Genomic DNA, 46,732 nt, shown 5'->3' with positions numbered 1-46,732 from the left:
TATGAAGCGCCGGTCTAGAAGGAGCGGGTGACGCTGAGCACCAGCCCATTTCGCGAGCGGATGCTGCCGCCCGTTCTGGCGTAGGTGCCCTGCTCCGCATGCAGCGCATCCCACGCCGCCTGCAGTTTCCACGCCTCGATGCTCACGCCGATGCCGATACGCCCATCGAGCCGCGGGCCGGAGGTGTAGCGCGGCACCGCCGACACCGCGCGCAGATAGCCGATGCGCGCGAACAGGCCCACATCGTCGTTCAAGGCCAGGCCGCCATTGACTTCGCTGTACACGGTGCGCATCGCCGTGCCCATGTACGCGGGCGAATACGACACACGGCCGCTTAGGCGGTCGCTGCCCAGTCCCACGTACACTTCGCGGTAGTTCAGGGCCGACATGGTGGAGAAGGTGTGGTTAGTCCCGCCGGCTTCCCACGAGCCGCCGGCCGCCATCCGCCGCGCATAGCCGGCGTAGCCGATCGCGTACAGGCCGCGCGACGTGCCGCTCATCTTGAGCATGGATGCGAACGTGCCCGCATACCAGCCGCTGCGCGTGTCGAACGAGAGATTGAACTGGGGGACCGGGTCGCCCTTGCTGTAGCCGACGCCGCGGTAATAATAATCGGAGACGACCGACATGCTGCCGCTGGCCTGGGCGCGCGCGTCGCCGCCAGCCACGCAGCACGCAAGCGCGAGCGCCAGACGCCATCTACGCAACGACACCCCCGCGCACGGCGGCGTGATTCAGGGCAGGCGGACGATTTTTGGCGGCGTGACCTCGACGCAAACGCATGTACATTTTCCTGTGAGGCGGGTGACGGTGGCGCAAAAGTTGATGCCGCCCGGTTGCACCACGATGCTCGAGCGGACCTGCGGCAAGGTGAGGCCGGGACGCAGCTCGCTCAGCACGGCCATCATGCCAGAGATATGCGCCGCTGAATAGGAGGACCCCGAGACCATGCCCCAGCGCGCACCCGGCGCCGCCGTCGGGATGTCGCGCCCGGGTGCCATCAGCACCTGTGCGCTGAGCTGGCGGCTGCTGTCGGCCGCCACCGCGAACACGCCGGGGTGCGACGCCGGAAAGCCGCCGTCGGCACTGGCCGCGTCCACCGCTCCCACCACCCGCACGCCGCGCGCGCAGGCCACGTCGATCAGCTCGCGCAGCAGCCGGTCCGCCGGTCCCGACAAACTCAGGTTGATCACCTGCGCGCCGTGCATCAGCGCGAAGTTGAGCGCCTTGGCCAGGGTAAAGCTGTTGCATCGGGTGGCGCCGCTGGCGATCTGCCAGCAAGCGCGCAGCGCCATCAGGCGCGCGTCCGGCGCCACGCCTTCGATCCCGACCCCGTTGCCGGCCAGCGCCGCGATCACCGCCGCCACGCCGGTGCCATGCGTTTCGGCGGCATAGGGCTGGCCGTCGACGAAATTTTCCTGGAAGGCGAGCTGCCCGGCCAGGTCCGGATGGTCGGCCTCGACGCCGCTGTCGATCACCGCCACCAGCACCTTGCGCCCGGTGGCGGCCTTGCGCACTTCGCCCAGTTGCCATTGCAGCGCGGCCGGCTGCACCGGATACAGCGGGTCGTTGGCCTGCGCCGAAAAGGTGTTGATCGCTTGCGCCCAGTCGACCCGGGCGTCGCGCGAGAGCGCTTCGACGATCTTGCCCGGCTCGGCGCCGGCCGGTTCGGCCATGCGGTAGCAGTCCACGTTCAGGGCCGGCATCGGCCAGCCTTCGAGGATGGTCAGGCCATGTTCGCGCGCCAGCGCTTCGGCGATGCGGCGCCGCGCCAGGCGTCCGGCGTCGTCGCGATAGTTGGCGCCATAGGAGACGTCGGGCCGGAAGTGCGGTGCCGCCAAATGCAGCATCACGAGGATCTGGCGCGTGGCGCCCTGTTCGGCGGCCAGCGCCGCCGGTGCGTCCTGCCCGCCGGCGCGGCAGGCCGCCGCAACGACCAGCAGCAGCGCCGCCAGCAGCTTACGCATCACGGCGCGCTCCGCGGCGTGAGCGCTTCGGCCAGCTGCACCGCGGGGTCGGCCCTGAGCGCCGCCAGCGCGCCGGCCTGGCGTTCTTGCGGCGCGCCGAGCACGAAAGCGCCGGTGACGGTCGGCCCGTCGACCACGCGCGCACCGCTGGCCTGCAGGATGCGCTGCACGTCGCGCAGGCTGGCGTCGGGACGGAACATCACCACCATGGCGCCGGCCGGCGCCTTCTCGCCGTTACTTAGTGCCTGGTAGTCGTCTCCGTTGGCGCCGGGCGCGATCACCTGGAAAGCCATCAACGCAATCAGCGCGCCCTGCCCCGCCAGCGCCCATGGCATCCAGCCGCCGCCAAGCCAGGCGCGCAAGCCCCTGGCAGCGGGAGGCGCGGCGCGCTCCTGTGGGCCCAGACGCGGCATCAGCCGCGCCAGCGCCCGTTCCGGATCGAGGCCGGCCGGCTCGCCCGGCGCCGCCGCCTGCAACTGGCGCTGCCATTCCACTTCGCCCGCGCACTGGGCGCAGTGCGGCAGATGCGCGCGCACGCTCTCGGCCTCGGCCTCGTCCAGGGTGCCGTTGACGAACCACGGCAGCAAATCACGCATCGCCTGGTGCGATGCGCTGGTCGGTTCTTGGTTCAGGTTCATAAGAGTTCTTCCTGATGTGCGGACAGCAGCACCTTGAGGCGCTGCCGCGCATGAAACATCCGCGTTTTCACGGTATTGACCGGGCAACCCATCGTCTCGGCGATTTCCTGGTAGCCCATGTCGTGGTAATAAGTGAGGGTGACAACCACCCGCTGTTCGAGCGAGAGCGCCTTGAGCGCCTCACCCACCCCCTGCTGCAACTGCTGCTGCGCCATGGCGTGCTCCGGCTCCTGGCGCACGTCGCCTGCCTCCAGCTCAAAATTGGATTCGACCGGCTCGTCGCGCATGTTGACCGCCTTGAGCCCCTGCCGGTAGGCGATGGCGAACACCCAGGTCGACACCTTGCAGCTATGGTCGAAGGTATGCGCCTTCTGCCACACCACCAGCATGGTGTCGTTGACGATCTCCTCGATCAGCGCGCCGTTGCGCACCATCCGGTCCAGAAAGCGCGCCAGCCGTCCAAAGTAGATTCGGTACAGGGCCTGGAAGGCGTCCCGGTCCCCGCCCGCGATCAGGGCAATCAACGCCGTTTCGCTGCTGCCGGCCGGCGTGGCCGGCGCTCCCGCAACCCGCGCTCTCCATTGTTTAAGCATCCTGCGATTTTCTCCAATTATGCGGTGAATACTTGCTCGGAGCGAAAAGGTTCATGCTGCCGAGAAAAAAATATGGTGTTCCACCCTTGGGAACGATTCTACACGTGGCTATTTTTACAAAATATTTTGTAAAAGCATTGAACCTTTTATGCACGGGCTCGTATTGACCGAGCAACAAGACCACCTCAAGACCGACCAAGGATCCGCATTTTGCTTGCCCTCCCCGCTTTGTGCGGCCCCCAATTGCTCGATCACTCGGCGGCCAGCCTGTTTCGCCTGCTGCTGCTCGCGCCGCTGCTGGAAGAATGGATTATGCGCGCCGGCCTGCAGGAATGGCTGATGCGCCGGCGCCTGCATACGGCGCTGGTCCTGGCCTTGCCGGCGCTCGCATTCAGCCTGCTGCACGTGACCTCGGGCTGGCAGGCGATGGCGGCGGTGCTGTTGCCCGGCTTCGCATTCGGACTGGTTTACCGCCGCTGGCGCGACTGGCGGCTGTGCGCACTGGTTCACGCGCTGTGTAACGGATTGGCACTGAGTTTTTGCAGTTTCAGCACCTATTAAACTATCAACCAGGAGTAGCAATGACGGGATTTCGACTGAACCAATCCGGCCTCGGGGCCGGACTGTGCGCACTGATGGCCATGGGCCAGGCCCACGCGGCTGATGCCGTGCACGGCAAAAGCCTGTACCTGAACGGCCCGCCCAGCGGCGGCGCGGCCTGCGCCCGCTGCCACAGCGCCTCGCCGGCGGCGAACGTCAGCAAGATCCTGAGCGCAGCCGACAATCCGGCCGCCATCAGCGCCGCGATTGCCGCCAACAAGGGCGGCATGGGCAATATCTACGCCGGCAAATTGAGCGCCGTCGACCTGGCCGACCTGGCGGCCTTTATCGGCAACCCGGACGTGATCGCGGCCCCCGTGGCGAGCCTGAACCCGTCGAGCCTCACCTTCAGCGGCACCGTTCTTGGCCAGACCAGCAGCTCCCTGAGCGCCACCCTGGCCAACACCGGTTCCGGCGCGCTCAATATCGACACCATCGGCGTGACCGGCGCCGCCGCCGCCGATTTCAGCGTGGCCGGCGGCACCTGCGCCTCCGGTGGCGCGGTTGCCGCGGGCGCCGATTGCACGGTGCTGGTCAGCTTCAAGCCGGGTACTGCCGGCGTGCGCAGCGCCACTCTGGCGGTGGCCCACAACGGCACCGGTGGCACCAGCAGCGTGGCCCTGAGCGGCACCGGCAGCACATCGCCCCAGGCCACCATCGGCGTGTCGGCCACCAGCGTCAATTTCGGCGCGCTGGCGACCAATGTGGCGTCCGCGCCCCAAAGCATCACGGTCAGTAACAGCGGCCAGACCGCGCTGACCCTGAGCGCCATCACGCTGGGAGGCGCCAGCGGCGCCACCTTCACGCTGGGCGGCGACTGCGCGGTGAACAAGCCGCTGGCGAACGGCGCCAGCTGCGCGCTGACGGTACGGGCGCAGCCCACCGCCAACGGCGCCTTCACGGGCAATCTGAACCTGGTGTCGAATGCCGCCAACGGCAACGTCACCATCGGCCTCGCCGGCAGCGGCGCCAGCGCGGCAGTGGCGGCAAGCGCCACGCCGAGCGTGCTCGCTTTCGGCAGCCAGACTATCGGCGCGGCCAGCACAACGCAGAACGTCACGCTGACCAATACCGGCAACATGGCACTCACATTCTCTTCGATCGCCGTCAACGGGTCTTCCGCCATCAGCGTGGCGCCGGGCAGTCACTGCGGCGCTGCGCTGGCGCCTGGCGCCACCTGCAGCGTGCCGCTGGTGTTCGCGGCGACGGCCGAAGGCGCGGTGTCGGCCACGCTGGTGGCCAGCTACAACGGTGGCGCGGTGCAGGTGGCCGTCAGCGGCGCCGGCACCACTGCCGCTGTCGCCAAGCCGACGCTGTCGGACGCAGGTCCCATCGGCTTCGGCGAGATCCAGGTCGGTAAAAGCGCAGCGCCGCACACGACGGTGCTGCGCAATCCCGGCACCGCGGCGCTCAAGATCGCGACCCTGGTGATCGATGGCGCCAATGGCGGCGACTTCGTCCTCGGCGGCTCGTGCGCCGTCAACGGCACGCTCAGCCCCGCCGGCAGCTGCACCATCGACACCAGCTTCAAGCCGGGCGCACCGGGCGCGCGCAGCGCCAACCTGCTGCTGGTCACCGACGGCGGCACGCAGTTTTCGCTGCCGCTCACCGGCACCGGCACCGCCATCGCCGCGGCACCGGCGCTCACGCTGGCTCCGCAATCGTTCGATTTCGGCGCCAGTGCGGGATCGAAACGCTTCACGCTCAGTAATGCTGGCACTGCGGCCATCAACCTGTCGGCGGCGAACTTCAGCGGGCCATTCGCGCGCGTGGCTGACGCCAGCGGCTGCCCGGCCTTGCCGTTTGCGCTGCAACCGGGGGCGTCGTGCGACATGGTGATCGGCTACACCCCGGCCACGGCGGGCGCCAGCAACGGCAGCGTCGTGCTGCAGGCAGATGGCGGCGGCAGCTGGACCATCGCACTGGCCGGACAGGCCGCGGCCACGCCGGCCAGCGCACCGCCGGCACAAAACCAGGGCGGCGGCGGCTGTTCGTCCGTACGCGGCGGCAGCGATCCGATGCTGGCCCTGCTGGCACTGATGGCGGCCGCCGTCCTCTTCTGGCGCCGGCGCAAGCCGGCGCAGTCCTGACCGATCACTTTAGGAACCGGCATGAACAACTTCAAACGTAATACACGCGCACTGGCCGCGTCCCTCGTCCTGGCGCTGCTGGCGGTGCCGGCAAGCGCGCTGGAAGCGGGCAAACCCGCTCCGACGTTCGACCTCGCGGGGCCCGATGGCGCGGTCAAACTCGAAAAATACGCCGGCAAGGTGGTGTATGTCGACTTCTGGGCATCGTGGTGCGGCCCGTGCCGCCAGTCGTTCCCGTGGATGAACGACATGCAGGCCAAGTACGGTGCGCAGGGCCTGCAGATCGTCGGCGTCAACGTCGACGCCAAGGTGGAAGACGCGCGCGCCTTCCTGGCGAGCACGCCGGCCAAGTTCGCGATCGGCTTCGATCCGGCCGGCGCCACGCCGCGCAGCTACGGCATCAAGGGCATGCCGAGCAGCGTCCTCATTGGCGCGGACGGCAAGGTGCTGTTCGAGCATAGCGGCTTCAAGGCGGCCGACCGCGACGAGCTGGAAACCAAAATCAAGGCTGCACTGGGAGCGAAAAAATGACAATGACGATCATGACCCTGCTGCGCGCCGGTGCCCTGGCGGCGCTGGCCGCCGGCGTCACCGGCTGCTCGGCCATCACCCCGGTGCAAGCCTGGGAAAAAGGCACGCTGGCCAAGCCGGAAATGCTGATGGAAGGCGACGGACTCGAAACGCGCTTCAATGAACATATTTATGCGAGCCGCGAGGCGGCGTCGGGCGGCAGCGGTGTCGGCGGCGGCGGCTGCGGTTGCAACTGAGAGGAATGAACAAGCACATGACCACCCAACTCCTCCCCGTACAACCCGCGGCCCTCGGCCACGCCATCCTGGCGGCGGCGCTGATGCTGCCAGGCCTGGTGCACGCCGAAACGCCGCCGGAACACGCTTCCATCAGCGTCAAGCTGCTCAGTTACGAAGAGAGCCAGTCCGCCATGGACCGCATCCGCGTGCGCGCGCCATCGGTGTCGGTAATCGCGCCCGTGGCCGGCGTCTGGTCGGTGGCCGCTTCGCTGACGGCCGACGATGTCTCGGGCGCGTCGCCGCGCTACCACACGGCCGTATCGGGCGCCTCGCGCATGAGCGACGACCGCAAGGCCGGCGACGCCTCTGTCACGCGCTACTTCCAGCGCGGCAGCCTGACCGTGGGCGCGGCCTATTCGACCGAGCATGACTACGACTCGCGCGCCCTGTCCGTGACCGGCACCATGTCGAGCGAAGACAAGAACACCACCTGGTCGCTCGGCATGGGCGGCTCCGACGATTCCATCAACCCGGTCAACTTCATCGTGCGCGACGAATCGCGCCAGACCGTGAACTTCCTCGCCGGCGTGACCCAGGTACTGGGACCGAACGACCTGGCGCAGCTGACCGTGACCCACAACCGCGGCCACGGTTACTTTTCGGACCCGTACAAGGCGTTCGACAACCGTCCGCGCCAGCGCAACCAGAGCACCCTGATGGGACGCTGGAACCATCACTACGCCGCCACGGGCGGCACCAGCCGCCTCTCCTACCGCTATTACACCGACACCTACGGCATCCGCGCCCACACCTTCGGCGGCGAATACGTGCAGCCGGCCGGCCAGGGCTGGATCATCACGCCGTCGGCGCGCCTGTACTCGCAGCGCGCGGCGCGTTTCTACTTCGACCCGGTGTACGACGGCGTGCTGGGCGAGCCGTTCCGGCCCGGCTATGCCAGCAACCCTGACGGCCTGTCGTCGGCCGACCAGCGCCTGTCGGGCTTCGGTGCCGTCACGCTGGGGATCAAGGTCGCCAAGCAGCTCAGCGGCGACTGGATCGTCGACGTCAAGCTGGAAGCCTACCAGCAGCGCGGCAGCTGGCGCCTGTTCGACAAAGGCAGCCCGGGACTGGAGCCGCTGCGCGCCCACAGCATCCAGCTGGGCCTCACGCGGCAGTGGTAATGGACGTGCAAGCGTTCCCGTTCGAGGCCATGGCCAGCCGCTGCGAGCTGCGCTTGGGGCTCGCGCCGGGCGTCGATGGCGCTCGCCTGGCGCAGGTCGCGATCGACGAGGTGTTGCGCATCGAGGCCACCTATTCGCGCTACCGCACCGGCGGCATTGTAAACCGCATCAATCATGCGGCCGGGCGCGATCCGGTGGTCTGCGACGACGAGACCAACGCGCTGCTGGACTACGCCCGCGTGCTGCACGCCACCAGCGGCGGCCTGTTCGACATCACCTCGGGCGTGCTGCGGCGCGCCTGGGATTTCCGCCGTCCCGTGCTGCCGGCGCAGGCGGTGCTCGACGCGCTGCTTGCGCTGGTCGGCTGGCAGCACGTCCAGCGCGAGCATGGCGCCATCCGCCTGTCCAAAGCGGGCATGGAAATCGACTTCGGCGGCTTTGGCAAGGAATACGCGGCCGACCGCGCGGCGGCGCTGCTGGCCGCCAGCGGCGTGCGCCACGGTTACGTCAACCTGGGGGGCGACCTGCGCATCATCGGCCCGCGCCCCGACGGCGCCCCCTGGGAGATCGGCGTGCAGGACCCGCGCGATACCGAACGCCTGGCCGGCGCGATCCCGATCGCCAGCGGCGCGCTCGCCACCAGCGGCGACTACGAACGCTTCATCGACATCGCCGGGAAGCGTTATTGCCATGTGCTCGACCCGCGCAGCGGCATGCCGGTGTCGCACTGGCGCTCGGTCAGCGTGCTCGGCCCCCTGGCCATTGCCGCCGGCAGCTGTTCCACCATCGCCATGCTGATGCAGGAGGATGGCCTGGCCTTCCTCGACAACTCAGGCATGGCCTACCTCGCCATCGACCAGCAAGGCCAGTGCTTCCGCAAGGATGTGTAACACCACCACCGATTTGACTACTGGAGAAACACCATGAAATCCGCACCTTTCCTGAGATGGCTGCTGTCGCTGCTGGCCATGCTCGCCTTTGCCGGCTGGGCGGGCAAGGCCGCCGCGGCCGACGACTTCCTCGACCCCGAACAAGCCTTTGTGCTGCGTACCGAGGTGCGTGACGGCGGCGCCGTCGCGCTGCGCTGGACCATCGCGCCGGGCTACCATCTGTACCGCGAGCGGCTGGCGTTTACCAGCGCGGCCGGCGACGCCCCCATCGCCGCACCGGCGCTGCCGGCCGGCATTCGCAAGTTCGACGAGAACTTCAACAAGGAGATGGAAACCTACCAGGGCCAGCTCGATGTCGCGCTGGCCCCCGTGCCGGGCAAGCCGTTCACCCTCAACGTCGCCTACCAGGGCTGCGCAGACGCGGGCCTGTGCTACGCGCCGGTCGGCAAAACCTATCTGGTCGATCCGGCCAAACCTGGCGTGCTGACACCGCAGGCGGAGGCACCACCTCCGGCGGCGGTTGCGCCACCTGCGGCCAGCGCACCGGCCCACACCGCGGCCAGCGCCGCCGCGCCCGAGGACGACACCACGCTGGCCCAGCGCACCCTGCAAAGCGGTAGCTTGTGGCGCATCGGCAGCGCGTTCCTGCTGTTTGGCCTGCTGCTGTCGTTCACGCCGTGCGTGCTGCCGATGGTGCCGATCCTGTCGTCGATCATCGTCGGCGAAGGGACGGTGTCGCGCAGCCGCGGCCTGCTGCTCGCCTCGGCCTATTGTCTCGGCATGGCGCTGGTCTACACGGCGCTGGGCGTGGGCGCCGGGCTGGCTGGCGAAGGCCTGGCCGGGGCGCTCCAAAAGCCATGGGTGCTGCTGACGTTCGGCGCGCTGCTGGTCGGACTGGCGCTGTCGATGTTCGATGTCTACCAATTGCAGCTGCCAAGCGCGCTGCAAACCCGCCTTTCCAGCACCGGCGGCGCGGTGCGCGGCGGACGCTTCGTGGGCGTGTTCATCATGGGCGCGCTGTCGGCACTGATCGTCGGTCCGTGCGTGGCCGGTCCCCTGGCTGGCGCGCTGCTGTACATCAGCCAGACCGGCAACGCCTGGATCGGTGGCTGGGCCCTGTTTTCGATGGCGCTCGGGATGAGCGTGCCGCTGCTGTTGACCGGTCTTTCGGCCGGCAGCCTGCTGCCGCGCGCCGGCGCCTGGATGAATGGCGTGAAAAAGGTATTCGGCATGCTGCTCATCGCGGTCGCGATCTGGATGGTCTCGCCGGTGTTCCCGGTACCGGTGATGATGGCGCTGTGGGGCGGCTTTGCGATCCTGTGCGCGCTGTTCCTGCATGTGGGCCAGGCGCTGCCGCCGCACAGCGGCGCCGGTGCCTACGCCGGCAAGGCGCTGGGCGTGGTGATGCTGGTCGGCGGCCTGTTCGAGCTGGCCGGCGCGGCCAGCGCGGGACGCGATGTGCTGCAGCCGCTGGCGCATTTGCGCGGCGGGGGCGGCACCGCGCTCGCCCACGCCGAAACCGGCCCGCAGTTCACGCGCATCCGCACCGTCGCCGAACTGGAACGCGCGCTGGCCGATACCACCACGCCGGTGCTGCTCGACTTTTACGCCGACTGGTGCGTGGCCTGCAAGGAGATGGAACGGATGACGTTCCCCGACAGCGCGGTGGCCGCCTCGATGAAGAAAATGCGCCTGATCCAGGTGGATGTGACGGCCAACAATGCCGACGACCGCGCGCTGATGAAAAAATTCAGCCTGTTCGGGCCACCAGGCATCATCCTGTTCGATGCCAGCGGCAAGGAAGTGCCGCAAGGGCGCATCATCGGCTTCGTGCCGGCCCAGCGCTTTGCCGAGCGCCTGCAGGCCGCGCACGGCGCGGCGGGCTGATTACAGCAGCCAGTCGATCGGCAGCAGCGACAGCACGCCCACTGCCGCGCGCTTCCAGAAGCCGGTACCGGGCTCGGTGTCGTGGCGGATTTCCGTATCCCCCACGCGCTCGGTCCAGTACAGCGCGCCGTCGGGCGCCAGGCGCACCCGGTAAGCGCGCGCCGGCACCCGTTCGCGCAGGGCCTTTGCCATGCGCGCAGCCATGTCGGGGCTCTCGACCACAAACCCCATCTCGGTATTCAAGTCGGCCGAGCGCGGGTCGAAGTTGAAGGACCCGATGAAGACGCGCTTGCGGTCCACCGAAAACGTCTTCGCGTGCAGGCTCGATGCGGAGCTGCCAAGCTTACCTCCCTTTGCCCCTTCGGGCGCACGCTCGCCGTCAACGCCGCGGTGCAGTTCATACAGCGTCACCCCCGCTTCCAGCAGGGGCTTGCGCCATTTGGCATAGCCCGCGTGGACCACCGCCACATCGGTCGCTTCGAGCGAATTGGTCAGGATGTGCACGTCCATGCCGCGCGCCGCCATCGCCGCGAAATTGGCAGCCCAGGTCTTACCGGGCACGAAATACGGCGATACCAGGTCCACCGTCCGGGTCGGGTCGCCCAACAGCTTCTGGAGCTGGTAGGTGACCTTGGTCTCCGGCGCCTCCTTGCCAAGCACCTTGTCCGGATCGTCGCTCACCAACGTCGTCGTAGCCCACTCGAACGGCAGGCTGCGGTTAACCAGCTGCGCGACGAAAGGCGAAGCGCGCACCGCCGCCACGTAATCGGCGCCCGCAGCCCCCTGCCCGTCCTGCGCGGCCAGCTTGTCCGCGCTGCCGGGGGCAGCCGCCGGCACCAGCAGAGCGACCGGATAGGCCGAGCGGCTGTTCCAGTAACGGTCGAAGTCGCGCGAGACGGCGTCCACCACCGGGCCGACCGCCATCACGTCGAGATCGACGAACAGCAGGCTGCCGGCCACGCCAAAGTATTCGTCGCCGATATTGCGCCCGCCGATAATGGTGGCCGCGTTATCGGCCGTGAAGGATTTGTTGTGCATGCGCCGGTTCAGGCGCGCAAAGTCGGACAGGTAGCCGAGCGCGCGGTGCGCGCGCGTGACGAAGGGATTGAACAGGCGCACTTCGATATTGGGGTCGGCGTCGAGCGCGGATAGCACCGGGTCCAGGCCGCGCGTGTTGTTATCGTCGAGCAGGAGGCGCACCCGCACGCCGCGCGCCGCCGCCGTGCGCAAGGCGTTGAACAGCAACATGCCGGTGGTATCGTTGCGCCAGATATAGTACTGGATGTCGAGGGTGCGTTCGGCGGCGTCGGCCAGCATGGCGCGCGCGGCAAAGGCGTCGCGCCCGTTGGCCAGCGAGTACAGGCCCGACATGCCGGGATGCTCTGCGTTCAGCGGCGCCAGCGCCGTGCCCAGGCGCGTGGCGGAGGTGGCGGCGATGTAGTGGCTGGGCGTGCGGCCATCGAGCGCGGGCAGGCCGGCGCAGCCGCTCAGCGTGACCGCGAGCAGCAGCGCGGCCAGCATCGAGGTCAGTGGTGATGTTTGCATGCTTCCTCCCGGACGGCGCCCAAGGGCGAACCGGATGATGCCAGTGGCGGCGCGGTCCCTGCGTTAACCCCGGCCTAATCTGTGTGCGCGACAATATTGACGTTTGTTTATCCGGACCCGCCCCATGAAAAGAACCTCACCATGACCGTCAGCCTCGGGCCCTTCAGCTTCCAGACGGCGCACCTGCTGCTGCTCATATCGCTACTTATAGCATGCGGCCTAGGCAACTGGGTTGGGCGCCATCAGAAGGTCCGGACCGGCAAGGTGCTGCTCGACATGCTGCTGGTCGGGCTGGTGGCGGGCCGGATCGTGTTCGTGGCCACCTGGTTCGCCCAGTACCGCGCGGCGCCGCTGTCGATCATCGATATCCGCGATGGCGGCTTTACGCCGTGGGCGGTGATGCTGGCCGGCCTGGCGTACGGCGGCTGGCGCATGCTGAACAATCCGCACCTGCGCAATCCGCTGGCGGCGGGCATGCTGGCGGGGGCGCTCGCGTGGTTCACGTCGGGGGCGCCGCTGCTGCTGAACCTGAGCGAACGCAAGCCCTTGCCGGTGACGGCGCTGATCACGCCCACCGGGGCGGCGGTCACGCTGGCGGCGCTGGCGCAAGGGCGGCCGGTGGTGGTCAATCTGTGGGCCAGCTGGTGCCCGCCCTGCCGCGCAGAAATGCCGCTGCTGGCCGCCGCGCAGCAACGCGAGCCCAATGTGGTGTTTGTTTTCGTCAACCAGGGCGAAGATGCGCACACCGTGCGGGCGTACGTGAACGGCGGCGCACCGACGCTGGAAAACGTGGTGCTTGATGCCAATTCGGCCATGGGACGCGAGGTGGGATCGGGCGCGCTGCCGACCACCCTGTTTTATGACGCCAGCGGCCGGCTTGCCGATTCGCATCTCGGCGCCGTGTCGGCAGCCTCGCTCGAGAGCAAGCTGGCGCGCCTGCGCGCGCAAAAATAGTTACATGTCGTCCATTGCGGCAAACAGCCCGGCGGGCAATTCCTGCTCAATCTGCACGGTCCGGTTGCGCCCTTCCTGCTTGGCTTCGGCCATGGCTTTTTCGGCGCGCTGGATCATCATCTCGGCCGTTTCGGCCGGCGCATTGGTGGTCAGGCCGGCCGAGAAGGTGACCGTCGTGCCGGGCGTGAGCGTATCCCAGCCGAATGCGGCGACCTTGGCGGTGAGGCGGTTCATCGCCAGCACGCCCTGGTGCAACCAGGTAGCCGGCAAAATAACGCCGAACTGGTCGCTCTCGATGCGGCCGAAGCGGTCCAGCGTACGCAGCAGCTCGGTGGCCGAGCGGGTGATGCCCTGAAGCACAGCGTCGCCGATGTCGTGCCCGAACTGCTGGTTGACTTCCTTCATGTGATCGATGCCGATCATGGCGAAGCAGAACGGCTGGCCCGTGCGCGACGAGCGCTGCAGCTCTTCGGCCACCAGCTCGGTCAGGGCGCGCCGGTTCAGCACGCCGGTCAGGATGTCGTGACGCGTGAGCGACTCGGTCAGGTTCAGGATGTCCTGTTCTTTTTCAGCCAGTCTGGCGCGCAAGGGCGCGCATGCCGGGCAACCGTCGCATTCTGTGCTCATGTAAGTTCCTTGAAGATGAAAACCGATAGGCAGAGCTTACCGCCGGAGTTACCTGCAATCAAGCATTATCCGTGGCTGCCTGCGGTCGTGTTGCCTGAGGCGTACCTTTCGATGCCGCGCCGAGGCGGCGCATGGCGTACCGGTCGCGGCCGGCCTGCTTGGCCGCATACAGCGCCTCGTCCGCCAGCGCCAGGTAGTCGCCGGCGCCGGCGGCATTGCCGCGTCCTACGGCGATGCCGACGCTGGTGCTCACCTGCAAGCTGGCGCCGGCGGCCAGGAAGGGGGTGCGCGCCATGTCAAGGATCTTTTCGGCCAGCATTGTCGGTTCAACATCATCGCGCAAGCCCTCGAAGATGGCCACGAACTCGTCGCCCGCAAGGCGCGCCACGCTGTCGGTCGAGCGCACCGCCGCGCGCAGGCGCCTGGCGAATTCGACCAGCACCTCGTCCCCCGCTTTGTGCCCGTAAGTATCGTTGATCGTCTTGAAATGGTCGATGTCGAGGTAAGCCAGCGCGATGGCCGTGTTGCCGCGCGCCGCCCGTCCCAGGGCGGCGGCAAAGGTTTCCTCGAACATGCGGCGGTTATCGATGCCGGTCAGGATGTCGGTACGGGCCTGGGCTTCCAGCTTCAGTTCAGCCTGGCGGCGCTGTTGCGAGAGCGTGTAGAACGCGCGGCTGAGCTCGCCAAATTCATCGTGCCCGCGCACATTGAACACCTCGATTCCGGCACTGCCGTCGACGATGCCGGCGACATGGCCGCGCAGCGCGCCCAAAGGACGCAGCAGGCGCAATATGGCCAGCCAGCCGGCCAGTCCGGCCAGCGCCGCCACCGCCACCGAGGCCAGCAGCGCGGTCGGGCGCATGTGGATCAGCGGCGTGAACGCTTCGTCGACGGGATACACGGCGCCCAGGATCCAGTCGGTCTTGCGCAGGCGCTTGTAGGTGATCAGGGCGCGCACGCCGCGTTTGGTGGGGCCTTCGACCCAGCCCTCGAAACCGTCCAGCGCGGCCATGGTCGAGGCTACCGCGCCGCCCGTCTCGTCCTGCACGCGCTGCAAAATGCGCTCCTTGTTGGGATGGTGAATGATGGTGCCGGCGCTGGTCAGCATGAACAGATAGCCGGTCGCGCCCGATCCGAGCGCTGTGAGCTGCCCGAAAAAGCGCGGACGCTGCAGGTCGATGGCGCCGCCCAGCATGAAGATCAACTTGCCTTGTTCGTCATACAGCGGTTCAGTGACAAGAATGACCGGCTTGCCCGACAGGGCGCTCTTGAAAGGCTTGGAAATGACGCCTTCGCGCGCGGCCACGGTGTCGGTGAAGTAGGCGCGCTTGCCGAAATTCATGGTGTTATTGGTGCGCCGGTCGTTCATGTTGGCCAGCATGGTGCCGGTGCTGTCGAATACCAGTACATTGAAAAATTCCTCGCGCAAGGTCGCGTGGGCTTCCAGGAATGCCTGCAACCCGCCCGCCGGATGGCCGCCGCTGCGCCCGAGTTCCTCGCGCAGGGTCTTGAGCAGGGTTTGCCGGGACTCAAGGTCGGCATCGATATAGGCGGCCGCGCTGGAGAGCAGCGCCACTTGCTGGGAGCCGATCACGTCGCGCATCTGGCGCTCGGCCAGATACAGGGAAACAAAGGTCAGCACGCTGGTGGCAAGCAGTACCAGGCCGATGACCACGACCGTCAGTCGGAATTTCAGCGTGGCTGTGTTGAGGGTCAGGCGCATCGAAGTGATTTTCCAGCAGTAAAGACGGTGTGAGCGCAAGGCGGTTCGCCTCGCCCGCCATTCTACCGCGTCGGCACACCCTTGCGCCCCTCTCGACAGGCGCGACAGTAGCGCTCAAGCGAACGCAACAATTTTGTAAAAAAGCGTAACATATGAACATTGTTGAGGTTTCTGGCTGGCCGACCGTCCAAGCACAAGCCCCGCGCCGCAAGATTGCCTATGACATATCAATTAACGGAACTGCGCATGGTGCCGCGACAAGCGCCCTGCCTGACCGATTCGTGATCGAACCGAAGACCAAAAGGTGTACACAGTGCAGCCACAAACCATCGCCACAAGTCCGACGCCGTCGGCAACAGAACGCCCCCGGGTACTGATCGTCGACGACAACGCCGACGCAGCCGATACGCTCGGCACCTATCTTCAACTGTCCGGCTACGCGGTGACCATCGCCACCGATCCGTACGCGGCCCTGAACCTGGCGCGCGAACTGCGCCCGCAGGTATGCGTGCTCGACATCGGCCTGCCCGGCATGAATGGCAATGTGCTGGCGGAAAACCTGCGGCGCTTGCCGGACACCTCGGGCGCGGTGCTGATCGCCCTGACCGGTTATGGCCAGGCGTACGACAAGCAGCGTTCGCTCGGCGCGGGTTTCGACCATTATTTCGTCAAACCGGTCAATCCGGGCACGATCAAGGACCTGATCGACCGCATGCCCTGATGCCGGGCGCCGCGCGCCGCTCCTGATCCACGCCGGGGGCGCGCTCGCGCCGCCGCGCCGCACCCGGTTTTCAAACCCCAAACACGACAGTGTTGGTGGTCAAGGAACAGTGCGAAAGGGTTTATTTTCGCGTTTCAGGACGCTTCACCCAAGGCCCGACGGGCCTGATCAGCCTGCCACGGCGGTCCGGCGACACGCTACTTTTTCTGCCAATAGGCAAATTCAGTCTCGTAGCAATTGGTATCGACTTCGGAAATCTTCTCCTGCATCACCGCCTGGGCATCCTGCACCGCCTGGTTGTAGATGGACGGGCCGATTTCGCGCAGGCAGAAATCGAGCAGCAGGCGCGCCTTGAGCACACCGACTTCTTCGTCGAAATTCTTCATGCAATAGCGCTGCAGGGAAGACAGCAGGCGCTCCTCGGTTTCCTGGTTCAGTTTGATGGACATCGTTGTTTCGCGGAACGTAAATGGGAGCAGCAGCTTAGCAGACTTACCCCTCCGGTGTGTACCCGGGCGGCGCGTGATACATGACGTCCGTGCGCAAGACATATTTGGTACCGCTTTGCAGCGCCGATCCCTGATGCATCTGGCGATGCGGAAACACCAGCGCGGAACCGGCCCTGGGTTTGATGCTCTCCCACGCAAAGTCGGTATGGCCGCCGGTGAAATCGTCATTGAGGTAAATCAGGAAGGTCAGAAAGCTCTCCTCCGACTCGCTGCGGGCATAACTGCCATCCTTGTGCGCGCTGAAAAACTGCTCGCCCTGATAGCGGTAGAACCGGAAGCGTTCGTTGAAACCGCTCAGTGCCCAGTCGCGCTGCAGCGGCGGCAGCACCGGCGATGCTCGCTGGTAGAGCTGATCGGCCAGAACGGCATTGTCATGGATGATGCGGTCGTTGGTGCGGTAATCGCGGTTGATCCGGTCGCCCTCGCTGGTGGTCAGCCCGGCCGCCGTGTAGCCGATTGCTTCGCTTTCGCTGATATGGCGTGCGCATTGCTGCGGGCTGAGAAAGTCATGGATATAAAATACACCCATCCCGAATTTTTCAATGTTCATCATAGGTAATCGTGTCGCTGGAATGAAACGGCAGCAGGCCGTGGCGGAGCATGTCGGCAGCGAGGAGCAGCGCGCGACCATAGCCGCGCCGACATCCCGACCGCCGCACACGATCGGCGTCACCGACGAAACCGCTTGTCGCTGGCAGCCGAGGGTATTGCAGCGCGGCGGGATTTGTCAAGATGCGTAAGCAATCCGGTGCGGTGAACGGCCGCATGCTGATGTACCCCTTTCGTATAGCCGCCAAACGGCCGGGCAATCGCATAATCGGTGCCCTCCGCCCGGCCCGTTCGGGCGACTTTATCGTCCTCGGAAAGGAAAAAGCATGAACACAAGTTACTCCACAGCGCCGGCATCCTGCAAGACTTCAGCGAACTGGCCGACGTGCGCATCGGTCTCGATGCGCCGGTGCGCTCGGCCAGCGTGCGCGCGCTGAACCGCCTGCTGGCGCACACCATGGCCATCCGCGATGCCTGCAAGAAGGCGCACTGGCAAACCTCCGGCGCCACGTTTTACGAATTGCACCTGCTGTTCGACAAGCACTACAACGAACAGGTCCTGATCATGGACAGCCTGGCCGAGCGCGTCCAGACCCTGGGCGGCGTGGCGTTCGCCCTGGCGCAGGACGTGGCCGGCGAATCGGCCATCGCCCGTGCGCCACGCGGGCGCGAATCGGCCCGGGCGCAGCTGGCGCGCCTGCTCGACGCGCACGAAACCATCCTGATCGAAGCGCGCCCGCTGGCCCGTGCCAGCGCCGAGGCGGGCGACGACGGCAGCAACGACCTGATCGTCAGCCAGGTGGTGCGCAGCAATGAACTGCACAGCTGGTTCATCGGCGAACACCTGGCGGCGCAGGCGCGCAAGGTCGCCTGAGCCTTTACATCAGCAGCGTGCCGGGCAAGCTCAGACGCATCTCGCTGCCCTGCCCCGGCGCCGACGTCCAGCGCACGTTCGCGCCCAGGCGTTCGGCCCGCTCGCTGATGCCGGGCAAGCCCCAGTGGCCCGGCAAGCCGCCGTCGCGCAGCACCTCGGCCGGCAAGCCGCAGCCGTCGTCGCGCACCACGACCGTCAGTTGCTTGCGCTCGTATAGCAATTCCACCTCGATCTTGCTCGCTTTCGCATGCTGGAAGGCATTGAGCATCGCCTCGTTCGCGATCCGGTACACCTCGTGCGCCACCAGCGGCGGCAACGCGCGCGCCCGTCCGGCCTCGCTCAGCGCAAACTGCACGCCCCGTTCCTCCGCCATGCGCTGGCCTTCGCGTTCGAGCATGCCCGCCATGTCCGCCTGGAAATGGTCGTGCGCGCGCAAGTCCTGTACCTGGTCGCGCCCTTCCTGCAGCATCAGCTCGGCCTGGTCGAGTGCGCTGTCCATCAGTTGCCTGACCGGTTCGTGGGCCCCGACCTTGGTCGCCGCCATGTGAAAACGCAGGATCAGCGCCTGCACGCCCTGCAGCAAGGTATCGTGCAGCTCGCGCGCGATGCGCTCGCGCTCGTCGACCTGCACCTGCAGCCGGCCCTGGATGCGCGAAGCCAACTGGCGCATGCGCCAGCGGTACAGCGCCCACAGCAGCACCAGCGCGAGCAGCACGCAAGCGGCGCGGAACCAGACTGTCTGGGTGATGGTCGGCGCGATGCTGAACTGGAAGATGGCGCCGGTGCTGCTCCACACCCCGTCCTCGTTCGACGCCTGCACCTGGAACCGGTACTCGCCCGGGCCCATGCCGGTAAAGAATGCGCTGCGGCCGGGGCCGGCGGCGGTCCATCCGGCGTCCTGCCCTTCGAGGCGGAAGCGGAACGCCACGCGCTCAGGCATCGACAGGCTCAGCGCCGTGTAGTCGAGCTGCAAGCGCTGCGTGCCGGGCGGCAGGCGCAAACCGTCGCGCGCCGGATAATGCTGGCCTTCGACAGTCACACCGCGCATTTCCACGTATGGGGCCAGCAGGTTGCGGCGCAGCCGGGCCGGGTCGACCGAGACGACGCTGTTGGCGGTGGTGAACCACAGGCGGCCATCGCTGGCGGCCAGCGCCGACGGCACCGGCACCATCTGCGGTGCGGTACCGGTCAAGCCATCTTCCTGGTTGTAGCGCACGAAGCGCACGCGATAGCCCGGCTCGGCTACAGCACGTTTGAGCTCGGCGGCTTCGATCACGCTGATGCCTTCGCTGCCATTGAGCCACAACTGGCCGCTGGCGGAGGCCACGATGCCGGACACCCCCATGAATTTTTCATCATTCACGCCCAGCAGCGGATGAAAGCGCTTGCCGTCGAAGTACGCCACCCCGCTGTCGCCGCCGATCCAGGTCTGGCTGTCATGCCGGTACACCTGGAACACGACGCCCACCTGCAAGCCCTCGGCGGCGCCGAGCAGGCGAAACTTGCCTTGCTCGCGCAGCGCGATGCGGTTGCCGACGTAGCCCAGCCACAGCTGGCCATCGGCCATGGCGGTGACGCTGGTCGCGCCGCGCGAGGCGTAGTCGGCATACGGCACCACCTTGCGCCATTCGCCGTCGCGGCGCTCGTAGACGCCACCGCCGTTAAACGAGATCCACATGGTGCCGTCGGCTTCCTTGGCGATGGCGTGCACCGGACGGCCCTCGGTGTCGGGCGGTGTGACCAGCTTGGTGAAGGTCTTGCCATCGAGGTAGGACACGCCGCGATGGCCGCCTGCCCAGATAATTCCATCGTTGTCGCGGTACAGGCAGGTCAGCTCGGCGATGCCGTTCGAGGGCATCTCGGCCGCGGGAATCGGCACCGAGCGTGCGCCGGGCACGAAGAAGCCGTCGGTCCAGACGGCGCCGTTCTCGGCGGCGGCCAGCGCGCGCGCTTCGCCGCCGTAGTACAGCGGCAAGGCGGCGGCTTCCAGCTTGGTGCGGCGGAACCGGTCCAGCCCGCTGTTGCTGGCGACCCAGATATTGCCTTCGCGGTCTTCCAGCGCGGTAAACACGATGTAGCCGCTCAAACCCTGCTGCGGCGTGAGGCGCTGGGTGAGCGCGTGGCCGTCGACGCTGAAGCTGCGCTCGACGCCTTCGCGCCGCAGCAGCCAGCGCTCGCCCTCGGCGTCGAACAGCATGTGCGAGGAATACTCCCCGCCGACGCGCCGAAAACGCGCCGTGCCGAGCGGCTGCTGGTCGACCACCTCCAGGCTGTCGTTGCGGCCGCCATTGCTCCAGATCGTGCCGTCTGGCGCTTCGATCAGATTGCCGCTCAGGTCGAGTACATTGGGCAGGCGGCGAAATGCCGACGCGCCCGGTTCGAGCACGAAGGCGGTCTCGACGTTGCCAGCCCAAAAGCGGCCGCGGCTGTCCGACATCATCGCCTGCGGCTGGTTGGCCAGTTTTTCGAAACCGGGCACCTTTTCCCAGCGCTCGCCGTTCAGCCGGAACAGGCCGCTTTTGCTGGCGAGCCAGATGCGGCCCTGCGCGTCGCGCCGGATCGCATGCGGCGACGAGGGCGGCATGCCCTCGGCGCTGCCGTAATGGCGCAGCGCGCCATCCTTGAGCAGCCCGACGCCGCCGCTGCGGTAGCCGATCCACACGTCGCCCGACGGCAGGGCCAGCAGCGCCGACACGCCTGGCGAGGCCAGGCTGCCAGTGCGCGGCACGTAGCGCTCGAACTTCACGCCGTCGAAACGGTATAGCCCGGTGCTGGCCCCCAGCCACAGCCAGCCGTCGGGCGACTGCGCCATGGCGAAAATGATGGTCGGGGCGCCGTCGCGCGCGGTCCAGCTGCTGTGATGCAGGGTGATCGCGGGGGCCGGCGCCGGGGCCGGTTTGACTTGCGGCAGCGGGTTGCTCGGTGTCGCGGCGGGACCGGCGGCCGTGGCGGGCAGCACCGCTGCGAGCGCCAGAAGCGCCGCCAGCGCCCGCTGCTGCCAGCGTCGAAATGCCGTCATAAAAGCTCCATGTTGCGAAAAATGCCAGCATGATACGGGATTGTGGCGGTGCAGCAATACTTTTACAGCAAACTGATCCAAGCGGCGGGCACTGGCACATGGCATGATCGCTGGTATTTTCTTTCAGAAAGTTTATCCTTGACTCATGCAGCCGCCCGTCCCATCCGCGTCCTGATCGCCGACGACCACAGTCTGCTGCGCGAAGGCATCGCGGCGCTGCTGGCGAGCGAGAGCGGCATCGAGATCGTCGGCCAGGCCGCCAACGGCGAGGAAGCGATTGAGCGCTTCCGCTGCCTGCGCCCGGATGTGACCCTGGTGGACCTGCAAATGCCGCTGCTGGACGGGCACGAGGCCATGCTGGCCATCCGCGCGCTCGACCGCCACGCACGCGTGCTTGTACTGACGACCTACAAGGGCGACGCCCGCATTGCGCGTGCGCTGGGCGCCGGCGCCGCTGGTTACCTGCTCAAATGCGCGATCCGGCTCAACCTGGCCGATGCGATCCACCGGGTGCATGCCGGCCATCGCTACATTCCGGCGGAAGTGGCCGCCGAGATGGCAAGCTACTTCGGCACCGACAACCTGTCGGGACGCGAGCTGGAAGTGCTGCGCCTGGTCGCCGACGGCAATTCCAACCGCGAAGTGGGCCTGCATCTGGCCATCAAGGAAGAAACGGTCAAGGCGCATGTCAGCGCCGTGCTCTCCAAGCTGGGCGCGAAAGACCGCACCCATGCCACCACGATCGCCCTGCGACGCGGGATCCTGACGCTGTAGGCGTACGGGCGTTTGTCATCCATCTCAATGTATTTGATCCCGGGAACAAAAATGAACCAAGAAAATGACAACACCGCGCTGCGCATCGGCCTCCAGGCGGTGCCGCGCGCCTTGCGCACCGTGCACAAGGCGCTGATCGACGTGGAGACGGTATATTTCGGCGCGGTCGGCGGCCCGCTGGAGCACCTGCAGCTGATCACCAATCACCCGCATTTCGCGTGGCTGCAGCCGATGTCGGTCCTCATGGCCGCGCTCGACGAAGCGTTGGACGAGCCGGAAACGCTCAGCACCGAGGTCATCGCCGGCTGGCGCGGCCAGATCGAGGAATTGGTCGGACCTGGTACCACGGCCGGCAGCGCCTTCCGCGCCAAGTATGTGATCCTGCTGCACGATTCACCCGAGGTTGCGATGGCGCACGGCGCGCTACGCCAGGCGCTGGGACACTTGCCGCAGCCGTCCGCCGGCACGCCGGCTCGGCTGGGATAAGACCGGGCGAAGCGATATCGGGCCCTGCCGACGCGGTCGACGCCAGCCGCTTGCGGCAACCGCCAACCTCAAGCGCCTCGCCCCGATGCAGGCGGAGGGGCCAACAGCAGCGCGCGCGCCAAGGCGCCATGCTTACCCAGCACAAACCCATGCAGTCGCTGCGGGTAGTCGTCCGCCACCGCGTTACGCACCGACAGCCGCGCTTGCAATGCCTGGCGCCAGCGGCTGACCTCGGGCATCGCCTCCAGGAAATTGAGGCCGCGAAGATGGCCGAACAGGTCGGCGTAGCGAAATACCGGCGCGAACGCGGCATCGACCAGCGCGAAATCCGGGCCCGAAAAGAAGGGGCCGGCGCGCTCGCTGCCGGCCAGCGCCAATTCCAGCGTGCCGAACTTTGCCTTCAGGTCCTCGGACCTGACCGCCAGCGCGTCGTCGGCGGCGCAACCGTACAGGCCGGCAACCGAGGCCAGCGTGGCCGACGCGAACTCGATCCAGGCCCGGTGCCGGGCCCGGATAAGAGCGTTCCGGGGATGCATTTTCGGTTCGTATTCGTCATCCAGGTAATCGCAGATCGCCGCCGATTCGAACAGCGGCTGGCCATCGACCAGCAGCACCGGCGTTTTCCCGAGCGGCGAGACGGCAAGAAACCAATCCGGCTTGCCCGACAGGTCGATAGCGCGGCGCTCGAACGGCAAGCCCTTTTCGGCCAGCACGATGGCGACGCGCTGCACGTATGGGCAGAGTGCGTGGCTGATGAGTGTCAGTGTCGGCTTCATCGTGCAAGCCGATCAGCGCAGGGTAAAGCGCGTGCTGCGCATGGCAGCATACGCGCCGTCACCGATCAGCCACAGCGCGACAGAGGCGACCGACAGGAAGACCGGATATTCCCAGCCCCCGTTCAAACTCGTGTGCACCCAGCCATTTCCCGCATGCACAGCGGCCGCAGCCATCATGATCGGTGTCAGCGCCAGCGCAACCTGGCGCGCATAGACACCGCCGACCAGCGCCAGGCCGCCCAGCAGTTCGGCCGCAAAAACAGGATAAGCCAGCACGGATGGCAAGCCCACGCTGGCAAAGTAGGCAGCCGTGCCCGCCAGCGTGAAGACCCACAGCTTGAGCAGCGCGTGGGCAATCCACATGATGCCAAGACTGATACGCAGCAGGGTAATGCCATTTGCGGCCGCGCTTTGGTGGGATACAGTTTCCACGGGTTGCTCCTTCCTTATGAGTGAATGCAGGTAATATATCGATTCGAATTTGCAATGAAAATAGGCGACCATGCAGACGGCCAATGCAGAAACGCAATACCAACTCAGTGCGACGGACATGCAGGTGATCCTTGCCCTGGTGCGCGGCGGCACCATCGCCGGGGCCGGCGCGCGGCTGAACGTGGACGCCTCCACGGTGTTTCGCGTGCTCCAGCGCATCGAGAAGGGCTTGGGCCAACGCTTGTTCGAGCGTTCGCGCAATGGTTGCGTGCCACTGGAAATGGCGGCCCAGGTCGCCCTCCATGCCGAACACATCGAGACCCAGGTCGAGGCCGCCCGTGCGCTGCTGCAGAGCCAGCCTGACGAGGTTGCCGGCTCGGTGCGGCTGACCACGACGGACACGATCCTGCATGGCTTGCTCGCGCCCGCCCTGAAACCCTTGGCCGTACTGCACCCGAAGCTGGGTTTTGAGCTGCACACCGGCAACGAGCTGGCCAACCTGACTCAGCGCGACGCCGACATTGCCCTGCGCGTCACCAAGCGCCCCCCGCCGCATGTGGTGGGCAAGCACGTGGGGCCGATCAGGGTTGCCCTGTTCGGGGCGAAAGATGGCGCGCTTACGCAGTTCGATCCCGAGCGCGCCGGATCGCTGGCATGGATTGCTCCGGACGACGCCATGCCCGAGCATCCGTCGGTATTGTGGCGACGCAGGCATTTTCCCAAGGTCGCGCCGCGCTATCGCGTCAACAGCATCCTGACAGTGGCCGAATTCACGGCCATGGGTCTCGGTGTGGGCGTACTGCCGCTATTTCTGGCGCAAGCACGCCCGGACCTCAGGCAACTGAGCCCGGTACTCGACGAATGCCAGACCGAGCTATGGATGCTGACGCATACGGAGTCCAGGTACTTGCGGCGTATCGCGGCTGTGTTCAGCCACTTGTCGGAACACTTGCAATTGCGTTAATGTGATAACTTTCGAAACAATTCACTGGGGGGAACCGCATGGCACTTGAATGGACCGACTCGCTCGATGCAGTCGATTGGCAAGAACTGTCGGCGCTTTACAAGGTCGCGCCGCTTGGCGACAAGAGCGCCGCCAATCTGAAGATCGTTTTCACCAACAGCCGTTACCGTTGCTTCGTGCATGAGGACGGTCGCATCGTCGGCGTGGGACGCGCCCTGGCCGACGGCGTCGACACCTCCTACGTGTGCGACGTTGCTGTCTTGCCGCAATACCAGGGCACTGGCCTGGGCAAGCAAATCGTCGAAAAGCTGGTCTCGCTGTCCCACGGGCACAAGAAGATCCTGCTGTATGCGGTGCCGGGCAAGGAACCGTTTTATCAAAAATTCGGATTCAGGCGCATGAAAACGGCGATGGCGATTTTCGAAAACCAGGAGTTGGCGCAGGAACGCGGCTACCTCGACATCGACTAGACCATGCAGGCCCCCGACCTCGACCTTGTCGACCGGGTCCCCGCCCCCCTCTTGTCACCCCATCACTCAGGTGGCTGAGCGCCGGCGGCCAGGTCGTCCTCGCTCGTTGCGCCAAGTTTGACCGCGTCAATGCCCATGCCCGACGACTTGCACATGCCCCCGCACTGCAAGTCGAAGCGCCAGCTGTGTCGCGGGCAGACCACGTGCATGTTCTCGTCGATGGTGGCGTAAGCCAGGTCGCCGCCCTGATGCGGGCAATAGCGGTTGATCTCGTATTTCCGCCCCAGGTGCTCGATCACGATGCGTTCTTGCGACAGGTTGAAGTTGTGCTCCAGGGAGCCGGCCAGGTTCGCTTCATCGGCGAACAGGAAAATGTTGGCGACCGTGTTGTACACGTCCGGCAGCCGCTTCAGGCTCGCGCGCAGGCTCAAGGCGAGGTCTTGCCAGCGCGCTTCCGCGCACATCAGCGAAAAGTACTTGGTGCTCGCTTGCAGGACAATGCAGGGTGAGTGCGGTTGGGGGGACGCTACAAGCACCTTGCCGACCAGGTCCACTTGCAGCCAGTCGGCGTCGCCGGGGCCCCAGTTGAACGCGATCGATGGCGTATCCGGTGGCACGGCCATATCGGCGATGATGTCCAGTCGCCGTTGCAGCACGTGCGCAAATCGCGTCGCCGAGAAGGTGTCGGCGGTGTGTTCCCACACGTCCTGATGCGCCGCCCGGTAGCACGCGATCTCGGCGGGCGTGGGTGCGGCGATGGGAATCCGGTTCGCGCCCTCTTCAATGCGCTCGCCCGGCCGCGGATAGAGGATGTTGCCGATCCCTTTCTGCGTCAGGTATTGATCGAGTTGGTCCTGATGAACGAAGATCGTTCCGCTGCCAAGGCTGAGTGCGGGATCGAGAAACGGGAAAAAGCACGGTCCGGCCGCCGGCACGACGAAGCGCGGAGCAAGGGTCCGCACGCCACCGAGGACATTGTGGAATTTGCTGAGCGCCTTTCGCCGGGACAAAGCCTGGCGCTGCTCCGCGGGCATCTCGAAACAGGCCGGATGCCAGTTGGCACCGGAAAACTGCACAGAATAGTAGTCGATGTCGCCGAGTTCCTGTTTCAGCCTCGCCAACCGGTCAAAAATCTTGCAGTCGTTCTGATTGAAAAAGGTGAAATCGGACGTGCTGACGAATAAGGCCGCATCCTGATTGATGCCGCCATCATCGATGAACACCCGCAAGCGAATGCCGCTGCCCGCCTGGGCGCCCTCGGACAGTTCGACGGTGTGGAGCTGCATGCCGCGCAGCGTGTCGAGCAGATATTTGTCTTTATAGTTCGGAATGAATACCGTGCAACGCGGATGGTTGGACAAGGCGCGCAGCGTCGATGCGTCGAAATGGTCCTGGTGCGCATGGCTCAGGAAAATGTTCAGCACCCGGTCGGCGCAGCGTTGCTGCACCATGCCGAGCAAGTGGCTGTTCGGCGGCCATTGATGCCAGCTCCCGAAAAACGCACCGTTCTCGCTCAGCCAGGGATCGATCAGCAGGATCTCGTGATCGGTCTCGATCAGGAAGCCGGCATGCCCCAAAAATGTGAAGTCTGCTTTCATAGTCAGTGTCTCAAGGTTGTATGTCGGGGGACGGACGTCCCCGCTGACAAGCCAGTGTGGTCCGCGCGATCACGCCGGTGCTTGATGAGGAATAAGTCCGGGGAGGTTGCTGAGATCGCTGTCTGATCGGGCTTAATGCCAATGCTGATATGAATCCATGCGCCGTATGTCCGGAACGGTGACCGGTGGGAGACGGTTGCGCAACGGAATGGATCCCGCGTGGACCGGCTCGTTACCTTGCCGACTGGCGTTCGATGCGTCTACCAGGTCGTGCCTTCATACAAACGAAACAGGTTGTCCCGGGTATTTTCAATCCAGTTTGTTTCCCACTGCCTTGGATGAGTCAGAAAACAGATTCTGGCGTACTGTCCGAGTGCATCGAATGGAGAGAGCGGGCGGTAATACTGCGGAAATGGGCGGTCGGAAATATACATGTCGATGTTGTCGAGCAGCGAGCGGTCGTACGTCTCGCATTCGATCCCGCAGCGCTCGCGCAATGCGCGGTCCTTGAGAATCTCGGTATTGCTCAACTCCAGGCGGCGGTTGGCAAAGTCACCGTGGCTGGCCACGGTGGTCAGCTTGCGCCCGAAACGATCCTCGATCGAACCAACATTGCGGGCGAAATCGTCGCGAATGTCTCCGAGCCGCGCCTGAATGACAGCGGGGTCCTTGATGTGGTGCTTCTTGGCGAACGTAGCCAGCTCCTCGTAATGATAACTGGCCTCGCTGCCATACTCCTCGATCTCGTTCATCAGCGCGAAGTCGAGCGTGGAAAGGCGAAAATAATAGCTGGCCTTGATGTCATATTTCTTCTCGATCTCGAATAGTTTTCTTGCAGTCCTGAGGTCGGTATCGATGTCGTGACGGTGAACAACGACTTTCTGCTGCGGGCGCGGGCCCTGTTCGCGCAAAGCATGCACATACTGGCGCACCGACGTTTGCACATACCCCGCATTGCCCGCCGCGCGAATAAAATCCTCGTACAACGGCAGGCGCGAGGGCATGACATAGTCGGCGTACAGCCTGTTCATCACAGTGTTCATTGGAGGGGGGCGCGGTGCGCGGTAAGAGTGGTCGCCGGAATGGGCCCGCCCGGCAACGCGGTCACGTCGCCCGATCTGCCGAGACTGGCTCTTATTATCGTGATGTGCGTTATCGCGGCTTTGACAATAATCACGCCGGCCGGGCCGCGTGCCAATGGAGCGGGCGCCCTTCGAGGAAACTTGCAGCACTTTATGCAGTTACCCCACATCGCTTAGTATACGGAGCCGTCCGGCAACTGGCACGCTGCAAACAGCGCACATTCACCCGTCCCATCAGGATTTCAGAGGTAGTCACTTGAATCAACCGCAGCAAGGATTTCTTCTGACCCGACACTGGCGCGATACCGCCGCCGGCACGGAAGTGGACTTCTGGCTGGCGACGGACCAAGGCCCGCGCCAGATCCGCCTGGCGGCGCAGCCATCGGTGGCATTCATTCCCGAGCAGTGGCGCACCCGGGTCGCCGCACTGCTGCAAGGCGAACGCGGGTGCGAACTGCGCGAGCTCGATCTGGTCGACTTCCAGCGGCGGCCTGTATTCGGTCTGTACTGCCTGCATTACCGCCAGCTGCTCAAGCAGGCAAAGCGCCTGCGCGACTACGGCATCGATGTGTACGAAGCCGACATCCGCCCGCCCGAGCGCTACCTGATGGAACGCTTCATCACGGCGCCGGTCTGGTTCCACGACGATCCGGAGGGCGGCCAGGCGGGCGCGGTGCTGGGCAGCCATCTTAAGCCAGCGCCAGCTTACCGTCCGCGCCTCCAGCTGGTCTCGCTCGACATCGAGACGACCTCGCACGGCGAGCTGTATTCGATCGCGCTCGAAGGCTGTGGCCAGCGCCAGGTGTACATGCTGGGGCCGCCGAACGGCAGCGACAAGGTGCACGACTTCGCGTTCGACTTCGCCCTCGACTACTGCGACAGCCACGCGCACATGCTCGAGTGCCTCAATGCCTGGCTCGCGACGCACGACCCGGACGCCATCATCGGCTGGAACGTGGTGCAGTTCGATCTGCGCGTGCTGCAAAAGCACGCGCAGCGCTGCCAGGTGCCCTTGCGCCTGGGGCGCGACGGCAGCCCGATGGAATGGCGCGAACACGGCACGCAGCAGCATTTCTTCGCCGGCGCGGCCGGGCGCCTGATCATCGACGGCATCGACGCGCTCAAATCGGCGACCTGGCGCTTTTCCTCCTTCAGCCTCGAAAACGTGTCGCGCACCCTGCTCGGCGTTGGCAAGGCGATCGACAATCCCTACCAGCGCATGGCCGAAATCGAACGCCGCTTCAATGAAGACAAGCCGGCGCTGGCGCACTACAACCTCAAGGACTGCGAACTGGTCACGCGCATTTTCGAGAAGACCGAGCTGCTGCCCTTCCTGCTCGAACGGGCCAGCGTCACCGGGCTGGCGGTCGACCGCAGCGGGGGCTCGGTGGCCGCCTTCGAGCACCTGTACCTGCCGCGCATGCACCGCCAGGGCTACGTGGCGCCGAACCTGGGCGATGTCGCCGGCGAAAACAGCCCGGGCGGCTACGTCATGGATTCGCGTTCGGGCCTGTACGACTCGGTGCTGGTGCTCGACTACAAAAGCCTGTATCCCTCGATTATCCGCACCTTCCTGATCGATCCGGTCGGCCTGATCGAAGGCCTGCGCGACGACAGCGGCGCCACCGTGCCGGGCTTCTGGGGTGCGCGCTTCGCGCGCGAGAAGCACTGCCTGCCGGCCATCGTCAGCCAGATCGCACAGGGGCGCGAGGCGGCCAAGCGCGAACGGAACCAGCCACTGTCGCAGGCGCTCAAGATCATCATGAACGCGTTCTACGGCGTGCTCGGGTCGGATGGCTGCCGCTTCTTCGACCCGCGGCTGGCCTCCTCGATCACCCTGCGCGGACAGGAGATCATGCACCGTACGCGCGAGCTGATCGAGGAACGCGGCTATCAGGTAATCTACGGCGACACCGATTCGACCTTCGTCTGGCTCAAGCACGCGCACGACGACGCGCAGGCGGGCCAGATCGGCCGCGCGCTGGTCGCTCATGTCAATGCGTGGTGGACCGAGCATCTGCAGCAGGAATTCGGCCTCGATAGCGCGCTCGAACTCCAGTATGAAACGCATTACCGGCGCTTCCTGATGCCGACCATCCGCAATTCTGAAGAAGGCAGCAAGAAGCGCTATGCGGGGCTGGTCGGCAAGGGCGACGGCGGCGAAGAGATGGTGTTCAAGGGCCTGGAGACAGTGCGCAGCGACTGGACGCCGCTGGCGCAGCAGTTCCAGCAAGCCCTGTACCTGCGCATCTTCAGGCGTGAAAGCTACCGCGACTACGTGCGCGAGTACGTCAACAGCACCTTGCGCGGCGACTTCGATGACCTGCTGGTCTACCGCAAGCGCATCCGCCGCCCGCTCGAGCAATACCAGGGCAACACGCCGCCCCCGGTGCGGGCGGCGCGCCTTGCGGACGACTTCAACCGCCTGCACGGCCGTCCGCTGCAGTACCAGAAAGGCGGCTGGATTCAGTACGTGATGACCCTGGCCGGCCCCGAACCGCTGGAAACGCTGCGCTCGCGCATCGACTACGACCATTACGTCACGCGCCAGCTGCAGCCGATCGCGGACGCCATCCTGCCCTTCCTGGGCGACGATTTCACCAGCCTCACGAGTTTGCAGCGGACCCTGTTCTGACGCCGCCCCGCGAATCTATGCAATGCACATTAAATTTGCCATATTTACGTTGCTCAGCAATAATAGTAATAGGAATCATTATCATTCGTAGTATTAGCTAAGCAACATAAAAAAGGATGCACCATGACAATGCAAAAGACCCGGCTGGCCGTCATCATCGCGCTCGCACTTCCTCAAATGTCCAGCTCCGCTTTCGCGCAGACGGCGACGCCGCAGACTGAGCTCAAGGAAATCACCGTCACCGCCACGCGCGACCAGGACACCGGCTATAACCCGGCCAGCGCCACCAGCGCCACCAAGATCGACGCGCCGCTGCGCGATATTCCGCAAACCGTCAACGTGGTGCCGCTCTCCGTGCTGCGCGACCAGGGCGCCCGCTCGCTGCAGGATGTACTCAAGGCGGTGCCGGGCATTGGCCTGTCGCACGGCGACGGCCAGCGCGACCAGGTGACCATCCGCGGCTTTACCGCCATCGCCGACCAGTTTGTCGACGGCATGCGCGACGATGCCCTGTACTTCCGCGACCTGTCCAACACGGAGCAGGTCGAGATCATCAAGGGGCCGGCATCGGTGCTGTACGGGCGCGGCTCGTCCGGCGGTTTGATCAACCGCATCAGCAAAAAGCCCGGCATCAACAAGAACGAGGTAAGCCTGCAGGCCGGCAGCTGGAACCAGCGCCGCGCCGACATCGACATCGCCCGCGCTGGCAGCGCCAGCCCGGTGGCGGTACGCGTGACCGGCGCCATCGAACGTGCCGACAGCTACCGCGACCAGCAGTTTCTCGACCGCGAAGCGTTCGCGCCATCGGTCTCGCTCAAGATCAGCGACGCCACCAAGCTGCTGCTGCAAGCCGAATACCTGAGCGACAAGCGCGTGACCGACTTCGGCGTGCCTGCGTATCGCGGCAGGGCGGTCGACGTTCCCGCCGGCACCTACTACGGCGCGGCCAACGCGAAGGATAACGATTACTCCGAGGCGGAAGTGAAGGCCTTCGGCTTTACGCTGGATCACCGTTTCAACGATGCCTGGTCGCTGCGCAATGCCTTCCGCCACTACAATTACACGCTCGACCGCAACAATACGCTGGCTGGCGCGGTCGATGAAAAGGCCCTGACGGCGTCGCTGAACCGCAGCAATGTGTTGCGTGATGAGACCGGTTACTTCAACCAGACCGAGCTGAAACAGATCGTCAGCCTGGCCGGCATGCGCCACCAGTTGCTGTACGGCATCGAGATCGGCAAGCAGGAGAAAGACCAGCTGTTCCGCACGCAGAACAATATCGCCAAGGTCAACCTGTTCAATCCGGTCGCGCCGGTGCTGCCGTTTACCGTCAGCGCCGCGCCGTCGACCGACAACATGGGCGTGATGACGGTGACCAGCGCTTATGTGCAGGACATGGCGACCTTGTCGGCGCAGTGGAAGGCGCTGGCCGGGGTGCGCTTCGACCGCTTCGAACAGGAGACGCGCGAACGCCGCGCAGGCCAGTCGAACCTCGCCCGTGTCGACCGCGCGTGGAGCCCGCGCGCCGGCCTCGTTTATCAGCCGGGCGAGACGCAATCGTACTTCGCTTCCTTCAGCAAGTCGTTCCAGCCGTCGGGCGAGTCGTTTGCGCTGGCCGCGAACAACGCCCAGATCGCGCCCGAGGAAACCACCAACAAGGAAATCGGCGCCAAGTTCGACCTGTTCGATGGCAATGCCACCGCCGCGGTGTCGCTGTTCCGGCTGGAGCGCACCAATATCAAGGCCACCGACCCGACCACCAACCGCCTCATTCCGATCGGTACCCAGCGCAGCGATGGCATCGAGCTGACCTTCGCCGGCAAGCTTGGCGATGGCTGGCAGCTGTGGTCGGGCTATGCGTACCTGGATGCGCGGGCGGTGTCGTCGGTCGCCATCGATTCCGGACAACCGGTGCAGGGCAAGCGCCCTACCCTGACGCCGGTGCACAGTGCGAATGTGTGGCTGACCAAGTCGCTGGGCAACGGGTTCGGCGTGGGCGCCGGTGCCAACGCCGTCGGCAAGCGCTTTGCCAATCCGGGCAATACCGTAGCGCTGCCGGGCTACGCGACCATCGACGCGATGGCGTACTACCGCCAGGGCAAGGTCGACATTCAGCTTAACGCGATGAACCTGGCCGACCGCCAGTACATCGTTGCCGGGCATGGCAGCAACGGCAATCTGAACCTGCCCGGCGCGCCACGCTCGGTCCAGCTGACGGCGCGCTATGCGTTCTGAGGACTGACGCAATCCAGGGCAATCAGGACGATTGCCTTGCTCGCGCACCCGCGCAACGCCATCCGCTGCCACGGTGAACAGTGCAAGCGCCTGTTCAGCGCTGGCCGGATGGCCCCCGCCCTGCATCTCGCCGCTTGCATGACGCCCCTCGTGCGGCAGAACCAAATACGATAGCTGAGGTCTTACTCTGGTGGGCGATGTTGGTCGCGCGCGACCATCTTTGCCAACGCGTCGCCGGGATGGCCGGCGAAAACTGAGCAGCCGCCTGCATCAATCGCATGATATGGCAGTCGACCACTGCGCGTCCGGTGCCGTGTCAATGCGACCGACTCGCATCAGCGTGCGGAAAACCTCTAACTCATTTGTGGACACCATGGACATGACTGGCGAACCGCGTGATCATGGCAACATGGAAGCTCGCATAACAAAACTGGAGGCCGATGTTGCCGCGATGAAGATCGACATAGGGGTGATCAGGGCTACGGGTGCGACCAAGTCGGATATTGCCGAAGTGCGTGCCGAGATTCGTTCCGAGATCGCCGGAGTGCGTTCGGAAATACGCAGCACTGTGGCTGAAGCGAAGTCGGTCATCATCATGTGGGTTGCAGGCCTTGTTTTCCTGGCTCAGTTGGTACCCGCAGCGGTACGCCTCATCGAGAAGTACGTCTGACACGCGCATCGTTGGCGATCAAAAAACCGGCTTCACGATGACGCCCGAGACGCCGTGCACGGTCGGCGTCTTCCGTTTGTTGGGCAAGCGCGCCCCGCGAAGCCAGCCGGGCCGGAGGAACAATGCTGCGCCAGGAATGGCCCATTGCTCTCATCGCGAACCACCCAGCGAACATCTCATACCTCCACCAACGGCGGGCGGCCGCTTTTCGCCGGCAGACGGGCTAGCGGCGCAGGTGTGACAGCATGCATGATGGCGCCGGCTCGACAGAACTAACTTCAATAGAAGAGGTCTGACTGTAAAGAGCAGAACTGGCCCCGAGCCACCGGGCGAAATGCTGTCAATCATGAGGAAACACGATGGACACGAACGGCGAACCGCATGATTATGGCGACATGGAAGTCCGCGTAGCCAAGCTGGAAGCTGACATCACCGCCATCAAGATCGATGTTGCGGTGATCAAGGCCAATGGCGCGACGAAATCAGATATCGCTGAACTGCGCTCCGAGTTTCGGTCCGAGATTGCCGGAGTGCGGTCCGAGGTTCGGTCCGAGATTGCCGGAGTGCGGTCCGAGTTTCGGTCCGAAATTGCCGGGGTGCGGACCGAAATTATCGGGGTGCGGTCCGAAATCGCGGTAGTGCGGTCCGAAATCGCCGGCGTACGTCTGGAGATACGCAGCACCGTGGCGGACGCGAAGTCGGCAATTATCCTCTGGATTTCAGGCGTCGTTTTCCTGGCTCAGTTAGTGCCGGCAGCGGTACGCCTCATCGAGAAGTACATCTGATGCGCTCATCCTTGGCGATCTACAACCCAAATCGGGCTTAAACCCGTTCATCAGCACGCCGTGAACCCGATCAGACTGGGCGGAACCAATACTTGATGGTGCCGGGACGGCAGAACTAATTCCAATAGACGAGGTCTTACTGTCATGAGCATGACGGTCCCGTACGAGTTCCTTTACCAACGCATCATCGACCAGGCAGGGCCGTACCGAGTGCCGACCGGCCTCGTTCGCATCGCACGGCGGCTGATCATCCAACCTGGAGGGAGCGTGTCCTTGCAATGTACTGTCCTCCCCGGACAAACGTTTACGTCGTCAAGGAACACTATGGACATGAGCGGTGAACTGCATGATCATGGAGGCATGGATGCCCGCATAACAAAACTGGAAGCCGTTGTTGCCGCCATCAAAATCGATGTCGCGGCCATGAAGATCGATATTGGCGTGATCAAGGCAATTGGCGCGACCAAATCGGATATTGCCGATGTCCATACCAAAATAGCCGAGGCGAAGTCGGCGATCATCATCTGGGTTGCCGGCCTCGTTTTCCTGGCTCAACTGGTGCCCACCATGGTCCGCATCATCGAAAGGTACATCTGACAGCCGGTCATGCTGTTTGCCGCCCACAACCCGCCCTGTGCGGGTTTTTTGCTTTTAACATCGACCGCGCAATCAGATTACTACAGGCTAGCAAAAAATATTCCTCAAGATCGCAATGTTGGCGTATATTCATCGGTATTCGTTTTACAACGGCTATCGCCCTGACGCCCATTATCGAAAGGAATTCCGCATGCGCCCTGCCCTCCCTGCCTGCCTCGCTGTTCTGATCCTGCTGGGAGGCGAGGCCAGTGCCCGTCCCCATTCGCTCGGCATCGCCGTACCCGCGGGCGAGTCGACCATCGCCTACGACATGAACGCCGCCGGCCAGGTGGCTGCCGTGCTGGAAGACGGCGACGGCAACACGCGCGGCGTGCTGTTCGAAAAAGGCAAAATCACCGACCTGGGCTCGCGCGGCGGCATGCACAGCGATGCGCGCGGCATCAACGACCGTGGCCAGATCATCGGATCGGCGCGCAACAAGGATGGCACCTGGAACGCCTTCCTTTTCCATCGCAGCAGCGGCATGCGCGTGATGGGCACTCTCGGCGGCCCCAGCAGCTACGGCATGGGCATCAACCAGGAAGGCATCAGCGTCGGCTTTGCCGACATTCCCAACGGCGACTGGCACGCCTTCATCAACGACGGCGGCGGGCAGCTGCAAGATCTCGGCACCCTGGGCGGCAACATCAGTTACGCCAGCGGCATCAACAAGCACCGGCATGTGGTCGGCACCGCCGCCAATGCGGACGGCTATCGCCACGCCTTCCTGTACAGCGCCGAGCGCGGCATGGTCGACCTGGGCACCCTGGGCGGCCGCCAAAGCTCGGCCATGGCGATCAATGACGATGGCGTCGTGGTCGGCGCCTCGGAAACGAAGGACCGCCGCTGGCGCGCCTTCATGCACGACGGCAAGCGCATGGTCGACCTGGGTGCGCTGATCGGCAACTACAACAGCTTTGCCACCGATATCAACAATGCCGGCCACGTGGTCGGCACCGTCATGGTCGGTTCGGAGCGCATGTCCTTCGTATGGCGCGACAAGAAGATGACGGTGCACCGCGGCGGCCAGGGCCTGCACCTGACCAACGCCATCAACGACCGCGAACGCGTCATCGGCGCCACCTACGATCACGGCATGACCGCCGCGACCATGGCCTCGAGCGCCGCAGCCGTCATTACCCGCGGCGGCAGCGAGCTGCTGACCCTGATCGCCGGTGTGCTGACCCTGGCGGGCCTGGCCGTGCTGTATCACTTGCGCAACCGCGGCATCGAGATGACCGGCTCAGGCAGCTGAGGCGGAACCTGTAGGGGAAATCCGCAGGCGCACGGACAATTCCTGCGTGGTATGCTGGCCGCTCCGCGCCATACCGGCCGCGTCAACGTAAAAGGAAGCTATGCGGTTCAATTCCAGTTTGGTTCTGCGGGCGGCCGTGCTGGCCAGCTTCTCTGGCGGCGTGGCGCAGGCCCAGGACGTGATCCGGATCGGACACGTGGCGGCCACCTCCGGCGTCATCGCCCACCTCGGCAAGGATAATGAAAACGGCGCGCGCATGGCGGTCGATGAGTTGAACGCCAAAGGCGTGCTGATCGGCGGCAAGCGCTACCGCGTGGAAATGCTGGCCGAGGATGACGCCGGCGACCCGAAACAGGGCACCACCGTGGCCCAAAAGCTGGTCGACGCCAAGGTGCGCGGCGTGATTGGTCACGAAACCTCGGGCACCACGATCCCTGCCTCAAAAATCTACTTCGACGCCGGCATCCCGCAAATTTCGCCCTCGGCCAGCAACCCCAAATACACGCGCCAGGGTTTCAATACAGCGTTTCGCAACGTCGCCAACGACGAGCAGCTGGGCGCCGCGCTCGCCAAGTACGCTGTACAAACCGGCAAGGCCAGGCAGATTGCCGTCATCGACGACCGCACCGCCTACGGCAAAGGCCTGGCTGACGAATTCATCAAGAACGTCAAGAGCGCCGGCCAGGGCGCACGCGTGGTATCGCAACAATACACCACCGACAAGGCGACCGATTTCGGTGCGATCCTGACCGCCATCAAGGCCACCAAGCCGGACCTGGTATTCTTCGGCGGCATGGACGCCGTGGCCGGACCGATGCTGCGCCAGATGAAGCAGCTGGGCATGCCGCTGCGCTTCATGGGTGGCGACGGCCTGTGTTCCGATTCGCTGGCGAAGCTGGCCGGCGAGGGCATGGCCGATGGCCAGGTCATCTGCGCGGAAGCCGGCGGGGTGGACGCGCAGCAGCAAAAAGGCATGGATGATTTTCGCGCGGCCTACCGGCGCCGCTACGGCATCGACGTGATGACGTACGCGCCGTATGCCTACGACGCCATGCACGCCATGGTCGCCGCCATGCAGCAGGCCGGCTCGACCGATCCGGCGGTGTACCTGCCGGCGCTGGCCAAGGTGCGCCACAAGGGCGTGACCGGCGTGACCGCCTTCGATGCCCGGGGCGATGTGAAAGATGGCCGCCTGACGCTCTTTACCTTCAAAAGCGGCAAGCGCCAGCGTCTCAGCGTCATCCAGTAAGCGGCGTGGCCGGCATGAGGGTCAGAGCTCGCTGTCATCGGTGAGGTGTTGCAACCTCAGCAGATAGGGAGGAACTGACTGCACAAAGCCGGCCTCGACCCTGTCCGCATGCCCCGCGCTTCCCCTGGCACCGCCCAGCAACTCCGGGTTGGCTCCCATGCCGGTCGATAAGCTGGGCGCGCCGCCGCGCATGCTGAGCATGATCCGATTGATGGCGGCCTGCACGTTGCCAGTGCCCGCTCTGGAAGCGATCAAGGCGTTGTACATGCCCGAACCAATCCGGGCGCGGTCGCCAAGCGCGGCAACGTCGGCCGCATACTGGTCCGCCGATACGCCGCTCAAATACGGACTACCGCGATACGCCTTTGCCCTTTCCAGCCGCGGGGCCACCTGCGGCCCGCCTCCGCCCTCGGTCATATCGCGCGCCAGCGTGCCCATCAAGGGCACCTCGCCGGCCGGGTCGTTGTGCGCATATTGCATGCCCATGTCCATGTCGCCCAGGCCGATATCGACGTCCATATGGTGGCCGCCGTGCGCATGCAGATACATCAGGCGGGCGATATCGGAGAAATACTTCAAGTCGTTCCAGGCCTCGCCCCCGCCTTGATTGACCGAATTGGCCGCGATGCCCGATGCCGCCGCCAGTTCTTGCGGGGTGACGCCGGAAGTCGCATTCCCATTGGCCACCAGTGACTCGATCGCCCGTGTCTGATAGCCGGCGTCGCGCAGTTGCTGGCGCTGTTCATTTCGTTTGGCGATCCTGGCCTGATCCGCATCATAGGCGTCGCGTTCGGCACCCATGAACTTCCACGCCGGCGGCGCCGGTCTCCTGATCCCCGCTTCAAACGCGTCCGAATGCCACAGCGTGTGGGTCCAGGGCGTGTCGCGCGTCTTGGTGGCCGAATCCAGCAAGGTGTCCATGGCGGAATCGGTCAACGGCCCGCCCGACCAGAAGCGGTGGATCGATTGCGGAATGACATGAGCTCCGTTCGGCGCCACGGGAATGCCCAGGCGCAGTGCATCGTCGGCCTGGGTCAGCGGCGTCATCAGGCCTAAGGTGTACTGTTCCCGATGAAGCTCAATTGCCGGCACGCGCTCTGGGTCATGCTGACGCAGCAGATCCATCAACGCAGCGACTCGCACCGGGTCGTGGGCGGCGACCAGTCGTTCCAGATAGGCCTTGATGGCCACCATGCCGGCTTCATCGGTATCGAGCGGTGCACCCTCATAGTCCGCGATGGCAAGCACATAGCGCTGGACCACCCCGCTGCCCCCGGCATGCGCCGCGGGCGCCTTGTACTGCATCGGCATCGCACCGCAGGCGGCCGCCCGCGCTCCCATGACGTCGGCCTCGCGCTCCAGGCCCGCATCATCATTGACCGGCACGCCAGCCTTCATCTGCATGGTCGGCCTGACCCGTCCCTGCGCCTGCTGCACCACATGCCAGGCTTCGTGCGGCAAATGCCGCTCCTGGCCCGGCGCCAGGTGGATATCGCTGCCCTGCGCAAACGCATGCGCGTTCAGCTGTGCCGGCTGCGCCGAGTTGTAGTGCACCTTGACGTGGTCCATGCTCATCCCCGACAGGTTTTCCATGCCGGCCTTGAGCTGATCGGGCAGTCCGGACTCGTTCGCCCCGGCCCGTCGCTGCACAGGCACTTTATCCGTCATGCGGGCCAGCGCCTGCATCTGTCGTACGCGCGCACTTTCCTGTATCAGGCTGCCCATCGCCTTGCATTGGCGCGCCTGGAACCGGTCGTGGGCGAGCGCCTGTAATCGCATTTGCGCGGCCGTTTGCGCCCGTCCATCGACGAACCGGGCGCCACGCCCAGCGCCCAAGTTCTCCGCCGGCCCGGTGGCGCGCGCCTGGCGCTGTTGCTGTCGTTCGGGACCACCTTGTGCCGCCTGGTAAAGCGCGTCATGACTCATCGTTCGCCTCGCATGAACAGAACAGCAGAAATGGCGCAGAGCCCGCCGCTACAGCAGCGCTCGCCTGCCGGCCCCACGCTGGCGGCGTACTTTTCGCCGGCGAAATCGATCACGAAATGATCCTCACAATCTCATAAATTACCACGTTGATGTGACGATTGCGACATCGCAAAAATAAAAAAAACCACACAGTGTCTTATGATAAAGTCTTCCGAAATTACAACAAAAGGGAGATCAGGAATGCGCCTGCCGATCGTCTTGCCCAAGCTTTCCGAACGGAGAGCATGCTGATGATCGAGGCAGCCATCGATCACCTCGCGCAGCACCTCAATCAGTTTTTGCGGCGCAGCCACAAGCTCACCGACGACATCGTGGTGGTGTCGAATATCATCGGCCAGAACGGTGCCATCGCCCCGCACATCGCCAACAAGGTGGTGATCTGCCTGACCAATATCGAGAAAGACACGCTGCCCCAGCAGGCATTTGCGCCCAGCCCCGGCGCGGGCCGCACGCCGGTCTTCAGCCGGCCGCTGTTCCTCAATCTGTACGTGGTGGTCGCCGCCAATTTCAGCGACAAGAACTATCCCGAGGCGCTGCGTTTCATTTCGAGCGCGATCAGCTTCTTCCAGCGCACGCCGGTATTCGACCATCAGGTCACGCCCGATCTCGATGAACGCATCGAACGGCTCCTGCTCGATATCGAAAACCTCAAGACGCATGAGCTGAGCAATCTCTGGACCATGCTCAGCGGGCGCTACCTGCCCTCCGTCATGTACAAGGTGCGCATGATTACCGTGGGCGGCGACGACATCACGCACCAGGTCGGCACCGTGGCCGAACCGATCACCAGCGCAAGTCACTGAGCCATGCGCGGCGCATATTCCCTTCTCCTGGAATTGCGCGCCGAGCACGCGTATTTCCCGGATGGGGCCAGCGCCAATTTCCGCTTCGTGCCGACGCCGCAATGCGCCGCCCTGCTCGATCGCTGCGGCATCCTCACGCGCCCGTCCGCGCACGGCCTGGCGCTGGCCGGACAGGACGCGGCGCGCGCCGATCTGCAAGGCGGGCGCGACGACGCGGCGGAACTCGAATTTGCCGTGCTCTCTGCCGATCCCCACTTTTCCCTGTTCACCGGACTGGATGCGCCCGCGCCCGACGCCTGCCTGTTTTTCCACAGCGCCCTGGCCCAGGCCGAGGGCGTGGGGCGCTGGCGCCTGCATCCCGATGAACTGGCCGGGCCGGCGGCCTGGCGCCGTCCGCGCGTGCCGGACAAGGCCGCGGGTCTGGCCGGGCACGGCGCCAGGCCCGCGTTTTTCATGGTGCTGGCCCTGGCCGATGTGGCGGCCGCGCTGGCGCAGGCTGCCGCGCCGGTCTGGCTGGTCCGCTTCGGCGCCCGCGCCAGCGTCTGGAAGTACCATTTTTTGAGCGACCTGGATGCACCCAATCCGGTCATCGTCGACCTCGACGACAAACTGCGCTTCGCGGCGCGCGGGCGCACGCCGCTGCCCGGCAACCGGTCGGCACTGACCTTCGCCAGCGAACAGGCGATCGCTATGCGCAAGACCCCGCAACAACGCCTGCAGCTGCGCGACCAGGGCGAGCTGGGCCAAAGAATTCTCATCAAGCGACTGCCGAATGCCAGTGTGGCAGCCATCGGGCGGGAAATTACAGAAGGAAGTGCCGTACCAGTATTAGTGTCGGAAATCTACATCCCCTGATTACCCACCAGAAAGGACGCAAGATGGCGCAATATAAAACTCCCGGGGTCTACATCGTTGAAAAAAACGCATTCCCCAACTCGGTGGTCGAGGTCGCGACCGCGGTGCCGGCCTTTGTCGGCCATACGCAGATAGCCGATTACAAGGGCTCATCCCTGACCAACAAGGCAATGCGGATCAGCTCGATGGCCGAATTCGAGGTCCACTTCGGCGGTCCGCCAGCACCGGTGTTCACTTTCGACAAAGTCGAGCGCCAGGACGATGCCGATTTCTCTGGCGTCGCCCCGCTGGCGGAAAGCGCCGCTCCTGCCGCCGGCGCCGGCGCCGAGGATCCGGCCTTGCGCGAGACAGCGAACCAGGCCAGAACAGCTGCGGACGAGGCCAGGAAAGCCCTTGATGCCGACGCCGACAACGCCGAAAAAAAAGCCAGGTCAGAAGAAACCGAGGCCGCCGCTGTTAAGGCTGAGGCGGCCGCCAAAGACAGTGCCAGGAGCGGCGCCGCCCCAGCCGCTGGCGCCGAGGACCCTGTCTTGCGCGCGGCAGCGGACTCGGCCAGAACAGCCGCAAACGAGGCCAAGAAAGCGCTGGAGGCCGACGCCGGCAGCGCCGACAAAAAAAACCAGTCAGAAGCAGCCGAGGCCGCAGCCGTAAAGGCTGAGACGGCAGCCAAGGGCAGTGCCAAGGCTGGTGATGCATCCGACCTCGTCACGGTCGCAGCGACAGCCGCCGACACCGCGGCGGACCTGCGCAAGAAGGCGGACGTTGCCAAGGCCGAGCTCGACAAAGCCAGCGCCGAGCAGAAAGCAGCCAGAACCACGGCCTACGATGCTGCGGAGAAAGCCGCCCAGGATGCCCAGGCAGCGTCAGACAAGGCCGCCCTCGCCGCCATCCCCGCCTACGCGCTGAAACTCAAGGCGGAAAAAGCGCGCCCGTTCGTGCCTTACAAACTGGTCAAGACCGGCGGCAAGCACCTGCTGTACCACAGCATGAAACTGTTTTTCCAGAATGGCGGCGGCGCCTGCTACATTGTCTCGGTGGGCGACTACAAGGCCCAGCCCGAGGCTGACGCCCTGCAGGCCGGTATCGATGTTCTGCTCAAGGAGCAGGAACCGACCATGCTGGTCATTCCGGAAGCCGTGCTGCTGGCCAAAGATGACTGCTACAGCCTGCAAGCCCAGATGCTGATGCATTGCGGCTACAAAATGAAGAGCCGTTTTGCCATTCTCGATGTGTATAACGGCGACAAGGAATTGAACGACGGTCCCGTCAACCAGTTCCGCGAAGGGGTGGGCACCAGTTTCCTGGCCTTCGGCGCCGCTTACTATCCGTGGGTGAACACGACCATCGTGGCCGCCAAGGACCTCGATTTCACCTATTTCGATGCCGAGAACCGGACCAAGCTCAAGGACCTGCTCAGCAACGACCTGGCCAGCGTGCTGTACGCCGACACCAGCAAGAGCCCGGCGGCGAGGATCAAGGCCACCCAGGTTGGCAAGACCCTGGACGCCGTCGTGCGGGATTGGAAAACGGTCGAGGACGGCGCCGAGCGCCTGCACCAGATCGCCACCGTGCACAACACCCTGGTGGCGATCAGCCCGCTGTATTCGCGCATCTTGCTGGCCGTGCAGCGCAACCTCAACCTGCTGCCGCCGAGCGCCGCGATGGCCGGCCTGTACACCATGGTCGACAATACGCGCGGGGTCTGGAAGGCCCCGGCCAACGTCAGCCTGGCGGCGGTCACCTCGCCGTCGGTCAACATCACCCACGACGACCAGGAAGACTTGAACGTCAGCACCACCGGCAAATCGATCAATGCGATCCGCACCTTCATCGGCGAAGGCACCCTGGTGTGGGGCGCGCGCACCCTCGACGGCAACAGCCTCGACTGGCGATACATCAACGTGCGGCGCACCATGATCATGCTGGAAGAGTCGCTGCGCCTGGCCAGCAAGGCCTATGTGTTCGAGCCGAACGTGGCCAACACCTGGGTCACCATCAAGAGCATGGCGCGCAACTTCCTGACCGGCATCTGGAAGCGCGGCGGCCTGGCCGGCGCCAGCCCGGACGACGCCTTCAGCGTCTCGGTCGGCCTGAACGAAACCATGACCGCCGAAGACATTCTCGAAGGCATCCTGCGCGTCACCATCCTGGTGGCGGTCAGCCGGCCGGCCGAGTTCATCGAGATCACCTTCCAGCAACAGATGCAAAAATCCTGACGCAACAACGGGCAGTTCTTCCCTGATGTGACTTACGAAAGAGGTTCGCGATGGCAGATGATGGCTCAAAACAATCGACAGCGGTATGGCCGCTCCCCAAGTTCTATTTCCAGGTGAAATGGGATTCCCAGGTCATGTCGTTCCAGGAAATCAGCGGACTCGATATCCAGTCCGAGGAAATCAAGTACCGCCACGGCGACAGTCCCGAATTTTCGGTGATCAAGATGCCCGGCCTGAAAAAGGTCGGCAACGTGACCATGAAAAAAGGGGTGTTCAAGTCGGACAACAAGTTCTGGGAGTGGTTCAACCAGATCAAGATGAACACCGTCAAGCGCGTGCCGGTCACCATCAGCCTGCTCGACGAAACCGGGGCCCCGACCATGGTCTGGACCCTGGCCAACGCCTGGCCGACCAAGATCACCGGCACCGATCTCAAGGCCGAGGGCAACGAGGCATCGATCGAAACGATCGAGATCGTGCACGAGGGCTTGACCATCGCCAACGGCTAAGCGGAACGCGCGCATGCCAGACACGCTTTCACTGTCGATGTCGGACGACTACCAGCCGTCCGCCTTCTACTTCACGGTCATGTTCGGAGCCACCCTGGGCCTGGCCGACACCTCCTTCAAGGAAGTGTCGGGCATTTCCGCGGAACTGGAGACGGAAACCGTGATCGAGGGGGGCGAGAACCGCTACGTGCATACCCTGCCGACCCACTACAAGTCGCGCAGCCTGCAGCTCAAGCGCGGCCTGGCCTCGACCTCCTCGCCGCTGGTGAAGTGGTGCATTTCCGTGTTCGAGGGCGATTTCGTCCGCCCCATCCTGGCCCAGCCGCTCGTGGTGTGCCTGATGAACGCCGACGGCTTGCCGATCCGGTCCTGGAGTTTCGCCAACGCCTACCCGGTCAAGTGGGAAGTCGAGGCATTCGGCTCGGAAAAGAATGAAGTCGCCATCGAGAACATTACCCTCAGCTACAACTATTCCAACCGACTGACCTGACCATGCCCATCGAAATCAACCAGTTGAATATCAAGTCGAATGTGGTACAGGGCGCCCCCGGCGCCGCTGCCACGCGCGCCCAGGAAGCGCCGCCCGCCAAGAAGGACACCTGCGTTCCGGGCGGCCCGCAACTGGGCGCCGACGACAAGACCGTGGCCCAGCGCACGCGCCTGCTGCGCGACGCCATCAACCAGATGCAGGAGCGCTAGATGGGCGGCATCAGCCTCGGCTCGAAAAACCTGCTCAAGATTTCGCCGTGCGATGCCGACGGCGTCGACAAAGCCGGGCCATCCTTCGAAGTGCAGATCAATCCGGCCAGCTACCAGCATCGCCTGAGCGTGCAGTACAACCAGTGCCCCACCCTGGGCCAGCCGGGCGCGACGCCCAAGTTCAGCGCGGTCAATCCGGAGAAGCTGACCTTGCCGCAACTGATCCTCGACGGCACCGGGGTGGTCTCGCTCGTCAATGCCGACCTCAACTCGCTGATCAACACCGGTACCCTGGTCACAACCGACGCCCCCAGCGTCACCGACATGCTCGCCGCCCTGCGCGCGCTGGTCTACGATTACCAGGGCGCCATCCACGAGCCGAACGTGCTGCGCTTTGTCTGGGGCGACATGAATTTCGTCGGAGTGGTCGAGTCGATGGATATCGACTACACCCTGTTCAAGCCCAGCGGACAACCGCTGCGCGCCAAGGTCACGCTGGGCGTGCTGGCCATGGCCAGTCCCAAGAAAATCGAACAAAGCGCGACCAGGAGTTCGCCCGACCTGTCGCACCTGGTGGCCGTGCGCGCCGGCGACACCCTGCCCCTGTTATGCGAGCGCATCTATGCCGATCCCGGCTATTACATGGAGGTTGCCCGTGTGAACGGCCTGGTCGGCTTTCGCGCCCTGGCGCCCGGCATGGTGCTGCGCTTTCCTCCGATTAACTGAACCACAAGGCCGCGCCGATGTGTCCCCCGCCCGATTCCGTGTCCGATGCCGCAGCCCCCGGCGGCCCGCCCTCGCCCACCGCAGCCAGCAAGGGCGTGTTCAAGCTGGTCGTCAAAAGCGACGGCGCGGTGCTGCCCGACAGCATGCGCGTCATCGCCGTGGAGGTGTCGCGCAGCGTCAACAAGCTGGCGCAGGCGCGCATCTACGTGGCCGACGGCGACATGGCGGCCAAGACCTTCGCGGTCAGCGATGCCGCGCAACTGGTGCCGGGCGCGCGCATCAGCATCGAAGCCGGCTATGGCGCCAAGACGTGGCCGATCTTTTCCGGCGTCGTCATCAAGCACGGCGTGCGCATCGACGCCGGCAACCGGGTGCGCGTGTGCATCGAATGCCGCCACCCGGCCTTCGCACTGACCTTGAGCCGCAACAACAAGAACCATGTCGACAGCACCGACAGTGCTGCCATCACGGCGCTGCTGAGCGGCTGTTCCGGCGTCAGTGCCGACGTTGCCGCCACCACCAGCGAGTATCACGGGCTGGTGCAGTACTACAGCAGCGACTGGGACTTCCTGCTGGCGCGCGCCGAAGCGAACGGCTTGCTGGTCATCACCGGCGACGAGACCGTCACGGTCAAGCCGCCCGACACCAGCGCCACGGCCGTGCTGAGCCTGACCTACGGCACCGACATCATGCGCTTCGAGGCCGAGATCGATGCCCGCACCCAGTACGCCAAGGTGACCGGCGTGAGCTGGGACCCCGCCAACCAGGCGATTGCCACGCAGGACGCGGGGCCCGTGGACCTGTCGCTGCAGGGCAACCTGGACGCGGCCACCCTGGGCAAGGTGGGCGGCATCGCGTCGCTGCGCCTGCAAACCCCGGTGCCGCTCGAGACGGCGGCGCTCACGGCCTGGACCAAGGCGCGCCAGGTCAAGGCCGCGCTGGCGCGGGTGCGCGGCAGCATGGCCTTCCAGGGCAGCGCGCTGGCCTTGCCCGGCACCATGATCGACCTCAAGGGCGTGGGCACGCGCTTCAGCGGCAAGGTGTTCGTCAGTTCGGTCGAACATCACATCGCCGACGGCAACTGGATCACCGACGTCGATTTCGGCCTGGACCCCGACTGGGGCGGCGTCCGCCAGGGCGGGACCGGCGAAGCCGCATCCGGCCTGATGCCCGGCGTGACCGGCCTGCACATCGGCAAGGTCGCCAAGCTCGATGCCGATCCGGGCGGTGAAAACCGCATCCAGGTTACCTTGCCGGTGCTGCAGGACGATGCCGGCGGGGTCTGGGCGCGCCTGGCCAGCGCCTACGGCTCGGACAAGGTGGGCGCCTTCTTCATTCCCGAGATAGGCGACGAGGTGATCGTCGCCTATCTCAACAACGACCCGTCCAACCCCGTCGTCATCGCCAGCCTGTACAGCAGCATGCGTGCCCCGCCGTACGCGCTGAGCGCCGAGAACTATACCAAGGCGATCGTCACCAAGGGCTTGCTGAAGGTCGAGTTCAACGACGAGAAAAAGGTCATCAGCCTGCTCACGCCGGCCGGCAACAAGGTGGTCATGAGCGACGACGCCAAATCCATCGTCGCCACCGACCAGAACGGCAACACGTTCTCGCTCAGCGAAAAAGGCATCCTGCTCGACAGCGCCTCCGACATCGTGCTCACCGCCAAGGCCAAGATCGAGATCACGGCCGGCAGCGACATGGCGCTCAAGGCCGGCAAGGACATGACGCAGGACGCCCAGAACATCACCATCAAGGCCGGCATGGCGATGGTG

44 protein-coding genes (1 of these 44 running past the window's edge) are annotated in these 46,732 nt (G+C 65.0%); 29 read left to right on the top strand and 15 right to left on the bottom strand.

Annotation, left to right across the window (positions count from 1 at the left end; genetic code table 11):
- Nucleotides 1-14: 14 nt before the first annotated feature.
- The 4 genes from RBA40_RS03580 to RBA40_RS03565 are packed head-to-tail and all read right to left on the bottom strand — an operon-like array spanning nucleotide 15 to nucleotide 3,198.
- On the bottom strand, nucleotides 15-707 hold the full coding sequence (locus RBA40_RS03580) for a TorF family putative porin (RefSeq protein ID WP_306646032.1): 693 nt from the start codon (nucleotides 705-707) through the stop codon (nucleotides 15-17).
- 27 nt (nucleotides 708-734) lie between these two features.
- Complete coding sequence (locus tag RBA40_RS03575; RefSeq protein ID WP_306646044.1) at nucleotides 735-1,967, bottom strand: S8 family peptidase; 1,233 nt, start codon at nucleotides 1,965-1,967, stop codon at nucleotides 735-737.
- Entirely contained in the window at nucleotides 1,967-2,605 is a 639-nt protein-coding gene (locus tag RBA40_RS03570; RefSeq protein WP_306646030.1) for an anti-sigma factor, read from the bottom strand. The genes RBA40_RS03575 and RBA40_RS03570 overlap by 1 nt, the downstream gene beginning before the upstream one ends.
- Nucleotides 2,602-3,198 carry an RNA polymerase sigma factor gene (locus RBA40_RS03565; RefSeq protein ID WP_306646028.1) on the bottom strand — a complete coding sequence of 199 codons (597 nt, stop codon included), beginning with the start codon at nucleotides 3,196-3,198 and terminating at the stop codon, nucleotides 2,602-2,604. The genes RBA40_RS03570 and RBA40_RS03565 overlap by 4 nt, the downstream gene beginning before the upstream one ends.
- 210 nt (nucleotides 3,199-3,408) lie before the next feature.
- Here RBA40_RS03565 and mrtJ point away from each other — a divergent pair, with 210 nt between their 5' ends.
- From mrtJ to dsbD, 7 genes are read left to right on the top strand one after another with little or no spacing between them, the layout of a single operon-like run.
- The gene (gene mrtJ, locus RBA40_RS03560; protein WP_306646027.1) at nucleotides 3,409-3,759 is read left to right on the top strand and encodes a JDVT-CTERM system glutamic-type intramembrane protease MrtJ; all 351 of its coding nucleotides are present in this window, start codon (nucleotides 3,409-3,411) and stop codon (nucleotides 3,757-3,759) included.
- 20 nt (nucleotides 3,760-3,779) lie between these two features.
- Entirely contained in the window at nucleotides 3,780-5,888 is a 2,109-nt protein-coding gene (locus RBA40_RS03555) for a choice-of-anchor D domain-containing protein (RefSeq protein ID WP_306646025.1), read from the top strand.
- A gap of 21 nt (nucleotides 5,889-5,909) precedes the next feature.
- Nucleotides 5,910-6,419 carry a TlpA family protein disulfide reductase gene (locus RBA40_RS03550; protein WP_306646023.1) on the top strand — a complete coding sequence of 170 codons (510 nt, stop codon included), beginning with the start codon at nucleotides 5,910-5,912 and terminating at the stop codon, nucleotides 6,417-6,419.
- The gene (locus RBA40_RS03545; RefSeq protein WP_306646021.1) at nucleotides 6,416-6,655 is read left to right on the top strand and encodes a DUF4266 domain-containing protein; all 240 of its coding nucleotides are present in this window, start codon (nucleotides 6,416-6,418) and stop codon (nucleotides 6,653-6,655) included. The genes RBA40_RS03550 and RBA40_RS03545 overlap by 4 nt, the downstream gene beginning before the upstream one ends.
- Before the next feature lie 17 nt (nucleotides 6,656-6,672).
- Complete coding sequence (locus RBA40_RS03540) at nucleotides 6,673-7,818, top strand: DUF3570 domain-containing protein (protein WP_306646020.1); 1,146 nt, start codon at nucleotides 6,673-6,675, stop codon at nucleotides 7,816-7,818.
- A complete protein-coding gene (locus tag RBA40_RS03535) occupies nucleotides 7,818-8,708 on the top strand; it encodes an FAD:protein FMN transferase (RefSeq protein ID WP_306646018.1) in 891 nt (296 codons plus the stop codon). The genes RBA40_RS03540 and RBA40_RS03535 overlap by 1 nt, the downstream gene beginning before the upstream one ends.
- 33 nt (nucleotides 8,709-8,741) lie before the next feature.
- Nucleotides 8,742-10,595, top strand: coding sequence for a protein-disulfide reductase DsbD (gene dsbD / locus RBA40_RS03530; RefSeq protein WP_306646016.1), 1,854 nt, complete (start codon nucleotides 8,742-8,744; stop codon nucleotides 10,593-10,595).
- Here dsbD and RBA40_RS03525 read toward each other — a convergent pair whose 3' ends face one another.
- A complete protein-coding gene (locus RBA40_RS03525) occupies nucleotides 10,596-12,140 on the bottom strand; it encodes a phospholipase D family protein (protein ID WP_306646014.1) in 1,545 nt (514 codons plus the stop codon).
- A 141-nt stretch (nucleotides 12,141-12,281) separates the two neighbouring features.
- On the opposite strand from RBA40_RS03525, the gene RBA40_RS03520 reads away from it, so the two are divergent.
- A complete protein-coding gene (locus RBA40_RS03520; RefSeq protein ID WP_306646012.1) occupies nucleotides 12,282-13,094 on the top strand; it encodes a TlpA disulfide reductase family protein in 813 nt (270 codons plus the stop codon).
- On the opposite strand, the gene RBA40_RS03515 is transcribed toward RBA40_RS03520, so the two are convergent.
- A complete protein-coding gene (locus RBA40_RS03515; protein WP_306646010.1) occupies nucleotides 13,095-13,721 on the bottom strand; it encodes a GGDEF domain-containing protein in 627 nt (208 codons plus the stop codon). It abuts the gene before it with no gap.
- Between the two features lie 58 nt (nucleotides 13,722-13,779).
- Nucleotides 13,780-15,444, bottom strand: coding sequence for a sensor domain-containing diguanylate cyclase (locus tag RBA40_RS03510; protein WP_306646008.1), 1,665 nt, complete (start codon nucleotides 15,442-15,444; stop codon nucleotides 13,780-13,782).
- Between the two features lie 313 nt (nucleotides 15,445-15,757).
- Between RBA40_RS03510 and RBA40_RS03505 the strand changes: the two genes are divergently transcribed.
- Entirely contained in the window at nucleotides 15,758-16,165 is a 408-nt protein-coding gene (locus RBA40_RS03505) for a response regulator (protein ID WP_157778664.1), read from the top strand.
- Nucleotides 16,166-16,362: 197 nt separating this feature from the next.
- On the opposite strand, the gene RBA40_RS03500 is transcribed toward RBA40_RS03505, so the two are convergent.
- Both RBA40_RS03500 and RBA40_RS03495 read right to left on the bottom strand, forming a co-directional pair.
- Nucleotides 16,363-16,614, bottom strand: a complete 252-nt coding sequence (locus tag RBA40_RS03500; RefSeq protein WP_306619843.1) for a DUF2164 domain-containing protein — start codon at nucleotides 16,612-16,614, stop codon at nucleotides 16,363-16,365.
- A gap of 43 nt (nucleotides 16,615-16,657) precedes the next feature.
- Nucleotides 16,658-17,227, bottom strand: a complete 570-nt coding sequence (locus RBA40_RS03495; protein ID WP_306646006.1) for a 2OG-Fe(II) oxygenase — start codon at nucleotides 17,225-17,227, stop codon at nucleotides 16,658-16,660.
- Between the two features lie 267 nt (nucleotides 17,228-17,494).
- On the opposite strand from RBA40_RS03495, the gene RBA40_RS03490 reads away from it, so the two are divergent.
- Nucleotides 17,495-18,097 carry a Dps family protein gene (locus tag RBA40_RS03490; RefSeq protein ID WP_306646004.1) on the top strand — a complete coding sequence of 201 codons (603 nt, stop codon included), beginning with the start codon at nucleotides 17,495-17,497 and terminating at the stop codon, nucleotides 18,095-18,097.
- 4 nt (nucleotides 18,098-18,101) lie between these two features.
- On the opposite strand, the gene RBA40_RS03485 is transcribed toward RBA40_RS03490, so the two are convergent.
- A complete protein-coding gene (locus RBA40_RS03485) occupies nucleotides 18,102-21,116 on the bottom strand; it encodes a sensor histidine kinase (RefSeq protein ID WP_306646002.1) in 3,015 nt (1,004 codons plus the stop codon).
- 138 nt (nucleotides 21,117-21,254) lie between these two features.
- On the opposite strand from RBA40_RS03485, the gene RBA40_RS03480 reads away from it, so the two are divergent.
- Together RBA40_RS03480 and RBA40_RS03475 are read left to right on the top strand one after the other, a co-directional pair.
- The gene (locus tag RBA40_RS03480; RefSeq protein WP_306646000.1) at nucleotides 21,255-21,890 is read left to right on the top strand and encodes a response regulator transcription factor; all 636 of its coding nucleotides are present in this window, start codon (nucleotides 21,255-21,257) and stop codon (nucleotides 21,888-21,890) included.
- A 51-nt stretch (nucleotides 21,891-21,941) separates the two neighbouring features.
- Nucleotides 21,942-22,376, top strand: a complete 435-nt coding sequence (locus RBA40_RS03475) for a hypothetical protein (RefSeq protein WP_306645998.1) — start codon at nucleotides 21,942-21,944, stop codon at nucleotides 22,374-22,376.
- A 68-nt stretch (nucleotides 22,377-22,444) separates the two neighbouring features.
- Here RBA40_RS03475 and RBA40_RS03470 read toward each other — a convergent pair whose 3' ends face one another.
- Nucleotides 22,445-23,152 carry a glutathione S-transferase family protein gene (locus tag RBA40_RS03470; protein ID WP_306645996.1) on the bottom strand — a complete coding sequence of 236 codons (708 nt, stop codon included), beginning with the start codon at nucleotides 23,150-23,152 and terminating at the stop codon, nucleotides 22,445-22,447.
- A 12-nt stretch (nucleotides 23,153-23,164) separates the two neighbouring features.
- On the bottom strand, nucleotides 23,165-23,584 hold the full coding sequence (locus tag RBA40_RS03465; RefSeq protein WP_306645994.1) for a DoxX family protein: 420 nt from the start codon (nucleotides 23,582-23,584) through the stop codon (nucleotides 23,165-23,167).
- A 70-nt stretch (nucleotides 23,585-23,654) separates the two neighbouring features.
- Between RBA40_RS03465 and RBA40_RS03460 the strand changes: the two genes are divergently transcribed.
- Together RBA40_RS03460 and RBA40_RS03455 are read left to right on the top strand one after the other, a co-directional pair.
- Nucleotides 23,655-24,548: a LysR family transcriptional regulator gene (locus RBA40_RS03460; protein WP_306645992.1), complete on the top strand. Its 894-nt coding sequence runs from the start codon at nucleotides 23,655-23,657 to the stop codon at nucleotides 24,546-24,548.
- Nucleotides 24,549-24,586: 38 nt separating this feature from the next.
- Entirely contained in the window at nucleotides 24,587-25,018 is a 432-nt protein-coding gene (locus tag RBA40_RS03455) for a GNAT family N-acetyltransferase (protein ID WP_306645990.1), read from the top strand.
- 62 nt (nucleotides 25,019-25,080) lie between these two features.
- Here the strand turns inward: RBA40_RS03455 and RBA40_RS03450 are convergent, their stop codons facing one another.
- The gene (locus RBA40_RS03450) at nucleotides 25,081-26,616 is read right to left on the bottom strand and encodes an MBL fold metallo-hydrolase (protein ID WP_306645989.1); all 1,536 of its coding nucleotides are present in this window, start codon (nucleotides 26,614-26,616) and stop codon (nucleotides 25,081-25,083) included.
- A 260-nt stretch (nucleotides 26,617-26,876) separates the two neighbouring features.
- Entirely contained in the window at nucleotides 26,877-27,647 is a 771-nt protein-coding gene (locus RBA40_RS03445; protein ID WP_306645987.1) for a polysaccharide deacetylase family protein, read from the bottom strand.
- Nucleotides 27,648-27,954: 307 nt separating this feature from the next.
- Here RBA40_RS03445 and RBA40_RS03440 point away from each other — a divergent pair, with 307 nt between their 5' ends.
- The 7 genes from RBA40_RS03440 to RBA40_RS03410 all read left to right on the top strand — a co-directional run bounded on the left by RBA40_RS03440 (nucleotide 27,955) and on the right by RBA40_RS03410 (nucleotide 37,163).
- Nucleotides 27,955-30,333: a DNA polymerase II gene (locus RBA40_RS03440; protein WP_306645985.1), complete on the top strand. Its 2,379-nt coding sequence runs from the start codon at nucleotides 27,955-27,957 to the stop codon at nucleotides 30,331-30,333.
- A 123-nt stretch (nucleotides 30,334-30,456) separates the two neighbouring features.
- The gene (locus RBA40_RS03435; protein ID WP_306645983.1) at nucleotides 30,457-32,568 is read left to right on the top strand and encodes a TonB-dependent receptor; all 2,112 of its coding nucleotides are present in this window, start codon (nucleotides 30,457-30,459) and stop codon (nucleotides 32,566-32,568) included.
- Nucleotides 32,569-32,941: 373 nt separating this feature from the next.
- The gene (locus tag RBA40_RS03430; RefSeq protein ID WP_306645981.1) at nucleotides 32,942-33,238 is read left to right on the top strand and encodes a hypothetical protein; all 297 of its coding nucleotides are present in this window, start codon (nucleotides 32,942-32,944) and stop codon (nucleotides 33,236-33,238) included.
- A 359-nt stretch (nucleotides 33,239-33,597) separates the two neighbouring features.
- Nucleotides 33,598-34,023 (top strand): hypothetical protein, encoded by a 426-nt coding sequence (locus RBA40_RS03425; protein ID WP_306645979.1) that lies wholly within the window; start codon nucleotides 33,598-33,600, stop codon nucleotides 34,021-34,023.
- Nucleotides 34,024-34,167: 144 nt separating this feature from the next.
- Nucleotides 34,168-34,620, top strand: coding sequence for a hypothetical protein (locus tag RBA40_RS03420; RefSeq protein ID WP_306645978.1), 453 nt, complete (start codon nucleotides 34,168-34,170; stop codon nucleotides 34,618-34,620).
- 190 nt (nucleotides 34,621-34,810) lie between these two features.
- Nucleotides 34,811-35,914 carry an HAF repeat-containing protein gene (locus RBA40_RS03415; RefSeq protein ID WP_306645976.1) on the top strand — a complete coding sequence of 368 codons (1,104 nt, stop codon included), beginning with the start codon at nucleotides 34,811-34,813 and terminating at the stop codon, nucleotides 35,912-35,914.
- A 100-nt stretch (nucleotides 35,915-36,014) separates the two neighbouring features.
- Nucleotides 36,015-37,163, top strand: a complete 1,149-nt coding sequence (locus tag RBA40_RS03410) for a branched-chain amino acid ABC transporter substrate-binding protein (RefSeq protein ID WP_306645974.1) — start codon at nucleotides 36,015-36,017, stop codon at nucleotides 37,161-37,163.
- 21 nt (nucleotides 37,164-37,184) lie between these two features.
- Here the strand turns inward: RBA40_RS03410 and RBA40_RS03405 are convergent, their stop codons facing one another.
- Nucleotides 37,185-39,089 carry an eCIS core domain-containing protein gene (locus RBA40_RS03405; protein ID WP_306645973.1) on the bottom strand — a complete coding sequence of 635 codons (1,905 nt, stop codon included), beginning with the start codon at nucleotides 39,087-39,089 and terminating at the stop codon, nucleotides 37,185-37,187.
- 284 nt (nucleotides 39,090-39,373) lie between these two features.
- Between RBA40_RS03405 and RBA40_RS03400 the strand changes: the two genes are divergently transcribed.
- The 8 genes in view from RBA40_RS03400 to vgrG are tightly spaced (at most 50 nt apart) and all read left to right on the top strand, a layout consistent with a single transcriptional unit that may run on beyond the window.
- A complete protein-coding gene (locus RBA40_RS03400) occupies nucleotides 39,374-39,952 on the top strand; it encodes a contractile injection system cap protein (RefSeq protein WP_306645971.1) in 579 nt (192 codons plus the stop codon).
- Nucleotides 39,953-39,955: 3 nt separating this feature from the next.
- Nucleotides 39,956-40,807 carry a contractile injection system cap adaptor gene (locus RBA40_RS03395; RefSeq protein WP_306645970.1) on the top strand — a complete coding sequence of 284 codons (852 nt, stop codon included), beginning with the start codon at nucleotides 39,956-39,958 and terminating at the stop codon, nucleotides 40,805-40,807.
- Between the two features lie 23 nt (nucleotides 40,808-40,830).
- Nucleotides 40,831-43,023 carry a contractile injection system sheath protein gene (locus RBA40_RS03390; protein ID WP_306645969.1) on the top strand — a complete coding sequence of 731 codons (2,193 nt, stop codon included), beginning with the start codon at nucleotides 40,831-40,833 and terminating at the stop codon, nucleotides 43,021-43,023.
- Nucleotides 43,024-43,073: 50 nt separating this feature from the next.
- Nucleotides 43,074-43,532, top strand: a complete 459-nt coding sequence (locus RBA40_RS03385; RefSeq protein WP_099878588.1) for a phage tail protein — start codon at nucleotides 43,074-43,076, stop codon at nucleotides 43,530-43,532.
- A gap of 13 nt (nucleotides 43,533-43,545) precedes the next feature.
- Nucleotides 43,546-44,022 (top strand): phage tail protein, encoded by a 477-nt coding sequence (locus RBA40_RS03380; protein WP_306645966.1) that lies wholly within the window; start codon nucleotides 43,546-43,548, stop codon nucleotides 44,020-44,022.
- Nucleotides 44,023-44,024: 2 nt separating this feature from the next.
- Complete coding sequence (locus tag RBA40_RS03375) at nucleotides 44,025-44,231, top strand: DUF5908 family protein (RefSeq protein WP_306645964.1); 207 nt, start codon at nucleotides 44,025-44,027, stop codon at nucleotides 44,229-44,231.
- Nucleotides 44,232-44,957, top strand: a complete 726-nt coding sequence (locus RBA40_RS03370; RefSeq protein ID WP_306645962.1) for a CIS tube protein — start codon at nucleotides 44,232-44,234, stop codon at nucleotides 44,955-44,957.
- 38 nt (nucleotides 44,958-44,995) lie between these two features.
- On the top strand, nucleotides 44,996-46,732 hold the 5' portion of the coding sequence (vgrG, locus tag RBA40_RS03365; RefSeq protein WP_306645960.1) for a type VI secretion system tip protein VgrG. The gene runs 78 nt beyond the window's last position; only the first 1,737 of its 1,815 coding nucleotides appear in the window; its start codon is at nucleotides 44,996-44,998; its stop codon lies beyond the right edge, outside the window.

Origin of the sequence: Massilia pseudoviolaceinigra (assembly GCF_030846505.1) — a bacterium.
GTDB lineage: Bacteria > Pseudomonadota > Gammaproteobacteria > Burkholderiales > Burkholderiaceae_D > Telluria_A > Telluria_A violaceinigra.
This window is presented reverse-complemented; position numbering and strand designations above follow the sequence as displayed.

Excerpts from the sequence above, each read along its gene's own strand:
- RBA40_RS03475 (WP_306645998.1), top strand. The coding sequence starts at position 21,942 with ATGAACCAAGAAAATGACAACACCGCGCTGCGCATCGGCCTCCAGGCG.
- RBA40_RS03430 (WP_306645981.1), top strand. The coding sequence starts at position 32,942 with ATGGACATGACTGGCGAACCGCGTGATCATGGCAACATGGAAGCTCGC.
- RBA40_RS03525 (WP_306646014.1), bottom strand. The coding sequence starts at position 12,140 with ATGCAAACATCACCACTGACCTCGATGCTGGCCGCGCTGCTGCTCGCG.
- RBA40_RS03575 (WP_306646044.1), bottom strand. The coding sequence starts at position 1,967 with ATGCGTAAGCTGCTGGCGGCGCTGCTGCTGGTCGTTGCGGCGGCCTGC.
- RBA40_RS03450 (WP_306645989.1), bottom strand. The coding sequence starts at position 26,616 with ATGAAAGCAGACTTCACATTTTTGGGGCATGCCGGCTTCCTGATCGAG.
- RBA40_RS03410 (WP_306645974.1), top strand. The coding sequence starts at position 36,015 with ATGCGGTTCAATTCCAGTTTGGTTCTGCGGGCGGCCGTGCTGGCCAGC.
- RBA40_RS03565 (WP_306646028.1), bottom strand. The coding sequence starts at position 3,198 with ATGCTTAAACAATGGAGAGCGCGGGTTGCGGGAGCGCCGGCCACGCCG.
- RBA40_RS03420 (WP_306645978.1), top strand. The coding sequence starts at position 34,168 with ATGAGCATGACGGTCCCGTACGAGTTCCTTTACCAACGCATCATCGAC.
- RBA40_RS03495 (WP_306646006.1), bottom strand. The coding sequence starts at position 17,227 with ATGATGAACATTGAAAAATTCGGGATGGGTGTATTTTATATCCATGAC.
- RBA40_RS03405 (WP_306645973.1), bottom strand. The coding sequence starts at position 39,089 with ATGAGTCATGACGCGCTTTACCAGGCGGCACAAGGTGGTCCCGAACGA.
- RBA40_RS03395 (WP_306645970.1), top strand. The coding sequence starts at position 39,956 with ATGCGCGGCGCATATTCCCTTCTCCTGGAATTGCGCGCCGAGCACGCG.
- RBA40_RS03460 (WP_306645992.1), top strand. The coding sequence starts at position 23,655 with ATGCAGACGGCCAATGCAGAAACGCAATACCAACTCAGTGCGACGGAC.
- RBA40_RS03535 (WP_306646018.1), top strand. The coding sequence starts at position 7,818 with ATGGACGTGCAAGCGTTCCCGTTCGAGGCCATGGCCAGCCGCTGCGAG.
- RBA40_RS03520 (WP_306646012.1), top strand. The coding sequence starts at position 12,282 with ATGACCGTCAGCCTCGGGCCCTTCAGCTTCCAGACGGCGCACCTGCTG.
- RBA40_RS03400 (WP_306645971.1), top strand. The coding sequence starts at position 39,374 with ATGCTGATGATCGAGGCAGCCATCGATCACCTCGCGCAGCACCTCAAT.
- RBA40_RS03500 (WP_306619843.1), bottom strand. The coding sequence starts at position 16,614 with ATGTCCATCAAACTGAACCAGGAAACCGAGGAGCGCCTGCTGTCTTCC.
- RBA40_RS03385 (WP_099878588.1), top strand. The coding sequence starts at position 43,074 with ATGGCAGATGATGGCTCAAAACAATCGACAGCGGTATGGCCGCTCCCC.
- RBA40_RS03545 (WP_306646021.1), top strand. The coding sequence starts at position 6,416 with ATGACAATGACGATCATGACCCTGCTGCGCGCCGGTGCCCTGGCGGCG.
- RBA40_RS03570 (WP_306646030.1), bottom strand. The coding sequence starts at position 2,605 with ATGAACCTGAACCAAGAACCGACCAGCGCATCGCACCAGGCGATGCGT.
- RBA40_RS03485 (WP_306646002.1), bottom strand. The coding sequence starts at position 21,116 with ATGACGGCATTTCGACGCTGGCAGCAGCGGGCGCTGGCGGCGCTTCTG.
- RBA40_RS03455 (WP_306645990.1), top strand. The coding sequence starts at position 24,587 with ATGGCACTTGAATGGACCGACTCGCTCGATGCAGTCGATTGGCAAGAA.
- dsbD (WP_306646016.1), top strand. The coding sequence starts at position 8,742 with ATGAAATCCGCACCTTTCCTGAGATGGCTGCTGTCGCTGCTGGCCATG.
- RBA40_RS03540 (WP_306646020.1), top strand. The coding sequence starts at position 6,673 with ATGACCACCCAACTCCTCCCCGTACAACCCGCGGCCCTCGGCCACGCC.
- RBA40_RS03425 (WP_306645979.1), top strand. The coding sequence starts at position 33,598 with ATGGACACGAACGGCGAACCGCATGATTATGGCGACATGGAAGTCCGC.
- RBA40_RS03370 (WP_306645962.1), top strand. The coding sequence starts at position 44,232 with ATGGGCGGCATCAGCCTCGGCTCGAAAAACCTGCTCAAGATTTCGCCG.
- RBA40_RS03415 (WP_306645976.1), top strand. The coding sequence starts at position 34,811 with ATGCGCCCTGCCCTCCCTGCCTGCCTCGCTGTTCTGATCCTGCTGGGA.
- RBA40_RS03435 (WP_306645983.1), top strand. The coding sequence starts at position 30,457 with ATGACAATGCAAAAGACCCGGCTGGCCGTCATCATCGCGCTCGCACTT.
- RBA40_RS03445 (WP_306645987.1), bottom strand. The coding sequence starts at position 27,647 with ATGAACAGGCTGTACGCCGACTATGTCATGCCCTCGCGCCTGCCGTTG.
- RBA40_RS03470 (WP_306645996.1), bottom strand. The coding sequence starts at position 23,152 with ATGAAGCCGACACTGACACTCATCAGCCACGCACTCTGCCCATACGTG.
- RBA40_RS03380 (WP_306645966.1), top strand. The coding sequence starts at position 43,546 with ATGCCAGACACGCTTTCACTGTCGATGTCGGACGACTACCAGCCGTCC.
- RBA40_RS03555 (WP_306646025.1), top strand. The coding sequence starts at position 3,780 with ATGACGGGATTTCGACTGAACCAATCCGGCCTCGGGGCCGGACTGTGC.
- RBA40_RS03550 (WP_306646023.1), top strand. The coding sequence starts at position 5,910 with ATGAACAACTTCAAACGTAATACACGCGCACTGGCCGCGTCCCTCGTC.
- RBA40_RS03515 (WP_306646010.1), bottom strand. The coding sequence starts at position 13,721 with ATGAGCACAGAATGCGACGGTTGCCCGGCATGCGCGCCCTTGCGCGCC.
- RBA40_RS03510 (WP_306646008.1), bottom strand. The coding sequence starts at position 15,444 with ATGCGCCTGACCCTCAACACAGCCACGCTGAAATTCCGACTGACGGTC.
- RBA40_RS03375 (WP_306645964.1), top strand. The coding sequence starts at position 44,025 with ATGCCCATCGAAATCAACCAGTTGAATATCAAGTCGAATGTGGTACAG.
- RBA40_RS03390 (WP_306645969.1), top strand. The coding sequence starts at position 40,831 with ATGGCGCAATATAAAACTCCCGGGGTCTACATCGTTGAAAAAAACGCA.